The organism is Lentzea sp. NPDC003310 (assembly GCF_040610935.1).
In the GTDB taxonomy this organism is placed as follows: domain Bacteria; phylum Actinomycetota; class Actinomycetes; order Mycobacteriales; family Pseudonocardiaceae; genus Lentzea.
This window is the reverse complement of the sequence record NZ_JBEXNC010000031.1, coordinates 1-48,452: the sequence shown is the minus strand read 5'-3', so window position 1 is coordinate 48,452 and position 48,452 is coordinate 1. Positions and strand designations below refer to the sequence as shown.

Annotated in this window: 32 protein-coding genes; 10 read left to right on the top strand and 22 right to left on the bottom strand. The window is 71.9% G+C overall.

Annotated features, from left to right (window positions below; genetic code table 11):
- Positions 1-95: 95 nt before the first annotated feature.
- Genes ABZX02_RS41615 through ABZX02_RS41605 form a run of 3 tightly spaced genes read right to left on the bottom strand, consistent with a single transcriptional unit; the run spans position 96 to position 3,598 of the window.
- Positions 96-1,352, bottom strand: a complete 1,257-nt coding sequence (locus tag ABZX02_RS41615) for an FAD-binding protein (RefSeq protein ID WP_355307251.1) — start codon at positions 1,350-1,352, stop codon at positions 96-98.
- 17 nt (positions 1,353-1,369) lie between these two features.
- The gene (locus ABZX02_RS41610) at positions 1,370-2,392 is read right to left on the bottom strand and encodes a polysaccharide deacetylase family protein (protein WP_355307249.1); all 1,023 of its coding nucleotides are present in this window, start codon (positions 2,390-2,392) and stop codon (positions 1,370-1,372) included.
- A 45-nt stretch (positions 2,393-2,437) separates the two neighbouring features.
- On the bottom strand, positions 2,438-3,598 hold the full coding sequence (locus ABZX02_RS41605) for a glycosyltransferase (protein ID WP_355307247.1): 1,161 nt from the start codon (positions 3,596-3,598) through the stop codon (positions 2,438-2,440).
- Between the two features lie 159 nt (positions 3,599-3,757).
- Here ABZX02_RS41605 and ABZX02_RS41600 point away from each other — a divergent pair, with 159 nt between their 5' ends.
- Together ABZX02_RS41600 and ABZX02_RS41595 are read left to right on the top strand one after the other, a co-directional pair.
- A complete protein-coding gene (locus tag ABZX02_RS41600) occupies positions 3,758-4,870 on the top strand; it encodes a hypothetical protein (RefSeq protein WP_355307246.1) in 1,113 nt (370 codons plus the stop codon).
- A gap of 83 nt (positions 4,871-4,953) precedes the next feature.
- Positions 4,954-5,844: an aminoglycoside phosphotransferase family protein gene (locus ABZX02_RS41595; RefSeq protein WP_355307244.1), complete on the top strand. Its 891-nt coding sequence runs from the start codon at positions 4,954-4,956 to the stop codon at positions 5,842-5,844.
- A 15-nt stretch (positions 5,845-5,859) separates the two neighbouring features.
- Here the strand turns inward: ABZX02_RS41595 and ABZX02_RS41590 are convergent, their stop codons facing one another.
- The 3 genes from ABZX02_RS41590 to ABZX02_RS41580 form a co-directional block, all read right to left on the bottom strand.
- Positions 5,860-7,644 (bottom strand): ABC transporter ATP-binding protein, encoded by a 1,785-nt coding sequence (locus ABZX02_RS41590; RefSeq protein ID WP_355307242.1) that lies wholly within the window; start codon positions 7,642-7,644, stop codon positions 5,860-5,862.
- Positions 7,641-9,527: an ATP-binding cassette domain-containing protein gene (locus ABZX02_RS41585; RefSeq protein ID WP_355307240.1), complete on the bottom strand. Its 1,887-nt coding sequence runs from the start codon at positions 9,525-9,527 to the stop codon at positions 7,641-7,643. Before ABZX02_RS41585 ends, ABZX02_RS41590 begins: the two co-directional genes overlap by 4 nt.
- 940 nt (positions 9,528-10,467) lie before the next feature.
- A complete protein-coding gene (locus ABZX02_RS41580) occupies positions 10,468-11,775 on the bottom strand; it encodes a helix-turn-helix transcriptional regulator (RefSeq protein ID WP_355307238.1) in 1,308 nt (435 codons plus the stop codon).
- A 377-nt stretch (positions 11,776-12,152) separates the two neighbouring features.
- On the opposite strand from ABZX02_RS41580, the gene ABZX02_RS41575 reads away from it, so the two are divergent.
- From ABZX02_RS41575 to ABZX02_RS41560, 4 genes are all read left to right on the top strand, one after another.
- Positions 12,153-13,490 (top strand): glutamine synthetase family protein, encoded by a 1,338-nt coding sequence (locus tag ABZX02_RS41575; protein WP_355307236.1) that lies wholly within the window; start codon positions 12,153-12,155, stop codon positions 13,488-13,490.
- Positions 13,491-13,624: 134 nt separating this feature from the next.
- Positions 13,625-14,875, top strand: coding sequence for an MFS transporter (locus ABZX02_RS41570; protein ID WP_355307235.1), 1,251 nt, complete (start codon positions 13,625-13,627; stop codon positions 14,873-14,875).
- Positions 14,817-24,758 carry a MupA/Atu3671 family FMN-dependent luciferase-like monooxygenase gene (locus ABZX02_RS41565; protein WP_355307233.1) on the top strand — a complete coding sequence of 3,314 codons (9,942 nt, stop codon included), beginning with the start codon at positions 14,817-14,819 and terminating at the stop codon, positions 24,756-24,758. Before ABZX02_RS41570 ends, ABZX02_RS41565 begins: the two co-directional genes overlap by 59 nt.
- Before the next feature lie 44 nt (positions 24,759-24,802).
- Positions 24,803-26,050: an ATP-grasp domain-containing protein gene (locus tag ABZX02_RS41560; protein ID WP_355307231.1), complete on the top strand. Its 1,248-nt coding sequence runs from the start codon at positions 24,803-24,805 to the stop codon at positions 26,048-26,050.
- Positions 26,051-26,107: 57 nt separating this feature from the next.
- On the opposite strand, the gene ABZX02_RS41555 is transcribed toward ABZX02_RS41560, so the two are convergent.
- From ABZX02_RS41555 to ABZX02_RS41480, 16 genes are all read right to left on the bottom strand, one after another.
- Complete coding sequence (locus ABZX02_RS41555; RefSeq protein WP_355307229.1) at positions 26,108-27,358, bottom strand: ATP-grasp domain-containing protein; 1,251 nt, start codon at positions 27,356-27,358, stop codon at positions 26,108-26,110.
- A complete protein-coding gene (locus ABZX02_RS41550; protein WP_355307227.1) occupies positions 27,355-28,560 on the bottom strand; it encodes an MFS transporter in 1,206 nt (401 codons plus the stop codon). Before ABZX02_RS41550 ends, ABZX02_RS41555 begins: the two co-directional genes overlap by 4 nt.
- Positions 28,561-28,684: 124 nt before the next feature.
- Positions 28,685-29,233: an aspartyl/asparaginyl beta-hydroxylase domain-containing protein gene (locus tag ABZX02_RS41545; RefSeq protein ID WP_355307226.1), complete on the bottom strand. Its 549-nt coding sequence runs from the start codon at positions 29,231-29,233 to the stop codon at positions 28,685-28,687.
- Complete coding sequence (locus tag ABZX02_RS41540; protein ID WP_355307224.1) at positions 29,230-31,137, bottom strand: prolyl oligopeptidase family serine peptidase; 1,908 nt, start codon at positions 31,135-31,137, stop codon at positions 29,230-29,232. Before ABZX02_RS41540 ends, ABZX02_RS41545 begins: the two co-directional genes overlap by 4 nt.
- A gap of 30 nt (positions 31,138-31,167) precedes the next feature.
- Positions 31,168-32,145, bottom strand: coding sequence for an enolase C-terminal domain-like protein (locus tag ABZX02_RS41535; RefSeq protein ID WP_355307222.1), 978 nt, complete (start codon positions 32,143-32,145; stop codon positions 31,168-31,170).
- Positions 32,142-33,398, bottom strand: a complete 1,257-nt coding sequence (locus ABZX02_RS41530; protein ID WP_355307221.1) for an ATP-grasp domain-containing protein — start codon at positions 33,396-33,398, stop codon at positions 32,142-32,144. The genes ABZX02_RS41535 and ABZX02_RS41530 overlap by 4 nt, the downstream gene beginning before the upstream one ends.
- 232 nt (positions 33,399-33,630) lie before the next feature.
- A complete protein-coding gene (locus ABZX02_RS41525) occupies positions 33,631-34,758 on the bottom strand; it encodes an aminotransferase class V-fold PLP-dependent enzyme (protein ID WP_355307219.1) in 1,128 nt (375 codons plus the stop codon).
- A complete protein-coding gene (locus tag ABZX02_RS41520; RefSeq protein ID WP_355307217.1) occupies positions 34,758-36,017 on the bottom strand; it encodes an ATP-grasp domain-containing protein in 1,260 nt (419 codons plus the stop codon). Before ABZX02_RS41520 ends, ABZX02_RS41525 begins: the two co-directional genes overlap by 1 nt.
- Before the next feature lie 33 nt (positions 36,018-36,050).
- Positions 36,051-37,037: a proline dehydrogenase family protein gene (locus ABZX02_RS41515; protein WP_355307215.1), complete on the bottom strand. Its 987-nt coding sequence runs from the start codon at positions 37,035-37,037 to the stop codon at positions 36,051-36,053.
- Between the two features lie 28 nt (positions 37,038-37,065).
- Positions 37,066-38,175 (bottom strand): fatty acid desaturase family protein, encoded by a 1,110-nt coding sequence (locus ABZX02_RS41510; protein WP_355307213.1) that lies wholly within the window; start codon positions 38,173-38,175, stop codon positions 37,066-37,068.
- Positions 38,176-38,209: 34 nt separating this feature from the next.
- Positions 38,210-38,371: a hypothetical protein gene (locus tag ABZX02_RS41505; protein WP_355307212.1), complete on the bottom strand. Its 162-nt coding sequence runs from the start codon at positions 38,369-38,371 to the stop codon at positions 38,210-38,212.
- Between the two features lie 61 nt (positions 38,372-38,432).
- Positions 38,433-39,710: an ATP-grasp domain-containing protein gene (locus tag ABZX02_RS41500; RefSeq protein ID WP_355307210.1), complete on the bottom strand. Its 1,278-nt coding sequence runs from the start codon at positions 39,708-39,710 to the stop codon at positions 38,433-38,435.
- On the bottom strand, positions 39,685-40,944 hold the full coding sequence (locus tag ABZX02_RS41495) for a hypothetical protein (RefSeq protein ID WP_355307208.1): 1,260 nt from the start codon (positions 40,942-40,944) through the stop codon (positions 39,685-39,687). Before ABZX02_RS41495 ends, ABZX02_RS41500 begins: the two co-directional genes overlap by 26 nt.
- The gene (locus ABZX02_RS41490; RefSeq protein ID WP_355307206.1) at positions 40,941-42,179 is read right to left on the bottom strand and encodes a DegT/DnrJ/EryC1/StrS family aminotransferase; all 1,239 of its coding nucleotides are present in this window, start codon (positions 42,177-42,179) and stop codon (positions 40,941-40,943) included. Before ABZX02_RS41490 ends, ABZX02_RS41495 begins: the two co-directional genes overlap by 4 nt.
- Before the next feature lie 79 nt (positions 42,180-42,258).
- Entirely contained in the window at positions 42,259-42,993 is a 735-nt protein-coding gene (locus tag ABZX02_RS41485; RefSeq protein ID WP_355307204.1) for a cupin domain-containing protein, read from the bottom strand.
- Positions 42,993-44,150 (bottom strand): 2-deoxy-scyllo-inosose synthase, encoded by a 1,158-nt coding sequence (locus ABZX02_RS41480; protein WP_355307202.1) that lies wholly within the window; start codon positions 44,148-44,150, stop codon positions 42,993-42,995. The genes ABZX02_RS41485 and ABZX02_RS41480 overlap by 1 nt, the downstream gene beginning before the upstream one ends.
- 460 nt (positions 44,151-44,610) lie before the next feature.
- Here ABZX02_RS41480 and ABZX02_RS41475 point away from each other — a divergent pair, with 460 nt between their 5' ends.
- Genes ABZX02_RS41475 through ABZX02_RS41460 form a run of 4 tightly spaced genes read left to right on the top strand, consistent with a single transcriptional unit; the run spans position 44,611 to position 48,316 of the window.
- On the top strand, positions 44,611-45,417 hold the full coding sequence (locus tag ABZX02_RS41475) for an SDR family oxidoreductase (protein WP_355307200.1): 807 nt from the start codon (positions 44,611-44,613) through the stop codon (positions 45,415-45,417).
- 27 nt (positions 45,418-45,444) lie between these two features.
- On the top strand, positions 45,445-46,158 hold the full coding sequence (locus tag ABZX02_RS41470) for a class II glutamine amidotransferase (RefSeq protein ID WP_355307198.1): 714 nt from the start codon (positions 45,445-45,447) through the stop codon (positions 46,156-46,158).
- Complete coding sequence (locus tag ABZX02_RS41465) at positions 46,155-46,958, top strand: hypothetical protein (protein ID WP_355307196.1); 804 nt, start codon at positions 46,155-46,157, stop codon at positions 46,956-46,958. Before ABZX02_RS41470 ends, ABZX02_RS41465 begins: the two co-directional genes overlap by 4 nt.
- 14 nt (positions 46,959-46,972) lie before the next feature.
- Positions 46,973-48,316, top strand: a complete 1,344-nt coding sequence (locus tag ABZX02_RS41460) for a glutamine synthetase family protein (protein WP_355307195.1) — start codon at positions 46,973-46,975, stop codon at positions 48,314-48,316.
- The last annotated feature ends 136 nt before the right edge of the window (positions 48,317-48,452 follow it).

The following is a 48,452-nucleotide window of genomic DNA, read 5'->3' as shown; positions in this document are numbered from 1 at the left end:
TTTCTTACTTCACCCCCGGGCCCCACCCCCACACCGCCTAAACCCCCCCTCGGGCCGATTACCCCCCGCCAAACCCCCCCCTTCCGGCACAAGGCTTACAGAGACCCGAAGAGTCCGTCCACAAAGGCGTTGCGGAACTTGCCCTCGGGGTCGCGCTTGCGCATCAGCTCCGCGAAGTCCGCCGCCCGCTCGTACCCGGCGACGATCTCCGCCGGCCCCGCCGCCGTCAGCTTGCCCCAGTGCGGCCGCGCGCCCAGCGGCCGCAACCGCTTCTCCACCTCCGCGAGCACGGGCCCGACCACGTCGAGGTCGTCGACCCACGTGAAGTGGAACGTCACGGTGTCGCGGTGGTAGGCGGGGCTCAGCCACAGGTCGTCCCCGCGCACCGTCCGCACCTCCGCGATGTGGATCACCGGCGCCACCAGGTCCGCGATCTCGCGGATCGCCGCGAACGCCGCCGGAGCCGCCGCGCGGGGCAGGTAGAACTCGGACTGCAGCTCCTCCCCCGCTCCCGGGGTCAGCTCGGGGCGGAAGTGCGGCAGCCGCTCGTGCCACGGACCGGCGACGTCCAGCTGGTCGGTGCTGAGCTCGACCGGCATGCCGGGCACGGGGTGCATCGGCACCCCGGCCCGCCGGCCGCCGTCCCACGCCGTCTCCGGTTGGTCGAGACGGCGCTTGAGCCAGACGTCCCCGGTGGCGCGCCAGTCGGTGAACAGGCTGACGCTGTACGCCGCTCCGAACACCTCGTCGAGCGACGACGCCACCTCGTCGAGCGGCACGAGCGCGTGCACCCGTTGCGCCATCGGGTAAGCCGGTTGGACGTCGAGCGTCACCTTGCTGATGATGCCCAGAGCCCCCAGCGCCACCACGGATCCGGCGAACTCGTCGCCGTCGACGTCGCGGCTCAGCTCGACCAGGTCGCCCTCGGGTCCCACGACCTCCAGCCCCGCCACCGACGCCGCCAGGCACCGCTGGGTGTCGCCGGAGCCGTGGGTGCCGGTCGAGCACGCCCCGGCGATCGAGATGTGCGGCAACGAGGCCAGGTTCGCCAGGGCGAGGCGCTCCTGGTGCAGCAGGTAGATCAGGTCCGCGTACCGCATGCCGCCGGTCACCGTGACCGTGCTCGCGTCGTGGTCGATCACCACGCGCCGCGGCAACCGGTCCAGCTGCACGAGGTCGTGCGCGGTGTCGGCCACGCGGCTGAACGAGTGCCCGGTGCCGAGCGCGCGGATCTTCGGGCTGTGCGCGACGATCCGCCGCAGCTCGTCGACCGACTCCGGCCGGTGCAGGTGGCTCGGCGCGAAGGTGATGTTGCCGGCCCAGTTCGTGATCGAGGCGTGTGCCGTTGCCATCTTGCCCCCAGAGTGACTCAGTCCGTCGTCAACAGGTCGTCCACGACCACAAAGCGGAAGTCGCGCGCCAGCAAGCCCTCGATCATGTCCGACAGCGAGGCCACGGTCTGCGAGCGGTCGCCGCCGGAGTCGTGCAGCAGCACGATCGACCCGGCCCGTGCCTCGTCGAGGACCGTGCCGGAGATGAAGTCCGTGCCGGGCATCTGCCAGTCGTCCGGCGCGACGTCCCACAGCACGGTCGTCAGGTCCATCTCGCCCAGCCAGCCGACGACCTCGGGCGACCGCGACCCGTACGGCGGGCGGAACAACGTCGTCTTCGTGCCGGTCGCCTCGGCGATCGCGTCGCCGGTGCGCTCGACCTGCTCGGCGAGCTGCGACCGCGTCAGCTCCGGCAGGAACGGGTGCGACCACGTGTGGTTGCCGAGGGTGTGGCCCTGCTCGACCATCCGCGCCAGGGTCTCGGGGTAGGCCTTCGCGTAGGTGCCGACGCAGAAGAACGTCGCCGGCACCCCGTAGCGCTCCAGCACGTCGAGCACCTGGTCGGTGTAGGGCGGCTGCGGCCCGTCGTCGAACGTCAGCGCGACCTCGGGGCGGTCGCGGTCGCCGTGCGCGAACCAGCGGCCCTGCGCGGTGACCCGGTTGACCGCCTCGGTGCTGGCCGCGTACCCCGCCGCGAGCACGTCCTCCAGGCCCGTCTGGGTGCCCCGCGCGCGTTCCAGCCTCGTGAGCGCCGCCAGGTTCGCCAGACCGGTCCGCGCGAGGTCGAGCGCCGGCACGGACCCGAAGCGCGGCCGTGCGGGCAGGACCGCGGGGTCCGCCCGGTGCACCTCGATGCCCGCCGCCATCAGGCGGCCGTCGAGAACGCCGTTGGTGCTCTCGACGACCACCACCGGCGTCTGCGGCAACCCGCGCAGGTGCTCGATCAGTTCCGGTGTCCGCGCCTGGGCGAACGTCGCCGGCGGCACGGCGGTCTCGCCCCGCGCGTCGACGACGTGCACCTCGAAACCGGCTTCACCCCAGGCGATTCCCGAATACAGCATGCGACTCCCCCACGTGTGCTGCGGACGTGCCGGTGACCGTCCGAACTAGACGGTGTCGAGCCTGCGCGAGACACGGCCTGCCTCGCGGAGCACCGCCTCGCGGTACCTGTCGCCCAGCTTCCCGATCGGCGCGAGCACGCGGCACTGCTCGAAGAACCCGTCCTCGAACGGGATGGCGAACCCGACCAGCGGGATGACCTCGACGTCGGACCGGCTGTCGAACAGCTCGCGGACCTCCTCCTCCGGCCGCGCCTGCTCGTCCAGCACCGCGCCGACGACCAGGGTCGTGACGCCGTCGACCTTGCCGCGCACCAGGCCGAGCGACCCGTCGGGCGCCACGCCCTCGAGCTCCCGCTCGACCTCCGGGTAGATCTTGTCCACCTCGAGCCAGCCGCCGAACGTCAGCGCGAGCTCGAGGTCGAGCCGCGGCCACTTGGCGAGGTAGTAGCGGTTGGTGATGGACGCGGAGACGTCCTGGGCCGCCTGGTCGCGGCGGTGCGGCAGGTGGATGCCGAACACGTCGTCGGCGAGGATCAGCGGCGTGCCGCTGCGGGAGATCCGGTAGGCCCACTCCTGGTCCTCGGGTCCCCAGGCGACGAACCCCTCGTCCAGCCACAGCTCGTGGTCGCGGACGACCTGCGCCGGGAGGGCCATGAGGCCGGTGCGCGCGAACGCCCACGGGTAGCGGGCGTAGGCCGACTTGAACTCCTCGGAGAAGCGCGGGTCGAGCTTCACGCGCTCCGCGGGGGCGAGGCCCTCCAGCAACTCGCGGTAGTGCTCGAACGGCCGGACCTCGACGTCGCCGACCTCCAGCGGCACGATCTCCTCGTAGCCGAGGACCTGGCCCATCGCGCAGATGTTGTACCGGTGCTGGAAGTACCGCTCCACTAACGTCTGCAGGGCGGTGGGCGCCAGCAGCACGTCCGCGTCCACCAGGCAGATGATCTCGCCGGACGTCGCGCGGAGCCCCAGGTTGGTGGCCCGGCTGGTGTTCCAGTCCTCCTGCACGTGCACGGAGAGGAGCTTGATCCTGCCGTGGAACTCCTGGCACAGCGCGGAGAGCTCCGGGTCGTGCTCCAGCACGCCCAGCACCACCTCGAACTCCGCCTTGTCCAGGGTCTGCTCGGCGAGCGACTCGAGCACCGGCTTCAAGGTCTGCAACCGCTGCTTGTACGGGATCACGATGCTGAGCACGGGCTTGGTCACGATCACTCCTCGGGCGACTCGACTCCGGGCGAGCGTAGAACGACTGACCACGCCTTGGCAAGATATTGACAAGCTCGTGGCAAGTCTGCGGTAGGCTCGGACCACGCTCCGGCAGGAGCCGACACCCCATGTGCCGCCACGACTTCCAGGGAGCAACCCGTGACATCCCCCTCGATCCGGCTGTCCGGCGCCGTGATGACGCACCCGAAGCGGGTCGCCGCGGCGCGTGCCCTGTCGGACGGTTTGCCAGAGCTCGGACTCCAGGTCGTGGTCGACCCCCAGCCCGAGGCTCCCCCGGCCGCCTTGCGCACCGCCCGCCTCGCCTGGGCCGCGGTCGGCCCGGACGCCACGCACCACCTGGTGCTGCAGGACGACGCGGTGCCGGCCGCCGACTTCCTGCGCAGGCTCGAACCGCTGGTCGCGGCACGGCCGGACGCCGCGCTGAGCCTGTTCACCGAGTGGGGGTCGCGCACCTCGCACGTCGTGCGGATCGCCGCGCTGCTCGGCTACACGATGGCGCCGGTCGTGGACGACTACATCCCGGCCGTCGGGCTGGTGCTGCCGGCCGAGGTCGCGCGCGGCTTCGAGGAGTACGCGCGGGCCAAGCTCGACGGCCGCGACCACGACGACGTCGCGTTGCTCGACTACCTCAGCGACCTGGGCGTCGAGACGGTGATCCCGGTGGCGGGGCTCGTGGACCACCGCGAGGACATCAGCCTCGTCGGCAACAACGTCATGGGCAACCGCTCGGCCACCTGCTTCCCGCCGGCCGGCACCGTGCCCGCCGGCCCGCACTCGCTGCTGACCGCGCCCGCCACCGTGCCGTACTACGACTTCTGGGGCCAGTACTCGGACGCGTGCGTGCCGGACGAGTCCAGTGTGGACGGCCGGGAGCGCTCGTCCGCCCGCGCCTGGCTGCTCGAGCGCAGCGTCACCCACCCGGAGATGATGGCCCTGCTGGAGGAGGCGCTCGCGCGTCACCCGCAGCGGGAGTTCCTCGTCGACCGGCTGAGCGAGATCGTGCTCGGCGAGGTGTGGATCGTCGCGTTCCTGCTCGGCGTGATCGCCGCCGAGCACGCGCGGGAGGTCGGCCGGCCGCTCGACTTCGCCGCCCCGCTGGCGAAGGCGGCGCTCGCGACGTTCGGACCGGGCGCGGTGCGCCGCGTCGTGCCCGCCCGCTGGCTGCCGACCGTGGGGTCGGTGCTCGAACCCCTGGTGCTCGACGGCGTGCGCGCGGGCGCGGCCCGGGAGAACGCCCGCACGTCCGCCTGACCCACCGCGGGTGCCGAAACCGGGTCGACGGGTCGCGGCACCCGTGGTGTGATCGGTCCAGCTGTCCCCGCGGTACCGAGGAGATGTCGTTGACGAGCGAGAACCCGGTGATCGACGCCGCACTGGTGCAGCGGCTGCTCGCCGCGCAGATGCCGGAGCTCTCGGCCCTGCCGCTGACGCTGCTGGACCCGGCCGGGTCGGACAACGTGATCTTCCGGCTCGGCGACGACCTGTCGGTGCGGCTGCCGCGCGGCGACTGGGCGACCGGGCAGCCGCGGAAGGAGTTCCTCTGGCTGCCCCGGCTCGCGCCGCTGCTGCCGGTGCCCGTGCCCACCACGGTTGCGCTCGGCGAGCCCGGGGAGGGATATCCGTGGCACTGGTGCGTGTCGCGCTGGCTCGACGGCGAGACCCCGGCCATCGGCGGGCTCGCCGACCCGGACAATACCGCGGTCGAGCTGGCCGAGTTCGTCAAGGCGCTGCACCGCGCGCCGGCGGACGAGTCGCTCGTTCCCGGGCCGCACAACAACTTCATCGGCGCCCCGCTCGCCCGCCGCGATCCCGGCACGCGCCGGACGATCGCAGCCGTGGCCGGCGTCTTCGACACCGGCGCGCTCACCGCGGTCTGGGACGCGGCCGTCGCGGCGCCGGAGTGGAGCGGGCCGCCGGTCTGGGTCCACGGCGACCTGCACCCCGGCAACCTGCTCACCGTCGACGGCCGGCTCAGCGCCGTGCTGGACTTCGGCGGCCTCGGCGTCGGTGACCCGGCGTGCGACCTGCTGATCGCCTGGACGCTGCTGCCGGCGCCCTCCCGCGAGGTGTTCCGCGCCGTGCTGGACGTCGACGACGACACCTGGACGCGGGGCCGCGGCTACGCACTGAGCACCGGCCTGAACGCCTACTCCCACTACGCGGCAACGAATCCCCGCGTCGCGCGGGCGACCACCCACCAGATCACCGAGGCCTTGGCGGGGTGATCCCCCGCCCGGGCCTCAGCTGTAGCTGCGGGCCTGCAGCTCGAACAGGTCGGCGTAGAGACCCCTGCTCGCGAGCAGCTCCGAGTGGTCGCCGATCTCCGCGACCGTGCCGCCCTCCAGCACCACGATGCGGTCGGCCATCCGGACCGTCGAGAACCGGTGCGACACGAACAGCGTGAGCCCGCCGTGGCGGCCCACGTCCCCGGCCGACCCGGCGTACCGCTCGAAGATCGCGTGCTCGGCCGCCGCGTCCAGTGCCGCAGCGGGTTCGTCCAGCACCAGCACCAAAGCCTTGTCGCGCAACGCGGACCGCGCGAGCCCGAGCGTCTGCCACTGCCCGCCGGACAGCTCCGCGCCGTCGGTGTACCCGTGTCCCAGCGCCCCGTCCAGACCGCCGGGAACCCGCCGCACGACCCGTTCGGCACCGGCCCTGGCGATCGCCCCGGTCAGCGCCTCGTCGTCGTCCAGGCGGGCGAGGTCGCCGACGCCCACGTTGTCCCGCAACGTGAACTCGAACCGCGCGAAGTCCTGGAAGAGCGTGGAGACGGCCGCCCGCCACTCGTCCTGCGGCAGGTCGCGCAGGTCCACGCCGTCGACGAGGATCCGGCCGGACGTCGGTTCGTACAGGCCGCACAGCAGCTTGACGAGCGTGCTCTTGCCCGCGCCGTTCTCGCCCACCAGCGCGATCGTGCGGCCCGCCGGCAGGTCGAGGGTGACCTCGCGCAGCACCGGCCGGTCGCTGCCGGGGTAGGTGAAGCTCACCGCCTCCAGCCGGATGCCGTGGCGCAGCACCGCCGGGACGTGCCCGGTCGGGGCCTCGGTGCGCGCGGCCCGGGATGGCCAGCTGCGCAACGTGTCCAGCCGTCCGAGCGTGTGGCCTGCGGCGTGCAGCGTCGACAGCACGCTCAGCGCGGCGGCGACCTGGACGTTGATCTGCACGGCCAGCGTGATCACGAGGACCACGTCGCCGACGGTCACCAGGCCGCGGACGGCCTGCTGCAGCACCAGGAAGATCGCGGCGCACGCGGCGAGGGCGAAGGCCACTTGGCCGAGCGCGCGCAACGCCGCTCCCGCCAGCTGCCCGTGCCACAGACGCGTCGTCGCCCGCCGCCAGCTCTCGTCGTGCCTGCGCCGCAACGCCGCCTCCGCGCCGAGGATGCGCGCCTCCTTGGCGGACGCCGACGACGTCGCCACGTGCAGCAGGTGGCGGGCGAGGCGGTTCTGCTCGGCGGCGGAGTCGCGCGAGCGGTCGATCAGGCGCTGCGCGTACTTGCCCATGATCACCGGCGGCAGCGCGCCCAGCGGCAGGAGCAGCAGCCACGGCTGCAACGAGGCGAGGATCGCGGTGCTGATGACGAGCTGACCGCCGAGCAGCACCACCTGCAGCAGCGCCTCGATGTAGCTGCGCGCCTTCTGGATCTCCTCGCGCACCAGGACGACCGTGTCCGCGAACTTCGAGCTGTCGAGGTGCTCGACGCCCAGGGTGCCGTTGACGTACCCGATCAGCTCGGAGTTGATCCGCGACTCGGCCAGCTCGCCGACCTCGTAGTAGTAGAGGTGCGCGAAGTGCCCCATCATCAGCTCCGCCACGAGGACCGCGGCGATGAAGAGCCCGAGGACCACGGTGCTCCGGACCTGACCGGCGAGCAGGTCGTCGGTGAACGCGCCCAGCGCGAGCGCGACGGCCGGGGTGGCCAGGTAGCCCAGGGTCAGCAGCACGATCGCCTTCAGCAGGCGGACGCGGTCGGCCTGCCACGCGAGCGTGAACAGCCACCGCGCGGTGCGCGCCAGGTTCTTCATGAGACCTCGTCCATCGCGGAGTCGAGGAGCGGCGCCGCCGTGTCGTCGGCGAACCGCTCGGCCTGCAGCCGGAACAACGTGGCGTAGCGCCCGCCCTGGGCGAGCAGTTCGTCGTGGGTGCCGCGCTCGGCGACCCTGCCGTGCTCCAGCACCACGATCTGGTCGGCGCGGCGGACGGTCGAGAAGCGGTGCGAGATGATCACCGTGGTCAGCCCGCGGGTGATGTCGAGGAACCGGTCGAAGAACTCGACCTCGGCGCGCACGTCGAGCTGCGCGGTGGGTTCGTCGAGGATCATCACCGACGCCCCGGCGTGCACGGCGTGCAGCGCGCGGGCCAGCGCGACCCTTTGCCACTGCCCGCCGGAGAGGTCACGACCGCCCTCGTACTGGCTCGACAGCACCGTGCGCAGGCCGTCGGGCATCGTCGCGATCACCTCCGCGGCGCCGGACCGCCGTGCGACCGCCAGCAGGTCGTCCTCGCCCGCCGCGAACTCGGGCGCGCCCAGCGAGATGTTGTCGGCGACCGGGAGCTCGTAGCGGACGTAGTCCTGGAAGATCACCGCGAGCCGCCGGTGCCACTCGCGCGGGTCGACGTCGCGCAGGTCGTGACCGTCGATGCTGACCCGGCCGGCGGTCGGGTCGTAGAGCCGGGTCAGGAGCTTGACCAGGGTGGTCTTGCCGGCGCCGTTCAGGCCGACGACGGCGAGCGAGGTCCCGGCGGGCACCTCGAGGTCGAGTCCCTCCAGGACGTCCGGGCCGTCGGGGCGGTACCGGAAGCCGACGTCCTCGAACCGGATCGACCGCCGCGGCAGGTCCTGGGCGGACAGCGACTTCCCGGCCGCGAGCGGGCGCAGCGCGCGTCCGCCGTCGCGGAACGCCAGCAGCGCCTCGTAGGCGAGCGAGCCGTACTGGGTCTGCACGTCGGCTTCCGGGAAGTAGACGCCGAACCGCATGAGGATCAGCACGGCCTGCAACGCGATGCCGAGCTCCAGCAGGCTCAGCCCGCCGTCCGCGCCGCGACCGGCCAGCAGCACGAACACGATCGCGGCACCGACGAGCCCGATCGCGGACAGCACCAGGAACGGCGCGCCGAGCAGCGCCCGGCGGCCCCGCCACATCGTGGTCAGGTAGTGGAGGTCGTCGCGGCGGTGCCGGTCGCGCAGCCAGCCGACCAGGCCGAGCAGCCGGATCTCCTTGGCCGCCTGCGGACCGGACGCCAGGGACTTCAGGTACGTCACCTTGCGGCGGTCGCCCGCGAGCCCGTCCCAGAAGTCGCCGAACCGGCCGAGGGAGCCGCGCTGGCCGAACCGGATCACCAGTGCCGTCACCCCGATGACCACGGCGGCCGGCGGGCTCAGCGTCACGCCGACCAGCACGACCGCGCCGACGAGCTGCGTGTAGCGGGCCACCAGGGCCAGCACTCCGGCCGCCGCGTCGCCCGGTGAGGCGGACGCGCGGTCGAAGGCCTCCCGTGCGGCGTTCACGTCGTCGAGCAGGCGCGCGTCGTCCAGCGCCATCGCCGGGGTGTCGACCAGGGCCGCGCGCATCAGCAGGACCCGGCACCGCCCGTCGACGTGCCTCATCACCAGTTCGCCGGCCGCGGCCTGGAAGGGCGCCAGCAGCTGCTGGCCGCCGACGACGGCCGCCGCCACGAACAGGATCGAGAGCAGGGCCGTCCACGCGGTGGCGTCGCCGCCGACGGCGGCGGGAACCCCTTGCAGGAGAACGCTCATCGCCACGACGAAGCCCAGCGGGAGCAGTCCCAGCACCACGTTGAGCACCAGGGTCGCCGCCAGCGTGCCCGGCGGCACGTGGCGCAGCAGACCCAGCATTCGCAGCCAACGACCCGAGCGCCGCCGCACCTCGCCCACCAGTCTGATCACGGCGGCCAGCTTGCCACAGCGCGCAACATCGTGGCAAACAAACCGGACTTTTTGGCAAATTCCCGGGTCGGAGCACTCTCGCGCCGGAAGAACTTGAATTCACAAACACCTGGCGAACAGGAAAGAGTCCGGAACGAACCGCAAACTGGTAACTGGCAACATCGCGCGTACCGGAACTCGTGGGCGCAGAACAACCGGAACAGCGACGAGGGGCGATTCTTTCCACTTCACGTGGAAAGAATCGCCCCTCGTCGTCAAGTCGGGCACCGCAGGACCGAGACGTCGTCGGCTCCGCCCCGCGAGCGCGTTCCTCCATTACCGGCCCACCGGGGCTCCCTCAGCCCCCGTCGGCCGAACCCACCAGGTCACACGTGCTCTGACCTGCGCAAGACTCTCAGAACCGCACCACGTAGCCCTGCGGCCAATCCACGTCCGAACCTCCGCCGGACCTGGCGCCGCGGTCTACCCGGAGCGAATCCATCGAGACACCCAGCATCTTGCTAACCCCCAGTTGGTTAGGCGACCTACGCCGCGCGCAGTGGCGCGCTCGGCTACTGTTCCTTCTGCGGCACGGAAACTCGAACACCCAGACGTACCGCGCACCCCCTACTGCGGGCGACCATGCCATAAGGTCGGGGGCTCCGGAACAGCGTGGCAAGTTTGCCACGATTCCCACGGTCGATGTCAAGTAGTTGCCAACTCGGCGCCGATGTACCAGGGTGGTTCCAAACAGATTCACCACGCTCTGGGGGGAGCCGTGCGAAGAGGAAACGGTCGCGCGTGCGCGCCCTCCGCGACCGGAGGCCGCGCCGGACGTCACCGCGAAAGACCGGGGCGTGCTGGGAGCGCGAAGGCTAAGACGCGACGAGCCGGTGCCGGGACACGGTGGACGACGTCCCCGTGCCCCGGCACCGGCTCGGTCAGGCCGGCGGCCGCGGTCTCACTCCGCGGCGCTCAGGTCCCGGCTGTAGGCGGTCGAGAGCATCTTCGCGAGGCTGCGCCAGATGTCCGCGGCCAGCTCGATGTTCAGGCTGTCCTGCGCCTGCTGCGCGAGTTGCTGCAGGGCGCGGGATCCCTCCTCGCGGTCGCCGTCGATGATCCGCAGCTGCGCGCGCAGCGCCTCGAACCTCAACCGGTCGCGGAAGGACAGCAGCAGCTGCTGGTCGCCGAGTCGTGCGCAGAGTGTGCGCGCGTCGTCGATCCGGTTCTCCTCGAACGCGAGATGTGCGCTCAGCGCGAGGAGTTGCTGCTTGTACAGGTCGGTGCCGACCAGTTCGACGGCGGACGCGACCTCGTCGAGCCGGGCCCGCGCGCTGTCGATGAGCGCCGGCGTGATCTGCAGGTAGAGCGACACGGCCGCGAGCCGCAGGCGGACCCAGAGCATCAGGTCCTCGCGACTGTCCAACTGCGACAGTGCGCGCTCCAGCAGTGCCTTGGCCTCCGCGTGGTCGCTCTGCCTGATCCGCACGGTCGCGGCCGCCCAGAGCGCCTCGACGAGCAGCGAGCCGGTGCAGTCGGCGGTCAGCGCGCACAGCTCGTCCGCGTGCGCCCTGGCGTCGAGCAGCCTGCCCGACTCCGCCTCGGCGGAGATCAGCGCGTGCAGCACGGCGGCCTGGTCCGGCACCGAGAGCCCGACCATGAGCTCACGGGCCTCCTCGGCGTGCTGCCGGGCCATCGTGCTGTCACCGAGCAACCGGGCGCAGCGCGACATCCTGGTGCGCGCGCGAGCACGCAGCTCGAGCACGTCCAGGTCGTCGCTGAGCACCGTGAGCTCGGCGAGCAGCTTGTACTCCTCCTCGTGCCGCCCGGCCACGTCCCGGGACCGCGAGAGCAACCACAGCGCCTGCCACCGCTCCGCGGGATCCAGCTTGTCACCTGTGCGCAGAGCGTCGGCCAGCAGTTCGGAAAGGTCGTTGTCGTTCTCCGCGGACATCACCATGGCCAGCACCCGCGCGAGCGACGGAGTCTGCTCGTCGGCCTCGAAGGCCGACACCGGGACGCCGAGCTTCTTCATCAGGTGTTCCACCACCCGGTCCGTCGGCGGCCTGGCACCTGACTCCAACCGCGACAGATACCCGGTCGACAGGCCTCCCTCGGCCAGCTCCACCTGGGACAGCCCACGCTCGAGCCGCAACGCTCGGAGCCTCAGCCCGAAAGCCGGTTGTTCCAGCACTCGTCCCCCCTCTCCACGGGTCGAACGATCACTTGTGCGTACATTTTCCCCAGGTTGCCCACACTTGGCAAACATCTGCCTAGCGCGTCACACTCTTGGGGCAGTAATGATGCCACGGGCGCGACCGGTTTCCACGCTCAGCCCCCGTGTCGCCGGTGACGGTTGTGCCACGAACTCCCGCGACGTGCAGGGCCGGACCAGCGGACCGCCGGTTCATTCCATCTGAGACGGACGACGACGCGGTTGAACGTTTGTTGCCAAAGCCGAACGGCGGACGTGCTCGCCGAGGACCAGCGGTCCCGATCACGCGACGTCGATCGGGAAGACCGGCCCGACACCGAGGCCGAGATCCTCGCGAGACCCTCCCGGAGTGTCAAGTTTGCCACGGTTGCCAGAGTGTTTTCCCGTCTGGCAACCTGTGGTGTCCGTGTCGGACGAGCGTGGGGGCAGCCGTGAGGAGCAGGGGCGCCGACCGGCACGACGTCGAGCTGGTGCGGTTCCTGTGGGCCGACCTCAACGGCGTGCTGCGGGCCACCGGGGTGGCCCACGCGGCCCTACCTGCCCGGATGCGGTCGGGAATCGGGCTCGCGGCCACGCGGTACGCCGCCCACCTGCTCGACGTGGCCCCACCGGTCGACGGCCTCGACGACGTGCGCGAGGTGCGGGCGACCGCCGACCCCGGCACGTTCGGCCTGCTGCCGCACGCACCCGGCGCGGCGGCCGTGCTCACCGACCTCGTGCGGCCCGACGGCACGCCGTGGCCGGGGTGCCCGCGGGGTTTCCTGCGCGGGGCGATCGACCGGGCGGCCGGGCTCGGCTTCGAGGTCGTCGCGGCGTTCGAGCCGGAGTTCACGCTGCTGCGCCGGGACGACGAGGGCGCGTTGGTGCCGCTCGACGACAGCGTCACCTTCGAGCACGACGCGTTCGACCTGACCAACGACTTCGTGGTCGAGGTGTGCCGGGCGCTGCGGGCGCACGGCATCGAGGTCGAGCTGTACCACCCGGAGTTCGCGGCGGGCCAGCACGAGATGACCATCGGCAGCGCGCCGGCCCTGCGCGCGGCGGACAACCACGTCTGGCAGCGCGTGCTGATCCGCGGCATCGCGAGGACGTACGGCTGGCACGCCACCTTCGCGCCGGCCCCGCTGCCCGGTCTGCGCGGCAACGGCAACCACCTGCACCTCTCGCTGTGGCGGGAGGGCGTCGGCAACGCGTTCGCCGATCCCGCCGGCGCGCTCGGGCTGTCCCCGACGGCCCGGCACTTCATCGCGGGCGTGCTGGAGCACCTGCCGGGCCTGACCGCGTTGCTCGCCCCCAGCCTGAACAGCTACCGGCGGCTGCAGCGCGGGATGTGGTCCGGCGCGTTCGGGTGCTACGGCCCGGACAACCGCGAGGCCGCCGTGCGCGTCCCGGCCCCGTTGCGCGGCGACGAGCGCGGTTCGGCCAACATCGAGGTCAAACCGTGCGACGGCACCGCGAACCCCTACCTGGCACTGGGGGCGGTGATCCACGCGGGGCTCGACGGCGTGGTGCGGGAGCTCGACCCCGGCCCACCGGTGGCCGGAGCCCTCGCCGACCTCTCGGAGGCCGAACTGGACGAGCGGGGCGTGCGCTGGTCGCCGCGGTCGCTCGAGGAGGCGGTGGACGCGCTGGCGCGGGACGAGTTCCTGCTGGCGGCCCTGGGATCGCCGCTCAGCGAGCTGTACCTGGCCGTGAAGCGGGCCGACATCCTCGACCTCAAGGGGCTCGACGACGCGGCCCACCACGCCCTGTACACCGCGAGGTACTGACCACCGGATCGTCCACAACGGACGGTTTCGGGGCGTTCAGCCGGATGGCACAACTTTGCCCGATTTGTTGCCATAAGTTGCCAGAAATGACAGCCTGATCCCGCTGCCGAGGTGACGTTGGGGGTGTCGATTCCATGCGCGGCAACGATTGCGCGTTCGGTCAGGGCTCGCGGCTGCACTGGCTCGTCGCCGGGTACGCGCTGTCCACGGCGGGCAACTACCTCAACCTCGTCGCGCTCGGCCTCTACACCTTCCAGGTCACCGGCGACGGCCTCGGCGTCGCGCTGGTCATGGCGTTGCGCCTCGGCGCGGGCAGTGCCGGCGGGATCGCGGGCGGGTTCCTCGTCGCGCGGACCGACCGGCGCCGGCTCATGATCGGCGCGGACGTGGCGCAGGCGCTCGCGATGACCGCGCTCGTGCTCGGCCCGCGCGACGTCGGGTTGCTCGCCGTGGTCGTCGTGGTGCTCGGAGCGGGCAACTCCGTCTTCTCGGTGGCGTTGCGGACCTCTGTGCCGGACGTGGTCGGGCACGAGCAGCGGGTGCGGGCCAACGGTCTGCTGGTGACGGCGAAGTCGCTGGGCACGGTGGCGGGTTTCGCCTCGGCGGGAGTGGTGATCGGGACCGGTGGGCTCACCGCCGCGTTCGCCCTGAACGCCACCAGCTTCGTCGCGTCCGCGCTCACCGTGCTGATGATCCGGGTCCGCGTCGGCACACCGGTGGCCTCCACGGGCCGCCGGCGCGTGCCGAACGCGCTGGCGCTGGTTCCCGCTCTGCTGCTGGGAATGGTGGCGGTGCGCGGCGCCGACGCGCTGGCGTCGGCCTCGCACAACGTCGCCCTGCCGGTGCTCGCGAGCACCGGCCACGTGGCGGACGGTGCCGCGTTCCTGAGCCGGTTCTGGGTCATGTGGGCCGTCGGCACGCTGCTGGCGCACCAGGTGCTGACCCGGTGGCGGCGCTCCGGTGGCGCGCGGCGGGAGGAGCGGCTCTTCGCCGTCGCCACCGGCGTCATGGCCCTGTCGTTCCCGCTCGCGTTCACCGGACTGCCCGCGCCCGCGCTGATGTGCGCGGCGCTCGTGGCCGGGCTGGCCGACGGGGTCGCCGAGATCACCTGCACGTCGCGGCTGCAGGAGCTGCCCGAACCGCGCCGCGGTGCGGTGTTCGGGCTCGCCGCGACCGCCGAGACCGCCGGTTTCGCCACCGGCATGGTCGCGGCGGGTGCCGTGCTCGAAGTCCTTCCCGCTGCCGCGACCGTGGCGCTGTTCCACGGCGTCGCGCTGTGCGCGGCAGCGGTCTTCCTTGTGTCGAGCTACGTGGGGGGAACCGATCATGACGAGCACCTGGACGCGGGCGTACCGCACAGGTCCGGAGCTGGTGCTGACCGCTGACGACCCGACCGGCGTCGCGGACGCGTTGCTGCGCGCCGCCTCGTCCCGCCCGCACGCCGGCGTGGTCGTGGTCGGCGCGGACGGCCGGGACGAGCTCATCACGTACCCGCGGCTGCTGGAGCGGGCGTGCCGAGTCCTGAGTGGACTGAGGGCGCTCGGTGTCCGGCAGGGCGACCACGTCGTGTTGTGCGGGCTGGAGATCGCGGACCTCCTCACCGCCTTCTGGGCGTGCGCGCTCGGCGGCGTCCGGCCGGCGGTGATCGCGGAACCAGTCGCGGACGGCGGCCCGGCGCTGGACCGGCTGCGGCACACCTGGCGGTTGCTCGGCGAACCGCTCGTGGTCGGCGACGCCGACGGCTTCCGCACCACCTCGGTCACCGACTGCCTGCGGCACGAACCGGCCCGGGACTTCGCGCGCGTCGCCGACGAGGACGTCGTCGTGCTGATGCTCTCGTCCGGCAGCACCGGCGCGTCCAAGGCCGCGCAGCTCACCCAGCGCGCGCTGGTGAGCTTCGCCGCGAGCACGCGCCGGATCTTCGACGCCCGTCCCGGCGACGTCATGCTGAACTGGCTGCCGCTCGACCACAGCGGCGCCTTCCTGCTCTACCACCTGCTGCCGGTGTTCGCGGGCTGCACCAACGTGCACGCGCCGACGTCGTACGTCCTCGCGGACCCGGCGCGCTGGCCGGACCTGATGGCGCGGTACCGCGCGAACCACAGCTGGGCGCCGACGTTCGCCTACCAGCTCGTGGTGGACGCCGCCGGTGCCCGCCGCTGGGACCTGTCCGACATCCGCACGCTGCTGTGCGGCGGCGAACAGGTGCTGCTCCCCGTGCTCGAGCGGTTCACGGCCACCACCGGCGTCGGCCTCGACCGCTACCTGTCCGCGTGGGGCATGGCGGAGACCACGACCGCCATCACGTTCGGCAGGCTGACCGAACCGGGCTCCGTGCTCCGCGTGCGGAAGTCGAGCCTCGGCGGCGACCTGGAACCCGCGGACTCCGGCACCCCGGACGACGAGGTGACGACGTTCGTCGCCGTAGGCCCGCCCGCGCACGAGACGACGTTGCGGATCGTGGACGGCGAGGGCGTCGTCCTGCCGGAGAACCGGATCGGGCGGCTGCACGTCAGCTCGGTCCGCGTCACGCCCGGCTATCTCAACGCGCCGGAGGCCACGGCTGCGGCGTTCGTCGAGCCGGGGTGGTTCGACACCGGGGACCTCGGGTTCCTGTCCGACGGGCAGCTCGTGATCACCGGGCGGTACAAGGACGTCATCGTGGTGAACGGGCACAACCACTTCGCGCACGAGATCGAGGAGGTGGCCGCGTCCGTGCCCGGGGTGCGGATCGGTGCTGTCGGGGCGTGCGGGGTGCCCGACGAGCGGACCGGCAGTGAGCGGCTCGCGGTGTTCTTCGAGAGTGGCGGGGACGACGCTGGGGTTGCCGCAGCGATCCGGCGGGTGTTGCACGCCCGGCTGCGGCTCGGGTCGGTGTGGGTGGAGGCGGTGCCGGGTGGGGAGTTCCCGCGGACGCCCGCGGGGAAGGTGCAGCGAGCTCGGCTGCGGGAGCGGGCGGTGGGACGGTTGGCGGCGGGCCGCGAGCCGGTGGCGGGCCAGCGGTCTGCGGCAGCCGGCGATTCCGTCGCGGACGTCGTCGCGACCACCGTGGCCGCCCTCCTCGGCCACCCCCTCGACCCGCACCTCCCGTTCTACGACGCCGGCCTGACCTCCGTATTGCTGATCCAGCTGCGCGACCGCCTCGAACGCGCCCTCGGCCGCGAGATCCCGGCCACCGCCCTGTTCGAGCACCCCACCACCGCCGCACTGACAACCCACCTCGACCAAACGCAAGCCACCCGCTCCCCCGCCGACCCCACACCGCCGCCCGCGGACACCCGGATCGCCGTCATCGGCATGGCGTTGCACTTCCCCGGTGCCAACTCGCCCGACGAGTTCTGGGCGAACCTGAGCTCCGGCGTGGACAGCGTCCGCCGGTTCCCGGACGACGGCAGCGGCCGGGTGCCGGTGATGGGCGCGATCGACGACGTGGACGCGTTCGACGCCGAGTTCTTCGGCATGACGCCGCACGAGGCGGCGGTGACCGATCCGGCGCAGCGGTTGTTCCTGCAGCTGTGCCACCAGGCGCTGGAGGACGCCGGGCACGCCGCGACCACCGAACGGGTCGGTGTGTACGCGGGGTCCGGCGCGAACCTCTACGGCGGGCGCGGAAGTGCCGCGCCGGGGGACGACTCCGCGGCGAACCTGCAGCGCACGATCGGGCGGGCGCCCGACTTCCTGGCCACCCGCGTCGCCTACCGGCTCGGGCTCACCGGTCCGGCGCTCGCCGTGCAGACCGCCTGCTCGACCTCGTTGGTGGCGGTGCACCTCGCGGTGCAGGCGTTGCTCGCGGACGAGACGGACCTGGCGCTGGCCGGTGCCGCGGCCGTGCACCTGCCGCAGGAGGAGGGATACCTGCCCGGTTCGCCCTTGTCGCCGACGGGGCGGTGCCGGCCGTTCGACGCCGCGGCCGACGGGACCGTCGGGGGCAACGGGGTGGCCGCCGTGGTGCTGAAGCGGCTCGACCGGGCGCTTGCGGACGGGGACACCGTGCACGCGGTGATCCTCGGGTCCGCGGTGAACAACGACGGGGCGGGCAAGGCCGGGTTCGCGGCTCCGGGGGTGGGCGGGCAGGTCGACGTCGTGCGGCGCGCGTTGCGGCGGGCCGGGGTGGCACCCGGTTCCGTCTCGTACGTGGAGGCGCACGGGACTGGTACCGAGCTCGGGGATCCGATCGAGTTCGAGGCGTTGACGCGGGCTTTCGGCGAGAGCTCGGACGGGTTCTGCTCGCTCGGGTCGGTCAAGGGCAACATCGGTCACCTGGACAGCTGCGCCGGGATGGCCGGGCTCATCAAGACGGTGCTCATGTTGCGCCACAAGAAGTTGGTGCCGACAGTCGGGCTGGAGCGGCCCAACCCCGCGCTGCGTCTCGAGAACAGCCCGTTCACGCTCGCCACGCGGACCGCCGCGTGGACGTCCGCCGGGCCGTTGCGGGCCGGGGTCAGCGCGCTCGGTGTCGGTGGCACCAACGCGCACGTCGTGCTGGAGGAGGCGCCGGCTCGGCGGGCGACCGCGGAGACGGGGCTGCCGCTGATCGCACCGCTGTCCGCGCGCACGCCCGAGGCGTTGCGGGAGCTGGTCGAGAGCACGCGGTCGCACCTGTCCGCGCGGCCCGCCGACGCGGCGGCGACGCTCGCGTTGGGGCGCCGGCACTTCGCGCACCGGGCCTTCGCGGTCGGTGCCGAACTCGACGAGGTCGTCGTGCCGCGGGACCCGGAGCCGTTGCGGCGACTGGTGTTCGCGTTCTCCGGGCAGGGCAGTGCGCGGTTCGGCATGGCGCGGGAGCTGTACGACGCGTTCCCCGTGTTCCGCGACACGATCGACCAGGCCGGTGACGGGCTGCGCGACCTCCTGCTCACGCCGGGGTCCGGGGTGTGGCCGACGGACACCGCCCAGCCCGCGCTCTTCGTGTTCGAGGTCGCGCTCGCGCGGCTGTGGGAGAGCTTCGGCATCACGCCCGACGCCGTCACCGGGCACAGCCTCGGCGAGTACGCGGCCCTGTGCGTGGCCGGCTCCCTCACGTTCGAGGACGGGCTGCTGCTCACCACCGCGCGCGGCCGGGTCATGGCGGGCGCCGCGGAGGGCGCGATGGTGTCCGTGCGGGCCGGTTCCGCTGTGGCCCAGCGGATCGCGGCCGCGTCCGGGACGGAGGTCGCCGCGGTCAACGGCGCCGAGTCGCACGTCCTCGCGGGCGGCGTCGAGGCCGTGGCACGGGCCGAGGAGCTGCTCGGCCGCGAGGGCCTGCGGTACCGGCGGCTGGCGGTAGACCGCGCGTTCCACACCGCGCTGCTCGACGACGCGCTGCGCCGGTTCCGCACGCACCTCGGCGACGTGGTGTTCCGGCCGGTCTGCATCCCGTTCGTCAGCTCGCTGGACGGTGAGGAGCGCGGCATCGGCTGGGCCCCCGGAGCCGACCACGTGATCAGGCAGGCCCGCCAGGCGGTCCGGTTCGACCTGGTGCTGTCCACTGTGGACGACGGCGATCTGCTGGAGGTGGGACCCGGCGAGACGCTCGTGGCGCTGACCGAAAGCGGACTCGCCTCGCAGCGGCCGGACACCGACCCGGTCAGCGGCCTGTGGCACGCCCTGGGCACGCTCTACACGCGCGGCGCCGACGTGAACTGGGCGGCGGTCGTCCGCGGCGGGCACCGCGTGTCGTTGCCGGGCCATCCGCTCCGGAAGACGCGGTTCGCGGAGGAACCGCCACCACCGGAGGACACGCCAGCCCGGGTGGACGGCCGGCTCGGTGCCGTGGAGGCCGTCGTGGCCCGCGTCCTCGGCTCGGACCGCGTCACGCCGGACGCGTCGTTCCTCGAGCTGGGCGCGGACTCGCTGACGCTGATGAGCCTCGCCAGGGCGATCGGCGCGGAGTTCGGCACGCAGCTCCCGGTGCGCCGGTTCTTCACGGACGCGGACACCCCGCGCAAGCTCACCGCGCTGCTCGCGCCGCAGGAGGTCGCCGAGACACCGCCGGACACGCGCGATCTCGTGGCCCACCAACTGAAGCTGAGCGAGCGCCTCCTCGACCTCGTGCAGCAGCAGCTGAACGCGGTGACGAACCGGCCCGTGGTGGTCGCTCCCGCACCGCCGGCACCCGCGCCCGCCCCACAGCCCGTCGTGCCCTCCACCTCGTCGTGCGACTTCAGCCTGTACTTCTTCGGCGACTACGCGGACCAGGCGGCGGGCGACAAGTACGCGCTGATCAACGCCGCCACCGAGTTCGCGGACCGGCACGACTTCCACGCGGTGTGGTTGCCGGAACGGCACTTCCACTCTTTCGGCGCGCTGTTCCCCAACCCGTCGGTGCTCGCCGCGTCACTCGCGGCGCGCACCGAGAAGATCCGGCTGCACGCGGGGTCCGTGGTGCTGCCGCTGCACAACCCGATCCGCGTCGCGGAGGAGTGGTCGGTCGTCGACAACCTCTCCGGCGGACGGGCGGGCCTGTGCGTGGCGAGCGGCTGGCACGCCAACGACTTCGCGCTGGCACCCGAGAACTTCGGCCGGCACCGCGAGCTGATGTACGAGCAGCTGGAGACGGTGAAGGCGCTGTGGTCGGGCGAGGCGGTCGCCGCGACGTCCGGCAGCGGTGAGCCGATCGAGGTGCGGCTGATGCCCCGGCCTGTCCAGGACCTGCCGCCGCTGTCCGTCGCGGTAGTCGGCAACCCGGACAGCTACCGCCGTGCCGCGCGGGAGGACCTCGGCGTGGTGACCAACCTGATGGCGCAGACCGTCGAGGAACTGGCCGCCAACATCGCGCTCTACCGCCGGACCCGGGCCGAGCACGGACTCGATCCCGCGGCGGGACGGGTCGTCGTGCTCGTGCACACCTACCTCGGCGACGACGAGGAGCGGACCCGCGCGGAGGCCTTCGCACCGTTCTGCGCCTACCTGCGGTCGTCGCTGTCGCTGTTCAACCAGGTGACCAACAGCCTCGGCATCGACGTCGACCTCGACCAGACGCCCGAGGAGGACCTGGAGTTCCTGCTGGAACGCGCCTACGAGCGGTACTGCGAGTCCCGCGCGTTGATCGGCACGGAACGCACCGCCGCGGCCGTCGTCGACCGGTTGCTGGCCGCCGGGGTGGACGAGATCGCGTCCTTCGTGGACTTCGGCGTGCCGGCCGACCGCGTGCTGGACGCGTTGCCGGCGCTCGACCGGCTGCGCGAGCGGTACCGGACCGGACTGCCGCTCTCCCCCGCGCAACGGCGCATCTGGCTGACCGAGCAGCTGACGCCGGGCACGAACCTCTACCTCGAACCCAAGGCGATCCGGCTGCGCGGCGAGCTGGACGAGGACCGGCTGGTCGCGGCGCTGAACCAGGCCGTGAACCGGCATCCCGAGCTGCGCAGCACGTTCCGCGACGACGGCGGCACCCCGGCGAAGGTGGTGCTGCCGTCGATCGACCTCGACTGCCCCGTGCTGGACCGCGCCGGCCTCACCGAGGAGGAGGCCGTGCGGGACGCCCTGCGCGATAGTGGGTCCGTCGACCTCGCGGAGGGGCCGCTGATCACCGCACGGCTGCTGCGCCTGCGTCCCGACCACCACGTGCTCTTCCTGCTGGTGCACCACATCGTGTTCGACTCGTCGTCGACGGCGGTGCTGGTGCGCGACCTGGCGGCCTGCTACGCGGGCGAGGCGCCGCCGGCGCTGCCGATCCGCGTGACCCCCGCGGCCGGTGACGCCGAGAAAGCGGCCGACCTCGCGTTCTGGCGGGAGGAACTGGCCGGCGCGCCTGAGCTGCGCCTGCCCACCGACCGGCCGCGTCCCCCGGTGCGCACCGGGGAGGGCGCGAGCTTCACGTGGGAGTTCGACGTGACCGGGATGGACGAGTTCTGCGCGCGGCACCGGGCGACGGCGTTCATGGCGCTGCTCGGCGCGGTCGGCGTGGCGCTCGGCCGGTTCAGCGGGCAGGAGGACGTCGTGCTGGGCACGGCGGTGAGCAACCGGCCGCCGGGAGCCGAGGACGAGGTCGGCCTGTTCCTCGACACCGTCGCGCTGCGCCTCGACCTGACCGGCGACCCGGCGTTCACGCGCGTGCTGGACCGCGTGCGCGACCGCACCACGGCCGCCTACGAGCACCGCGCCCTCCCGTTCGACGAACTGGTCGGGGAGCTGAACCCGCCGCGCGACCCCGGCCGCACGCCGGTGTTCCAGGTGCTCGTCGAGTACGAGCACGAGGGCACGGCGGACTTCGCGGGTCCGCTCTCCGCGCGGCTGCTCGACGTGCCGAGCGACCGGGCGCCGTTCGACCTCACGCTCTACCTGACGCGCCACCGCGACGGGCTGCGGTGCTCGGTCGAGTACGACAGCACGTTGTTCGACGAGAGCACCGTGCGCCGGATGCTCGACCTCGTCGACACGGTGCTGCGGCGGGCGATCGCACGTCCCGGTGCTCCGCTGTCCGACCTGATCGCGCCCACCGAGTCCGAACGGGCGGCGGTGCGGTCGTGGCACGGCGAGTCCGTGCCCGTGCCCGACGTGTGCCTGCACGAGCTGGTCGAGCAGCAGGCGCGGCGGACACCGGACGCCGTGGCGGTGCTCGGGGACGGCGTCGAGGTGTCGTACCGGGAACTGGACCAGCGCGCGGACCTGGTCGCACGACGGCTGCACGACCGCGGCGTCCGGCCGGGCGACTTCGTCGCGCTGCTCCTGCCCCGCGGGCCGGAGCTGCTGACCGCGCTGCTCGGGGTGCTGAAGAGCGGCGCGGCCTACGTGCCGATCGACCCCGCGACCCCGCCGGCACGACGCGACCTGCTGGTGAGCGACAGCGGCGCCGTGCTCACGTTGGCCGAGAACGATCCTGTCCTCGCTCCCGGCGACCCCGTCGAACCGCTGCGCCTGAAGTCCACTTCGGACAGTGCGGCGTACTGCATCTACACCTCGGGCTCGACGGGCAGGCCGAAGGGCGTCGTCGTCCCGCACCGCGGTCCGGTGAACCTGGTCCGGTGGCACCTCGGGCGGCACGAACCCATGCGCACTGCCCAGTGGACGTCGGTGGCGTTCGACGTGAGCGTGCAGGAGATCTTCACGACGCTCGCCTCCGGTTCGACCCTCGTGCTGGTGAGCGAGGAGGAACGGCACGACCTGGCGAAGGTGGTGAGGAAGTTCGGCGTGCAGCGGCTGTTCCTGCCGTTCACACCGCTGAAGTACCTGCTGGAGTCCGGGCCGTCGCTGCCGTCGCTGCGCGAGGTCTTCTCGGCGGGCGAGGCGATGACCCTGACGCCCGCGCTGCGCCGGTTCCTCGCCGCCCACCCGTCCTGCGCGCTGCACAACCAGTACGGCCCGACCGAGACGTCGATCATCGTCACGTCGCAGCGGGTCGACCCCGCCGGCGAGGCCCGCCCGTCCATCGGCAGGCCGGTCGACGGGGTGGAGCTGCGGCTGGTCGACCCCACCGGCCGGGAGGTGCCGGTGGGCGCGGTCGGCGAGATCCAGATCTCCGGACCGGCGGTGGCACAGGGATATCGCGGCCAGGTCCCGTTCGGCGGTGTGTACCGCACCGGCGACCTCGGCCGGTGGCGCACCGACGGCACGGTCGAGTACCTCGGCCGCCGGGACGACCAGGTGAAGATCCGCGGCCACCGGGTCGAACCTGGCGAGGTGACGGTCGCGCTCTCCCGGCTGCCCGGTGTCACCGACGCGGCCGTGGTCGTCGGACGGGACGCGCACGACGAGCCCGAACTCGTCGCGTACGTCGTGTCGGACCGCACCGACCTCGCCGACGAACTGGCCCGCGAGCTGCCCGCCCACCTCGTGCCGCGCAGGTGGGTGCGGCTGGACCGCCTGCCGTACAGCACGAACGGCAAGCTGGACCGCGGCCGGCTGCCCGCGCCGACCGCAGAGTCCACTGTGGACGCGAATTCCACCAGCCCCGCGCTGCACGAGCTGTGGTGCGCCGAACTCGGTCTGGACTCCGTGCCCGACGACAGGTCCTTCTTCGAACTGGGCGGGCACTCGCTGGGCGCCATCCGGCTGGTGAACCGCCTGGCGGCCGAGCACGGCGTCGAGCTGACCATGGCCGAGTTCTTCCGCGCGCCGACCATCAGGGCGGTCGCGGCGCGGATGGCCGCGACCGAGTTCCCACTGCCCTCGACGCTGCGCCGGGTCTGGCGGCGGCACCACGAGCGCGTGGACCCGTCGGTGTACAACATCGCGCACCGCGCCGACATCCACACCGCACTCGACCCGGCCGCGTTGGAACGCGCGCTCGCCGAGCTGGTGCGCCGGCACGACGGGCTGCGGCTGCGGCTGACGGGTGAGTCGGCGGAGGTGGTGCGGCGGGTGCCCGTCAAGCTGCCGGTCAGCACCCCCGCCGACGTGGACGCCTGGTGCGAGGAGGAGGCGGCGCGGCCGTTCGCGCTCGACCGGGCACCGCTCTTCCGGTTCCGCCTGGCGCGGCTCGGTGCCGAGCACTGGGTGCTGCTCGCCGTGTGGCACCACGCGGTGTGCGACGCGTGGTCGTTGCCGATCCTGTGGCGCGAGATCGGTGAGCTGTACCGCGGCGTCCGGCTCGCACCGGCGGCCCAGTACCCGGACTACGCCCGGTGGCAGCGAGAGCAACCGAAGGCAGAGCAAGAACGCTTCTGGCGCAGGGAACTGGCGGGAGCGCCGCTGCGCACGGCGTTGCCGACCGACCGGCCGCGCCCGGAACGGTTGTCCGGCCGCGGCGCGCACCACGAGTTCGTCCTCGGTGCAGCGGCGGAGGTGCGGGCGCTCGCGACGGAACTCGGCACCACGCCGTACACCGTGCTCGCCACCGCGTTCTCGCTGTGGCTCGCCGGTGTCAGCGGGCAGGCCGAGGTCGTGCTCGCCGCGTCCAGCGCGAACCGCCTGCGGGCCGAGCACGAGGGCGTGGTCGGGATGGTCGGTGACGCGGTGCTGCTGCGGGTGCGCCCGTCCGGTGGGTTCGCGGACCAGGTCGCGCGGTTCGGCGACACCCTCTACACCGCCCTGGACCACCAGGTGCTGCCGCTCACCGAGGTCGTGCGCCTGGTCGACCCCGAGGTGGCCGACGGGCTGTTCCCGACCGTGCTGTTCACCGTGGTGACGACCGAACGGCCCGAGCTCGGCCTGCCGGGGTCCACCGTCCGGCCCGTCGTCCGCCCCGGCCTCGCCCGCAACGAGCTGTACGTGGTGCTGGTGCCGGAGGAGGACGAGGTCCGCGTGGTGTTCGAGTACTCCACCGACCTCTTCGACCACGAGACGGTGGTGGCCTGGGGCGACGAGTTCACCTCGCTGGTTTCCAAGATATTGCCAACGCGCGGATAGCGGTGGCACGATCGTTGGCAAACACCGACAACCCGGGGGATTCCATGACCGCGCAAGGCAGTCCGGTGGCCGTGATCGTCGACGTGTACACCTGCAGCGAACCCCTGCTCCAGGGGTTCCTGAAGGCGGGCGCGGAGGTGGTGCAGGTCCGGCCGCGACCCGAGGTGGCGCCCGCCATCCCCGGGATGGCCTACCTGGCGTCCGTGGAGGGCGCGGACGTCGGCGACCTCGCCGCCCGGCTGGCCGGGTACTCCCCCGTCGCGGTGGTGGCCGGGCAGGAGCCGGACGTGCCGCTCGCGGACGCGCTCGCCGCGAAGCTGGGCCTCGCGGGCAACGACCCGGCGCGGTCCCTGGTGCGGCGGGACAAGTTCGCGATGATCGAGGCACTGCGCGAGGCCGGGCTGCACTGCGCCGACCAGTTCAAGAGCGGTGACGTCGACGAGGTCGTGGGCTGGGCGCTGCGGCTCGGGAGGTTCCCGGTGGTGGTCAAGCCGCTGACCTCCGCCGGCACCGACAAGGTGACCGTGTGCCGCACCGCGGGCGAGGTGCGGCAGGCGGCGAGCGCGATCATCGGCACCGCCACGATCTTCGACGACCCGAACGACGAGGTGCTCGTCCAGTCCTATTTGGAGGGCACCGAGTACGTGGTGGACATGGTCTCCGTGGGCGGCCGCCGCTACACCTGCGGCGTCTGGGAGTACCGCAAGAAGCTGCTGCACGGGAAGTACAACATCTACGACACCGAGACGATCCTCCCGCACGACGAGCACCCGGTGCCCGAGCTGATCGCCTACGTCGACAAGGCGTTGGCGGCACTGGGGATCGAGCACGGTTCGAGCCATGCCGAGGTGATCCTGACACCGGACGGCCCGGCGCTCGTGGAGGTCGGCGCGCGCACCGGCGGCAACATGCAGCCGGACTTCCACGACCGGTGCCTCGGCGCGAACCAGGCCGACGTCGCCGCGCTGTCCTACGTGGACCCGGAGCGGTTCCTGGCCGAGTACGCGGACCGCACCTACCGCAAGCTCAAGGAGGCGTGGGTCTACAGCACGCCGACCGACCTCGACGGGGTCGTCGACCACTGGGACGAGGCGGTGCTGGCGGACATCGACGCCCTGCCCTCGGTGTTCTGGAAGCTGATCAAGGCGCAGCCCGGCGGCACGATCACGCCGACGATCAGCCTCAAGACGAGCACCATGAAGATCTGTCTGCTCGCCGACGACGAGACGCAACTCCTCGAGGACTACCAGCGCATCCAGGAGCTCAAGGACAAGGTCTTCCACCTGCGGTGAAAGGAAAAGCCGCCACGCACCGGGAGAGGGTGTGTGGCGGCTTTTCCGTCCGGCGGATCAGACCTGCTTGGTCTCGACCCTGATCAGCTCGATCGCGCGCTTGGCCGTCGCGTGGGCGGCGAGCGCCGTCTCCCCCGACGCCGTGACGACGGCGGTGCGATCCCAGGAGCTGCGCAGCGGGTGCACGGTCTTGCCCACCTGCACGCCCACGTCGCAGGTCTGCACGCCCGGCAGCGCCCGCGCGTCCTCGACGCCGTCCACGGAGATCACCTCGCCGGGGGTGGCGGTGCCGTGCCACGTCGCCGCACCGAGCTCGGCGCTCTGCGGGCACTCCGGCCGCCGTCCCGACATGAGGTCGGCGTACGCGCGGAACAGGTCGAACCGGTAGGCGGTCTGCACGAGCTCCAGGATGAAGTCGCCCGGCTGCCGGCCCGCGCACTCCACGAGGTACGGCTTGCCGTCCTGGACGATCCACTCGCAGTGCACGAGCCCGGTGCCGAAACCGATGGCCGCCAACAGCCGTTCGGTCTCGGAGACGAGCAACGCGGTCAGCTCCGGCGACACCGGCGCCGGCACGAGGTGGCCGAGCTCGACCGGGCGCGGACCGGGGTGCAGCACCTTCGCCGTGACGTTGGCGAACGACCGGTCCCCGTGGGAGTACAGCATCTCCACGCTGTACTCGTCCCCGGTGACGAACTGCTCGACCAGCATCCGCAGCTCGGGCGTGCGGTCGGGCAGGCAGCTCTCCTCCTCGTGGTCGAGACACTGCTCCCACGCCTGCGGGATCGTGGCGGGATCGGTCACCGCGAGCGTGCCGATCGACGCCTGGCGGTTGGCCGGCTTGATGATGATCGGGCCGGCGACCTCCCGCTGGAACGCCGCGACCTCCTCGGCCGACGACACCGGCCGCGACGCCGGGTTCCCGATGCCCGCCGCGGCGGCCACCGTGCGCAGGAGGTGCTTGTCCCGCAGGACCTCCGCCGCGCCGAGGCTCGCGCCGGGAACCCCGTAGCGCTCGGCGATGCGGGCCGCCGCGGGCACCGCGTAGTCGTGTCCGGGCACGACCGCGACCGGGTCGAGGTCCTGGTGCTCCAGGAAGAACTTGTCCGCGCCGCCGGGCAGCAGGAACTCCGTCTCGATCAGCTCGCGGCACACGGCGGCGCCGTCGGTCATCGCACGGGCGCCGCGCTTGCGCACGGGGTCCGGTTCCTCCAGCACCACCACGCCGTTCTCCGGCAGGAAGCGGTCGAACTCCGCCACCAGCATCGAGGAGTAGCCGACGATCAGCACCGGCCGGGGGTTGCTCATGAGACGGTCCTTTCCACAACGGCACGGCGCACGAACGGCGCGGCACCCGCGACGGTCAGCGCGGCGAGCACCAGCCAATAGACGTTCCCGGCCCCGCGGTCCCAGCAGAGGAGGAACAACGAGCCGCCGAACAGCGAGCCGACGGCCTCCCCGGTCGTCCAGGCGACGCCCTGCAAGTTCGACGACACCAGGCGGGGAACGCTCGAGATGCGGTTGAACGCGATGCTCACCGTCGGCGTGAACAGCATCTCGGCGACGACGAACACCGCCATCGCGATCACCGTGCCGACCAGGAACGGCAGCCCGACGCCGAGCAGCACCATCGCGACGCCGAACAGCAGCACCGCCGCGGTGAGGATCGCGAGCGGCTGCCACCCGGCCCGCAGGACGCGGTTGGAGGCGGCCGTGACGAACACCTGCAGCAGCACGATCGCGATCGGCGGGCCGGCGAGCAGCGACCCGCGCAGCACCGCCGAGTCCACGGCGAACGCGACCAGCAACGCGAACGCCGAGTAGAACTGGGCGTAGGCGAACGCACCGGTCGCGGTCAGCACCATGGCCTCGCGGCACTGCCGGTCCCGCAACACCTTGAGCCTCGCGAAGAAGCCCTCCGACCGTTCGCGCACGGCCTCCGGCGGGTACTGCCCGCGCGGCAGCCCGACCAGCAACGCCACCGCCGCCAGCAGGTACGCGCCGCCGACGAAGGCGAGCAGCGGGCGGCTGTCCCCCGAGACGTACAGCGCCGCCGCGATGAACGGGCCGAGCGACGCGGCGGCGTTCGTCGCGATCTGCTGGATCGAGTAGATCGTGTTGCGCCCGGTCTCACTCTCGATCATCTCCGCGATCAGCACCCGCGCGAGCACCGCGTGCACGCTGATGCCGAAGCCCGCCACGAACAGCAGGACGAGGACGACCACCGGGTTGCCGCTGTAGGGCAGCAACCCGAACCCGGCCGCGGCGAACACCATGCTCGCGGGCAGCGTGGCGCGATAGGTGAACCGCGGCAGCCACCGGGTGACGAGCAGGGACGACAGCCCGGAGCTCAGCATGTGGCCGAACAGGCCCACGCCGGTGATGATCCAGTCCGGGCCGTCGCTCTGGCTCGCGAGCAGCACGGCGATGACCGGCATCAGCGAGAAGCGGCCGAAGTTGGACAGCAGGTAGTCGAACGCGAGCGTCAGCCTCAGCACCGGTGGGCTCATCCGCCGGTCCGCCACTTGCTCCGGCGCGACGCTCATAGGCCCGGCCTCGCGGTCAGGACGTTGATCATGCCTTGTTCTCCCTCACATCCCGGCGCGCACGCCGGGCCCCTCCGCGTGCCGCAGGTCAGTCGATGATCGACATGACGAGGTGCACGCGGTCCTCCGAACCGGCGTTGTAGGCCGAGTGCGGCGTCTTGGTGTCGAAGACGTAGACGCGGCCGTCGACGGGCACGTGGTAGGTCAGGCCGCTGCCGAACAGGAACCTGCTGTTCTCGTTGGTCACGATGGCGACGTGCGCCTTGCGCGTCGAGTCGACGTGCATGTGGTAGATGTCCACCGGGTTCAAGGTGATCAACCGCGCGCGGCCGACCTGGAACGGCATGCTCTTGACGATGTCGTGGAAGACGAGGTCGCGGCAGTGCTCGTTGAACTCGCTGAACTCCTCCTCCTCGTAGCGCTTCTCGCCGGTGGCCTGGTCGTACTGGCCGACCGCGGCGTCGCGCCACGGGTCCGCGACGCCCTTGCGGTGCGTGAGGCCGTAGCCGGGGTCGGTGCCCTCGCCGGTGTAGGCGGGCACGCGCGAGAGGAACGTCTGGTAGTCGCGGACGACGGCCTCGGCGTCGAAACCGATGTCCGGCAACGCGTAGGCGACGGGGTGGGCAATGGCGGTCATTGCTGGTCCTTTCGTTCGAATCCGAGCACCGAGGCGTAGAGGGCCAGTTCGGCGCGCAGGCAGCTCACGATCGTGTCGGTCTTGCGGAAGCCGTGCTGCTCGCCCTCAAAGGTCAGGTACGAGTGCGGGACGTCCCGGCTGCGCAGCTTGGCGAGCAGCAGCTCCGCCTGGGCGGGCGGGCAGATCGCGTCCTCGGTTCCCTGCAGCAGCACGAAGGGCGCGCGGATGCCGTCCGCGCGTTCGAGCGGGGACAGCTCCTCGTAGCGGGACTTGGCCTGCGGCCACGGCCCGATGAGGCTGTCGAGGTAACGGGACTCGAAGTCGTGGGTGCCACGCACGCGCCACTCCACCGGGTCGAGCACCGGGAAGTAGATGCCCGCCACGCGGTACAGGTCCGGTTCGGCCGAGAGCGACGCCGTGGAGGTCCAGCCGCCGGCGCTGCCGCCGCGGATGCCGATCCTGGCCGGGTCGGCGACCCCCTGCGCGATGAGGCCCCGCGCGGCCGTGGCGCAGTCGCGCACGTCGACCAGGCCCCAGTTGCCGCGCAGGCGTTCGCGGTAGGCGCGCCCGAAGCCGGTCGACCCTCCGTATTGGACGTCGACGACGCCGATGCCGCGGCTGGTGAAGTACGCGATCTCCTGGTTGACCACTAGCTGGCTGCGGCTGGTCGGCCCGCCATGCACGTGCACGAGGAACGGCGGCAGTTCTCCCTGCGGTGCCGTGAAGTCCGGGTTGTGCGGCGGGTAGACGAACGCGTGCACGTCCTCGCCGTCCGGACCGTGGAAGACCTGGTGGGTTCCGGTCGGCAGGTACTCGGCGTGCTGGACGGGCGCGGGCCGGACGACGTCGATCGCCGCGGTCTCCGGGTCGGCCAGCACGACGGTGCGGCGGTGGCGCGGGCTCGCCGCCGTGGCGGCGACCCGGCTGCCGTCCGTGGCGATGTGCGCCCACTCGGTGTACGGGCCGCCGATGTCGCGCAACGTCCCGTCGGCCTCAAGAACGGCGAGCTGTCGCCCGCTGGTGCCGTGCACCACGAACACCCGGCCGCCGCCGACCGGCAGGAACCAGCGGGCGCCGATGCGCCACAGCGCCTCGCCGAACTCCTCTTCCCTGCGGCACAACGACCTAGTGGCGCCGCCGAGGGTCAGCTCGTGGACGTTCCACCAGCCGTCCGGGTCGCTCAGCAGGTACAGGGTGTCGGACCGGTCCGGCGCCCACTCGACCTGCCCGACCGAGACGGTGCCGCCGCCCGCGATTCGCCGGGGCTCTCCGATCTCACCGTCGCGCACCGGGGCGCACATCAGGTCCGTGGTCTCCCACGGCATGGTCGGGTGGTCCCAGCCGAGCCACACGACGTGCGCGCCGTCGGGCGAGACCTTGGGACCGGTCATGAAGTGGTGGCTGTGCACGAGAACGCGCGCCTCGCCGGACCCGTCGAGCGGCAGCGCGACGAGGTCGCGGCGCACGTCGGTCTCGGCCGGGCCGTACATCGACTCGCGCACGCACCAGACCTCGTCGCCGACGACCGAGAAGTCCGCGAAGTGGTCGCCCGCCGGGAGTTCCGGCTCCGGGCTGAGCGGGACGGGCTCGGCGCCGGGGCGGGCGCGGTAGACGCGCTGGTCGTCCCAGTGCGTGAAGACCACTCCGCCGTCGGCGAGCGCGAGCCACGGCCTGCCTCCGTACTCGATGATCCGCGTCCGCACGTTCCACTGTGGACCGAGCACGTCGCTCACGATGCCGTCGCGCCAACGGACCAGCGCGCCGCGACCGCCCTCGTCGGGGCGGGTCTCGACCCACCAGACCTCGCCCCCCGCGAAGCCGACGTACTCCACGAGGGCCTCGGATGCGGCCACGTCCGCCTCGGTGATCGGCGAGGTCCACGAGCCGTACGGAGCAGTGCGCACCGGGGTTCTCTCCCTGGGTCGGCGAGCAGGTCAGGAGGCGATGACGGGGATGCCGGGCGCCGAGCTGTCGAGCCGGTACTCGGACACCGAGGGGTGCTCGGGCGAGATCCAGAAGTGCCCGTCGAGGTCGGTCCAGTCCGCCTGGCCGTTCAACTGGGCGGCGTAGGCGATGGCGCGCGGCGGTTCGAGGTAGCAGCCGATCATGCGGACGGCACCGTGCTCGGTCAGGTGGTCCAGGGCCTTCTTCGCGCGGAACAGCCCGCCCAGCTTCATCACCTTGATGTTGGCGCCGTTCGCGACCTCGGTGGCCCGCACGACGTCGGCGAGGCTGCCGATGCCCTCGTCGAGCACCACGGACGTGCCGGGCAACGCGTCGCGGACCTCGCCGAGCAGCGCGCGGTCGCCGACCGGGTCCTCCAGCACGGCCGGCGCGACCTGCGCGACGAGATCGCGCACGGAGTCCCAGGCCGCGCGGTCCCAGCCGCGGTTGACGTCGAGGATGACCGGCCCCGGCACGCCGACCAGGCGCCGCAGGACCTCGCGGTCGTCCTCGCCGCCGAGCTTGATCTTGAGCGGTCCCCGCGCGGGCATCGGGTCGCCGATCGGCACCGTGGTGACCAGCCGGACGACACCGGGTTCGGGCAGGCCGAGGAGCTTCCAGACCGGCAGGCCGCGCACCCGGGCGGCCCGGTCCAGGAACGCCATCTCGACCAGCATCAGGGCGCACGCGGACACGTCCGCCGCACCGTCCAAACGGGACTCCAGGTGCGCGGGGTCGTCGATGCGCGGGTCCTCGGCGAGCGACTGCGCGAGGGCGGTCGCCTCGGCGGCGATGCTCGCCCCGTCCTGGTCGTACCCGGGATCGGCGGAGATCTCGCCCAGGCCGGCGATCTCGCCGTCGGGCGTGGTGAGCGTCAGGGTGACGATGTCGACCGTCACCGTCGTCATGTGGGAGACGCGGAACGACCGCACCAGCGGGGACGGCCGGACGTCGACGAGCGCGATCACCGTGCGCTCCGGACCACGAAGGTCACCGAGTCGGCCAGTTCGCGGGCCAGTGCCGAGGCCTGCTCCGGGGTGTCCGCGCCGACGACGATCTCGCCGACCCGGTCGTAGGACTCGGTCACGGGCGGGATCACCGCGCCCGGTTCGACCCCGAGCGACGCGCGCAGCACGGCCGGGTGCGCGAGCACCTCGTCCCAGCCCTCGATCCGCTCCAGCACCCCGGCGGGCGGCGTGAGGAACCGGACCGCCGCGCCCCGCGTCGGCGTGAGGGCGGCGACGTCGACCGGGTTGCCGAGGGCGTCGTCGTAGACCGTGCCGAACAGTTCGAAGCCGGGGATCGCGTGCTGCAGCAGCAGGTGGATCCAGTCGCCGCCGTTGCGCACGTGCACCTCGCCCAGCACCACGCCCCCGGCGGTGTGCCACAGCTCGACGTGGAACACGCCGAAGCCCAGGCCGAGCGCCTCGAGCGCGGCCGTGACCGCGGTCGCGAACTCCTCGGTCACCGCCTCGGGCAGCGGGGCCGGCAGCACGTGCCCGACCTCGACGAACAGCGGTTCCATGAGCTGCTTCTCGGTGACGGCCAGCACGTGCGGCCGGCCGCCGAGGAACACGCCCTCGACGCTGTACTCCTGGCCACTGACGAACTCCTCGACGAGGAACGGCTCGTCGCTGCCGAGAGCGGCCACGGCGGGTGCGAGCGCGGCGAGGTCCTCGACCTTGGTCACGCCCTTGCTGCCCATCTGGTCGCGCGGCTTGACCACCCACGGTCCGGTGGTGGCGGCGACGAAGTCCGCGGCCTCGGCGGCGTCGGCGCAGAGCCGGAAACCGGGCTGGCGGAAGCCTTTCGCGGCCAGCGCCGCGCGGCAGAGGTCCTTGTTGCGCACGGTGCGCACGACGTCGGGCGGGTTGCCGGGAGCCCCCGCGGCGGCGGCGACCTCGGCCGTTGCCTCCTGCGCGAACTCGCGGACGCCGATCACGACGTCGATCCGCTGCCCGCGCGCGGCGGACTCCTTGGCCCACGCGGCGGAGTCGCCGGGCGTCATGAAGTCGACGGGCCACGACCGGTCCGCGAGGTCCGCGAGCTCCGGGGTCGCGGCCAGCGTGGCGGCCTGGTTGACCTGGTGGGTCGCCATGCCCCGCGCACGAGCCTGGGCCAGTGCGTGGCGGCCGACGTCGACGCCCAGCGCGATGGCGCCGACACCGCCCACGAGCACCACGGCGGGACGAGACGGGTCCGTCGGCTCATGCGTCGTCATGTCGTGCTCCTCGGCTGTGGTGGTCGAGCGGAAGGAGGAAGCGGGCGACGGGCACGGCTCTGCTCCACGAGGTCCCCCGATCCCGCCCCATCCCCCGATGGCGGTGTCCCACCGGACGCCGGCAGGTTTTGACAAAGCTTGGCACAGGTCGCGCAATTCTGGCAACGGGATTCCCGGTACCGCTGAAATCCGTGTATACACACCCGTGCGATCTGGCAATTTTCTGGCAACGTCAACCGTTGACGGCCCGGCTCAGCGCGCCGCGCAGCACGTCGACCTGCGCCAGGTCGTTGTAGTGGTGCACCGACAGCCGCACGAACCTGTCGATGCCGGAGGAGGCCAGGTAGAGGGGCGTGTGGGCACCGAAACCGACCCAGCCCGTGACGCCCTCCCCGGCCAGCACGTCCCGGACGCGCTCCGGCGAGCAGCGCTCGTGCACGAAGGACACGATCCCGGCCCGCCGCGCGCCCGGTGCCAGCACACGGGTGCCCGGCGTGGTTGCCACGGCGTCGGCAAGCGCCGCGAAGACCTCCGGCGCCGCTCCGGCGGGGGTGACCGCGTTGTGCTCCAGCGCGGCGACCAGTCCCAGCACCGCGGCGCTGCTGCGTTCCGCGGTCTCGAACCGTGCCGCCCGGTCCGCCGTGACCTCGTAGTGGTGCAGCGACCGCACCTCCGCCACGTGCACGTCGTGGAACGGTGGTGCGACGCGGTCCCACAGCTCCCGCGCGACGAAGGCGAACCCGGTGCCGCGCGGGCCGCGCAGGAACTTGCGCCCCGCCCCGGTGAGCACGTGGCACCCGATCGCCCGGACGTCCACGGGCAGCTGCCCGACCGTCTGGCACGCGTCCACCACGTACACCGCGGACGAGCCGGCCAGCAGCGCGCCGACCTCCTCGACCGGCTGCACCACCCCCGCGCTCGACGGCATGTGCACCAGTGAGACCACGGCGACCCGGTCGTCGAGGTTCCGGCGCATCCAGTCCAGGTCGAGGTCACCGGACGGCGAGGCCGGCACGACCTCGACCACGCACTCGTGGCGCGCCGCGAGTCGTTGCAGCGCGATCAGGTTGCCCGCGTACTCGTACGGGGTCACCCAGATCCGGCTGCCCCGCGGCGGCGTCAGCCCGCACACGATCCGGCACCACGCGTCCGTCGCGCTGCCGAAGAGGGCGATCTCGTCCGGCCGCGCGCCGACCAGCAGGGCGAGGAGGTCGTACACCCGCCGGTCGAGGTCGTCGGCGTGCACGGCCTCGGCCTCGTACGGCCCGAGCTCGGCCTCCAGCGCGGCGAACCGCGCGACGGTCCCCGGCACCGCGGGGGCGGGCAGCCCCGCCCCGGCGGTGTTGAGGTGGATGGCCATCAGATCTCGTAGACCTGGTCCTTGAGCTCCTGGATGGCGCGGTGGTCCGCGTCGAGCTCGGCCTTGGTGTCCGCGACCATGAAGATCCTCAGTGGACTGGTGAGGAGGTCCACCGTCGGCTTCAGCTGCTTGCCGGGAGCCAGTTTCACGCTGACCAGGAACACGCTCGCCAGCGCGGAGATCTTGTCGACCACCGGCTGGTTCACCGACTTCACCACACCGGACAGCTCGGTGGAGGTGTTGTGCACCACGGCTTCCGCGCGCTTGGTGTACACGCGCCCGGCGTAATTCTCCAGGAACTCCTCGGGCCGGGAGTACGCCAGCGCGATCAGGTCGCTCTGGTTCGCGCCCACGCACCGGTTGTGCAGGTCGGGGTTCATGTTGCCGTTGAGCCGAGCCCCGACCTCGACCAGCGCCGGGCCGTCGGCGGTCATCATGACCTCGGCGTGCGCCGGTCCGTTGTGGACACCCAGCGCGTCGAGCACCCGCGTGACGTACTCGACGAGCTGCGGCACCGGCTGCTCACCGGGATCGCGCAGCACGTCCCGGTCGTAGATGTTCTTGCCGGAGTCGAGGACGCGCTTCTCGTACTCCCACACGCCGACGACGTACGGCTTCCCGTCGACGCTGACCGTGTCGACGATGTACTCGGTGCCCTTCAGGTACGACTGCACCAGCACCGCGGTGTTGCGGCGGTCGAAGATGTCCTCGGCCGCCAGCACGCGCTCGGAGGCCGTGCGCACCTGGTCCGCGTCGTGGCAGATGTAGACGTTGTCGGTGGACGCCGAGCTGAGCGGCTTGACCACCACGGGGTACTGGGCGCGCTGCTCGGCCCACGCGACGATGTCGCCGACCTCGGTGCTCTGCAGCTGCTCCGCGCACCGCAGGCCGGCCGCGCGGACCGCCTCGATCATGTCGAACTTGTCGCGCCGCGCGCTGGAGAGCGCGGTGCCGTTGGTGCGCAGGCCCAGCCGTTCGCTCAGCGCGTCGGTGAGCGGCACGCCCGGCTCCTGCCCGGCGAGCACGGCGATCGGCTCGAACTCCTTGAGCCGTGCGACAGTGGCGTCGAGGTCACCCTCGTGGACGACGTTGGCCGCGTAGTTGTCCAGTGCCGGGGCGAGCATCGACGGCATCAGCGCGGGCGTGCTCTGCACGTGCACGACCTGCACACCGAGACGCCCGAACGCGGCGGGCAGGAAGTTCCCGGTGGAGTAGCCGTCGACGATCACCGCGACGGGTGCGGGCTTCGCTTCGGACATGGTGGTGTCCGACCTCCTCGATCTGTGGTGGGCTCAGTACTCGGCGCCGAACCGGATGCGGCTCGGGTCGGCCATGTCCGCGAGCGCGGTCAGGACGGTGGGCGGGTGCTCGGCGAGGCGGTGCAGGAAGTGCAGCCACCAGTTCTGGCCGTAGACGGTCGACAGGCGGCACGGGACGCCCGCCTCCCGGCGGGAGCGCAGCAACGCGGGCTGCACGCCGTGCAGCATCTCGACCTCGACCAGGTGGCTGGTGAGGCCGGACTCGTCCAGCAGGTCGAGCGTGGCGGCGTCGTGCGTGCCGCACGCCAGCGGGACGTCGCGGTCGAGCAGGCTCGCCGCGAGGTCGGCGTAGCGGCGGGTCAGCTCGGGGCCGCGCGGCAGGGCGATGGAGGGGTCCTCCCGGTACACGCCCTTGACCAGCCGGACCTTCCTGCCGTGGTCCGCGACCCGGTCCACATCGGACTTGGTGCGGTCGAGGTGCGCCTGCAGCGTCAGGCCGACGTTGGTGTGCGCGGGCGCCAGCTCGTCGAACGCGGCGAGGATGTCGTCGACGAACCCGCTGCGCTCCATGCTGATCACGACCGTGATGTCCTTGGCGGCCGCCGCGGTCAGGATGCGAGCGGTGTTCTCGACCGCCAGCTCCCGCGACCGCAGCAGGCCGACGTTGGACAGGTCGAACCCGAGCTGCACCGGGTCCGCGGCGTTCGCCGGCGCCTCCTCCACCAGGGCGAGGTACTCCTGCACCACCGCCTCGATCTCGGCGGGGTCGAAGGCCTCCTCGCCGACGTGCTCGACGCCGGTCCGGTAGCCCTTGGCGGACAGCACTTCCAGCTTCTGCCACAGCGTCGGCCGGTCGTCGGCGACGATGAACCGGCTGGCGGGCACGGCGAAGATCTCGCCGAGCGCGGGAGAGCTCAGGAACGCCGCGCGCAGCGAGGGGTCGGCGGCCAGGGCCTTCAGGGCGGCGCCGCCGTCCGCGAGCACGCCGGGGGCCACGGAGAACTGGACAGGACTCGTCATCGTGGTGACCTTTCTCGGGGACTCGGCATCAGGAGGTCTTTCCGGACAGCGCGGCCATCTCGGCGAAGCTGCGGTCGAGCGTCGCGGGATCCCCGCCCGCCCGCCGCCAGTCGCGGTACTTGGCCGCGTAGCTGATCAGCGTCTCCTTGCCCCGCCTGCCCGGCGAGGTGGTGAGGATGCCCGCCCACAGCCCGTCCCAGCGCGCGTAGGCGGGATCGCCGAGCAGGACCTTGTGGGCCTTCTTCATGTTCCAGAACGGCACACCGGTGTTGAGGTGGTGCACCAGGTGGTAGTTGTCGTTGTGGCGACCCAGGAGGAACCGCTCGATCGCCCACCCGTGGCGGTTGCGGGTCATCAGGATCTGCTTGTCCTCGCTCTCCGGCAGCGGGTAGTGCTCGGCGAGCTCGGAGAGCCACCCGATGGCGACCGCCGTGGTGAACAGCGGCACCAGCCAGAACAGCACGAACTGCAGCAGGAACCCGGTGAGCGCGAGCGCGGTGAGCAGCACGACCCAGACGCCCGCCATCACCCAGCGCTCGACCCGGAGGCTGATCGGCATCGACACCGCGACCTGCTCCTGGCGGAACAGCAGGCGGTCCTCGACGACGTATCGCAGGTACTCGAACGTGCGCAGTCCCAGCACCGCGAACAGGATGTTGCGGAAGAAGAACGCGCTGTTGGACATCTTCGGGTCGTAGATCCCGATCTCGACGTGGAAGCCGTAGTCGGGGTCCTTCTCCGGGTCACCCAGGAACCGGTGGTGGAAACCGATGTGCGAGCTGCGGTACGGGTTGTACATGTGGAAAACGAGGTGCCCGGAGAACACGGTCCCGAGCACGACGTTGAGCACCCCGTTGCGCGCCAGCACCTTGTGCGACGCCTCGTGCAGCACGTTGACGAGCGCCCGCTGGGTCGACCCGATCAGGACGAGCGAGATCGGGTAGAACCACCAGGAGATCCCGGCGCTCAGGTACACGGCGAACGCGATGACGGCGTAGTCGAAGAGGATGCCGAGGATCGCGTGGTGGTTGTCGAGCTTGCAGAGTTTGCGCAACTCGCGGCGGATCTCGGGCGACAACCTGCTGAAGTCGAGGTCAGCGTGGTGCGCCTGCTGGGACTTCTCGGCCCCCAGTGTCATGTCGGTTCTACCCCCAAGGCGGCGTGGCGGCGGGTCAGGGCCAGTCGATGTCCGAGTTGGTGCCCTCGCCCCCGGAAGCGGAGAGGCCCAGCAGTGTGTCCGCGCTGTGCCAGTCGGATGTCGCGACCACGGTCGCGAGCAGAGACAGGACCATCGCGAACAGGAGGACCCTGTCGATGGACTTCAAGCTGAGCATGATCTTTTCCCCCTGGAGAAGAACTTCTTGTGGTGGAACGCTTTCTTCGGAACCGGAGGCGTCAGGCTTCCGCGACGACGACGCCGTCGTAGAAGTCCTCCGCCTCCCACCGCCGGATGAGCTCGCGGTCGTGGCGCATGTCGGCGCGGTCGCCGACCAGGTAGACGCCGCCGGCCGAGGTGAACATGTCCGTGGTGCGGCGCACCCGCTCCTGCGTCGGCGACCACCGGACGCGCATCGCGTGGAAGGTGCGCAACGAGCGGACGCGGTCCCAGTCGGGCTGCGCGACGACCACCCCGTCACGGGGGCAGATGAAGCTCAGCACCGAGCACGAGACGTCGTCGTCGCGTCCGGCGGGAGGCGACGTCCAGAACGCGTCCGGGTTCGTCAGTGCCCGGACCGTGTCGAGCACCTGGTTCGAGCCGTAGACCCGGACCGTGGCGGACGGGTCGATGCTGCCGTGCGTGCGGGCGGCCGTCTCGACCACCTGCACACCGTCGCCGGACACGATCACCTCGGTGTGGCTCGGTCCCCAGCGGACGCCCAGCGCGTCCAGGACCTCGCGGACGTAGGCGGAGATGCGCTGGGAGATCTCGGACGACGGCGGGATGATCTCGTGGAAGTCGTAGATCATCGCCCCGCCGTGCAGGCGCTTGGCGGTGTGCCAGACCTCGGTGACGCGGTGCCGGCCGTCGACGCTGACGGCGTTGACCATGTACTCCTGGCCGGCGAGGAACGCCTCCAGCAGCACGACGTCGTTGGTCCCGCCGAAGATGTTGGGGGTGCCGAGGACCGCGGCCGCCGCGCTCGCCACCTCGGTGGCGTCGAAGCACACGCGGACGCCGTCGGTGCCCGCGCTGCCGGTCGGTTTGACGACCACCGGCCACTCGTCGCGCGTCTCGCTCCAGGCGACGGCCTCCGCCTCCGTGCGGGCGGTCAGGTGGTCGCGCACCTCGAGTCCGGCACCGGAGAGCCGGTCCAGCATCGCCGCCTTGTCGCGACGGGCGTGGCCGAACTTCTCGTCGTTGCGGGTCACGACGTCCAGCGCGGCCGCGAGGTCGCTCGCGAGCTCCACTCCGGACTCGACGCCCGCCAGCACGTGCGTCACGCGGTACGGCGCCAGGAGCCGCACCAGGGCGTCGAGGTCGCCGCCGTAGGAGATGTCGTCCAGGTACGCGCCGGGCGAGTGCGTGGCGCCGAGCGGCCCGGCCAGCGCGCCGGGGGTCGTCACGTGCACGCACCGCATGCCGTGCGCGAGGAACGCGGGCGCCAGGAACGCGCCGGTCGAGACGCCGTCGACGACGACGGCCACCTCATCGCTGAACACGGTCGGAGGCATGGTCCACTCCCTTCGATCCGGACATCCGCGCCTGCACCGGGACGAGCACGGCCGCGAGGGCCAGGTAGGCCAGACAGCCGGCGAGGAAGCCGCCGACGTCGGCGACGAAGCCGAAGAGGCACACGAAGACCACCAGCACGCCGGGCAGCACGGCGCCGCGCAGCGCGGCCGTCTCCTCGATGGCGTCGACCGGGCAGCCGGCGACGAACGCGGCCGCGAACCACACGAAGCCGACCTCGAAGACGACCACGAACAGCGCGTAGCTCAGGAAACTCGGCACGACGTCGGGCAGCACCGCCGACACGACCGCGAACAGCGCGGGTGCGAGCAGCAGAACCGTTCCGCCCCAGGCGGTGCGCACCCAGTCCCCCGGTAGCACGGCGGCGAGGAACGCGCCGACCGCGAGCGACAGCGTGGTCGTCATCGCCAGCGCGCTCACCCCCGCCGCGTCGAGGCCGAGGTGCTCGACGGACAGGGCCGTGCGGCCGATGTTGTGCACCGCCTGCGGCATCGTCGTGGCCAGCAGCAGGAGGAAGAACCTGCCCAGCGCCGGGTCCGCGCGCAGCACGGACACTCCCCGCATCAGCAGCGCGCTGCCGCGCTCGCCGGCCGACCGGGCGTCCACGGCCCGGCGCGGCAGCCGTGCCAGCAGCACGCACGACAGCGAGACCACGAAGCTGAGCGCGTCCAGCAGGATCACCTGGCGCAGGGAGAACGTCCCCAGCACCAGCGTGCCCAGCAGCGCGCCGAGCGCGGCGCCGTAGAGGCGCGCGCCCTCGCAGCGGGCGACGCCGGCCGCGACCAGGTCCGCGGGCAGGCTACGCTTCAACGCGATCGACACCGCCGACTTCGAGAGGGCGTCGAGAAAAGCCCGGACGAACAGCAGCGCCCCGGCCACCGCGGGAACCGCCGGCACCGCGAGGCCCACGCCGAGCGTCAGCGGGATGGAGACGCTCTCCGCCGTGACCAGGAGCCAGCGGAACGGCACCCGTGCGCAGAACCGGGCGAGCAGCGGCGCGGCGAGCACCGGCGCGACCCACTGCGACGCGAACACCGCGCTGGCGACGAGGTTCGAGCCCGTGCGCTCATAGGCCACGATGGACAGTGCGAGCAGCGCCAGCACCGTGCCGGACGAGCTGATCACGATGGCGCACCAGAGGAAGACGAAGACCCTCGTCTGCCACAGGCCCGCCCGCGCGGGTGCGTCCGGCCGGACCTCGCAGTCCTGCTTCATCGGGTGAAGGAGGCGCTGTGGTCGAGCACCTTGCGGAAGCCCGCCGCGATGTCCGCCACGTCCTGCTCGTCGCCCAGCAGCGCCGAGTGGTGGAACGTGACGAACCGCCGGGCCACCCGGTCGGCCACGGGCAGGTCGAACCGCTCGTGGTCGAGGCGCTTCAGGTGTTCCTCGCTGATCGCGAACCGGCTGCGGCCGGCCGGGTCGTAGAGGGGGTTCGCGTTGAGCGGCCGGTAGATCGGCCGCACCGGGAAGTTGATCTCCGCCGCCAGCGCCGCCGCCACCTGGCCGATGTCCGCGCCCTCGAACGCATCGGGCGGGAGCTCCACGGCGAAGCCGAAGTACGTGCGGGACGTGGTGCCCGCGGACGTGTCCTGCGGCCGGTAGCCGAACCCGGCGAGCTCGTCCTGCAGCCAGGCCGCGGTGCGCGCCCGGTGCTCGTTCTGCGCATCGAGCTGCCGCAGCTGGGCGGACAGCAGCGCGGCCTGGAACTCCGAGAGCGCGCGGTTGCTGCCCATCAGCTCGCCGGTCTCGACGAGCTCCATCTGACCGAGCGTGGGCGGGGTGTCCGGCGCCGTCCGGCCGTCGGCGCGCAGGTGCGCCATCCGCCGGGCCACGCTCGGGTCGTCCGTGATGGCCGCCCCGCCCTCACCGCTGGTGAGCACCTTCGTGTGGTGCATGCTGAAGGTGCCCACCTGCCCGACCGTGCCGGCCTTGCGACCGCGGTGGGTGGCGCCGTGCGCCTGGGCGCTGTCCTCGATCAGGACCAGGCCGTGCCGGTCCGCGATCGCGACCAGCGCGTCGAGGTCGGCCAGGGCCGAGTAGAGGTGCACCACGACGATCGCCCTGGTGTCGGGCGTGATCGCCGCCTCGACGGCGGCCGGGTGCATGCAGAGCGTGCGCGGGTCCACGTCCACGAGGACGGGGATGGCGTTGACGCCGGCGACGGTCGAGGCGGACGCCACCCAGGACAGCCCCGGGACGATCACCTCGTCGCCGGCGCCGATCCCGCAGGCCTCCAGCGCCATCACGAGGCTCGCGGTGCCGCTCGCGGCGGGCACGCAGCTCCGCACGCCGTTGTAGGCGGCGAACTCGGCGGCGAACCGCTGCTCGAACGTCTCCGCGCCGCGGTACGGGCTGCTGATCGACCACCGGCCGGAGTGCAGCACCCTGCCGAGCATGTCGCCCGCGTCCGGGGCGGGCACCGGCCACAGCGGCCAGGGCCGTTCGCGCACGGGCGTTCCCCGGTGCACAGCAAGCGCGGAAACCACGTCGTCTACCTCTCCCCCGTCGGTCCGGATTCCTCGGCTGGGCTCAGCGCACGTCGACCTGCGTGGAGATCAGGCTGAGCGGCGCGGTCCCGTCGGTGTTCACGACCGACCACGGGATCTGCGGCGGCACCGCCACCGACAGGCCCGCCTGACCGGTGTACGTCCGACCGTCCACAACGAACTCCGCGGAGCCGGTCAGCACGTGCAGCACCTCTGTGGACTCCGCCGACGTGGTCTCGGCGAGCGAGCCGCCACCGGGCAGTTCGACGAGGCTGAACCGGCGCCAGTCACCGGTGAAGTGCGGGGCCAGGTCCACGTCGGCCCGCCGCAGTCCGTCGACGGCACCGAGCAGGTCGGGCACGTGCACCTGGGCCGGCTCCGCGGCCGGGCCCTCGCCGGGGAACACCTCGATGACGAAGAAGTGCATGTCCTCGGTGCCCTCGTTGGCGATGGAGTGCGCGGCACCGATGGGCGTCGTGATGAGGTCGCCCGGCTGGGCGTCCAGCTTCACGTCGTTCATCGTGACGACGGCGCGCCCGGAGACGATGTAGTAGATCTCCTCGGTGCGCATGTGGACGTGCTCGCCCACGGAGGCGCCGGGCTCGATCACCACGTACTCGACGCAGTTCCACTCGCCTTCGAGGTGCATGCCGTTCATGAGCATCTTCCAGCGGCAGACGCCCTCCCCACCGACCTGCTTGTGGGTGGTCGCCGGACCGGAGACGTCGTTGACGATGGGGCCGAAGGGCATCCGCTGCCCGCGCACGATCGTTGCCATCAGGCCACCACCAGTTCCACGTCGTCGAGTGCGATCGAGTTGATGCCGAGGCGGATGACGTCCTCGTCGACCTGCGTGATCAGCTTGCTGCCGGTGCGCAGCGGCCGGCCGAGGGCCTCCAGCAGGATCAGGTCCCGCTTGCCGGTGGTGTCCCGCAGGTAGCCGCGCTTGTTGTCGAGGCGGACCGTCGCGAGGACGTCCTCGATCTCGAGGTCGGCGGGCAGGCGGGTGGGAGCACCGTTGCGGCGCAACAGCTCCAGGTGCGCCTCTTCATCGGCGCGGTCCAGGTGGCCGAGCTCGCGGGAGATGCGCGCCGCGGCCAGCATGCCGAGGCCGACCGCGAAGCCGTGCAGCAGCTCACCGCCGGTGAGCAGCTCGGCCGCGTGCCCGATCGTGTGGCCGTACTCCAGGATCAGGGCCTCGCCCTTCTCCCACGGGTCCTTCACCATGACCTTGGTCTTGGCGTCCACGCACAGGTCGATGAACCGGGTGACCGTCTCCGTCGAGTACTGGGCGTCCTCGCGCAGCAGGCTCGCCACCTCGTCGTAGCGCTCCGGCACGATGCCCACGACGTTCTTGATCATCTCGCACAGCGCCGACCGGATCTCCGGCTTCGGCAGGGTGTCGAGGAAGTCCAGGTGGTTCCAGACGAGCACGGGCTCGTGGAACGTGCCGAGGTGGTTCTTGCCGTGGCTCGAGTTCACGGCCTGCTTGAGCGACAGCACCGAGTCCGACATGCCGAGCAGCGTCGTCGGCAGGTGCACCAGGCGGATGCCGCGGAAGATCAGCGCCGCGAGCAGGCCCGCCAGGTTGCCGACCAGACCGCCGCCGAGCGCGATCACGACGGACCTGCGGGTGATGCCGGTCGGGATCGCCCGCTCGGCCAGATCTCCGAGCACCGCCAGGGTCTTCTGCTTCTCGTCGGCGTGCACGGTCAGGGTCGTCGACGGTGCGATGGCCGCGATGTGCGACTCCACCTCGGCGACGGTCTCCCTGGTCAGGCCCGAGTCCGCCACGATGACGAACCGGTCTGCGTCGAGCTGGGCCAGCCTGCGCTTCAGGTCCCGCCACGAGGCGGCACCGCTGCGCACCGAGAACTCGTAGGCGACGTCGCCGAACCGCACCTCTCGGTCGAAGCCACGCGAAATACCTGCCAACAGATCCACACCTATCCCCCGGAATCAGGCGACCAGTTGAACTTCAGGCGCTCATGCGCATCGACGACAACAGTTGCCGCATCGGGCCGGGCGGTGCCGCGGAGCATCGGGCTCCAGCGTCACGTTTGCCCCCAGGCCGTGCCGCGCCGTCGGGCCGAGACTACAACTCCCCATCTCACTTGGCAAACATTGGACAGAAATTTGCCTTAGCTGGCACAACCACTGCGACCAACGCGCTGCTCGCGATGCCGGAAGCTGCAGCGTCGCTGACACAAGTGCACACACCAGCACCTCTTGCACACCCTTGCGCCTCACGCGCGCGAAGGTGAGCGGGCGCGCGACACCGAACCTCGAACTGCGCCAACACTCTCCCGCCACCTTCTTACTTGCCAAAATTGGCAACGCTGTGTCAGTCTCGTTTGCCAGTGGCGGTGTTCGTCTCGACGGAGGTAGCGGTCTCGTGAATCTCGGACTGGACGGCCGGGTGGTCCTGATCACCGGCGCGGCGAGCGGCATCGGTGCCGAAGCGGCGCACGCGTTCGCGGCGGAGGGGGCGCGGCTCGGTCTCGTCGACCACGACACCGAACAGCTGAGCCGGGTCGCGAAGCAGCTGCGCGAGGACTTCGACACCGAGGTCGCCGAGGTGACGGCGGACCTGGCGACGGGCAGCGGGGTGGAGTCGGCGGTCGCCGGCGTGCTGGAGGCGTTCGACGGCACGGTCGACGTGCTGGTCAACAACGTCGGCCAGTGCCGCGCCCGCGCGTTCGACGAGCTGTCCGACGCCGACTGGCTCGCGACGTTCGAGCTGAACTTCCTGAGCGCGGTGCGGGCGATCCGCCTGGTGCTGCCCGGGATGAAGGCGCGCGGCTCCGGTTCGATCGTGACCAACGCGTCCGACCTCGCGCGGCAGCCGGAAGCAGGCCCCGCCGACTACCAGGTCTCCAAGGTCGCGCTGCTGAGCCTCACGAAGAGCCTCGCGATCTCCGAGGGCCCGCACGTCCGCGTCAACGCCGTGGCGCCCGGTCCGGTGTGGACTCCACTGTGGACCCGTCCCGGTGGTTTCGCCGACACGCTCGGCGACTTCTACGGCCAGGACGCGAAAGCCGCCGTCGAGCACGAGATGAGCAAGCGCCAGCTGCCGCTCGGCCGCATGGGCACGCCGGCGGAGGTCGCGAACGTGATCGCGTTCCTCGCCTCCGACGCCGCGTCGTTCGTCACCGGCAGCATCTGGGGCGTCGACGGCGGCACGATCCGCGGCCTGCTCTGACCACCCGATCCACCCCGAGGAGACCGCATGTGTCGCATGATCATGGCGACCGGCGCGTTCGACCCGCAGGCGGTCGTCGCGGCGGCGGCCGCGATGAGCTGCGGCGAAACCGCCGACCACGACAACAAGACCAAGGCGCACGCGCACGGCTGGGGAGCCGTGTGGCGCACCGCCTCCGGTGAGCTCGCGACGTTCCGCGACACCCGGCCGTTCGCCGAGAGCGCGCACGAGTCCGGGATCCTGGAGGCGGCGGACTTCCTGGCGATCCACGTCCGCAACGCCACCCTGCCGAGCCAGCGCGGCCTGGAGTTCACCCACCCGCTGTCGAGGCCGGGCGACGACTGGTACTTCATGCACAACGGGTACCTGCCCGCCGCGCACCGGCACCTGGGCCTCGAGCGCTCGGAGTTCGACACGCGGGAGTACTTCGACTGCCTGCTGCCGCCGGGGACGCTGAAGCTCGCCGAGGCGGAGGCGCTCGACGTCCTGCGGTCCATCGGCGCGAAAGCCACCTCCGGCAACGCCATCGCGGTCCGGCCCGACCGGGCCTACCTCGTGCACTGGAGCCCGCCGGACACCCCGACCCCGCTCTTCTTCGCCATGCACGAGCTGGTGGAACCGGGGACGCGGATCGTGTCCTCCGAGGTGGTCGCGGACCTCGCCCCGAAGCACCGCTGGACCCCGCTCGCACCGGACTGCCTGGTGGAGATCCTGTTCGACGACCTGGGAGCGCAATCATGAGCGATGACTGGAACCGCCTGGTGCACGTGGCCGACGGCACGTCCCTGGGCACCGAGCCGCTGCGCCGGCTGATCGACGGCGACCTGGCCGTCCTGGTGGTCAAGAACCTGTTGCCCGCGCAGGACTTCGCCACCAACAAGGAGCGGATCCTCCCGCTGTTCGGGCGCGCCGTGACCAAGCACTACGTCAACGGCACGCTGACCACGATCGGCCCGTACCTCGCCAAGCACCTCGGCGACCCCGACACCTACTTCACCGAGGCGCAGGAGGCGAAGGAGCTGACGTCCTCGATCGGCTTCGACCTCGCCGAGCGCACGCGCAACGGCCTGCGCGACCTCTTCGGCATGCGCCGCTTCGAGACGGCGGTCGAGACCGACGGCCGGCGCTACTCCGAGTCCAACGTCCGCATCTACGCGGACGGCGTGGACACCCCGCTGCACAACGACAACATCATGCGCGACGCGGCGGACACGGGGCTGCTGCTCGCCAAGCTCAAGCACCAGCTCAGCGTCGTCGTGTGCATCCAGGAGTGCGCCGAGGGCGGCGAGCTCGTGGCGTACCGCAAGCCGTGGCAGGCCGCCGACGAGCAGCACAAGATCACCGGCGGGCTCGGCTACGACGAGGCCGCCGTCGCCGGGGTCGACGCGCACGAGTTCAAGCCCGAGGCGGGGGACGTCTACCTGCTCAACCCGACGTACTTCCACGCGATCAACCGCGTCGGCGGCGCGGACCGGGTGACGATGGGCTTCTTCTTCGGCTTCTTCGACGACGACCTGACCGACGGCGTCACGTGGATCTGAGAGGCGGGTACCCGGTGAGCCGGGACAGGGTGCTCGAACGGGTCGCGGCGGAGGACGTCGAGTTCACGCGCTTCCTCTGGGTCGACCACAACTCGGTGCTGCGCGGGAAGGCCGTCACCGCACCGTTCCTGGCCGACCGGATGGAGTCCGGCATCGGCCTCGCCCGGTCCCGGCAGGCGGCGAACGTGCTCGACGTCAGCCAGCCCGTGCCGGGGTTCAACGCGGTCGGCGAGGTGCGGCTGCTGCCGGACCCGGACTCGTTCGTCGTGCTGCCGCACCTGCCCGCGGCGGCCGGGATGCTGTGCGACCTGGTCGAGCTGGACGGCACGCCGTGGGACGCCTGCCCCCGGTCGTTCCTGCGCGGCGCGGTCGAGGCGGCGGGCGAGCTCGACGTCGTGGCCGCGTTCGAGCCGGAGTTCGCGCTGTGCAAGGACAAGCCGGTGCCCGGTGACCTGACGCTGCTCGACGACAGCCTGTGCTTCGACAACACCGGTTTCGACGCGGGCAACGAGTTCGCGGTGGAGCTCAGCCGGTCCCTGCGCGCGCAGGGCATCGACACGGAGATCTACCACCCGGAGTTCGGTGCGGGACAACACGAGCTGACGCTGCGCCACGCCCCGGCGTTGCGCGCGGCCGACAACTACGTGTGGCACCGCGCGATGGCCCGCGGTCTCGCCGCGAAGCAGGGCATCTGGGCGACGTTCGCGCCGAGCCCGAAGCCCGGTTTCCGCGGCAACGGCAACCACCTGCACCTGTCGTTGTGGCGCGGCGGCACGAACGCGTTCCACGACGCGGCGGACCCGTTCGGCCTCTCGGTGCTGGCGCGCCACTTCATCGCCGGCGTCCTCGCGCACATGCCGGCACTCGTCGCCCTGACGTGCGCCAGCGTGAACAGCTACCAGCGGCTGCAACCGGGTCACTGGTCGGGCGCGTACGCCGGGTGGGGACCGGACAACCGCGAGGCGGCCGTCCGCATCCCGTCGATGTTGCGCGGCAGGGAGTCCGAGTCGGTCAACATCGAGTTCAAGGCGTCGGACTCGACGGCGAACCCGTACCTGGCGCTCGGCGCGCTGATCCACGCCGGACTTGACGGCGTCCGCCGCGAGCTCGACCCCGGCGCGCCGCTGACCGAGGACCCGAACACGGTGTCGGAGAAGCGGTTGCGGGAGCTGGGGATCGAGCCGCTGCCGCGGTCGCTGGAGGAGGCCGTGGACGCGCTCGAGCGGGACGAGCACCTGATGTCCGTGCTGGGGCCGGCGCGGTCGGTGCTCTACCCGGCGATCAAGCGGTCGGACGTGCGGGACATGAAGGAGCTCGGCACCGAGCTGGAGTACTTCACGTACGCGACCCGGTACTAGGCCGTCTCCCGGAAGTCCGTCGGGCGGCAGTAGCGGCCGAGGGACCCGGAGACGGCACCGCCGCAACGCCCGAACACGCCCGAGGACGTCGCGGCGGCGCCGTCTCCGGGGCTCTCGCCCGCGCCTGCCACCGGAC

Bases quoted from the DNA above. Each gene is read 5' to 3' on its own strand.
- ABZX02_RS41615 (WP_355307251.1), bottom strand. From the start codon at position 1,352: ATGGCAACGGCACACGCCTCGATCACGAACTGGGCCGGCAACATCACC.
- ABZX02_RS41610 (WP_355307249.1), bottom strand. From the start codon at position 2,392: ATGCTGTATTCGGGAATCGCCTGGGGTGAAGCCGGTTTCGAGGTGCAC.
- ABZX02_RS41595 (WP_355307244.1), top strand. From the start codon at position 4,954: ATGTCGTTGACGAGCGAGAACCCGGTGATCGACGCCGCACTGGTGCAG.
- ABZX02_RS41590 (WP_355307242.1), bottom strand. From the start codon at position 7,644: ATGAAGAACCTGGCGCGCACCGCGCGGTGGCTGTTCACGCTCGCGTGG.
- ABZX02_RS41580 (WP_355307238.1), bottom strand. From the start codon at position 11,775: ATGTTTGCCAAGTGTGGGCAACCTGGGGAAAATGTACGCACAAGTGAT.
- ABZX02_RS41570 (WP_355307235.1), top strand. From the start codon at position 13,625: ATGCGCGGCAACGATTGCGCGTTCGGTCAGGGCTCGCGGCTGCACTGG.
- ABZX02_RS41565 (WP_355307233.1), top strand. From the start codon at position 14,817: ATGACGAGCACCTGGACGCGGGCGTACCGCACAGGTCCGGAGCTGGTG.
- ABZX02_RS41560 (WP_355307231.1), top strand. From the start codon at position 24,803: ATGACCGCGCAAGGCAGTCCGGTGGCCGTGATCGTCGACGTGTACACC.
- ABZX02_RS41555 (WP_355307229.1), bottom strand. From the start codon at position 27,358: ATGAGCAACCCCCGGCCGGTGCTGATCGTCGGCTACTCCTCGATGCTG.
- ABZX02_RS41550 (WP_355307227.1), bottom strand. From the start codon at position 28,560: ATGAGCCCACCGGTGCTGAGGCTGACGCTCGCGTTCGACTACCTGCTG.
- ABZX02_RS41545 (WP_355307226.1), bottom strand. From the start codon at position 29,233: ATGACCGCCATTGCCCACCCCGTCGCCTACGCGTTGCCGGACATCGGT.
- ABZX02_RS41530 (WP_355307221.1), bottom strand. From the start codon at position 33,398: ATGACGACGCATGAGCCGACGGACCCGTCTCGTCCCGCCGTGGTGCTC.
- ABZX02_RS41525 (WP_355307219.1), bottom strand. From the start codon at position 34,758: ATGGCCATCCACCTCAACACCGCCGGGGCGGGGCTGCCCGCCCCCGCG.
- ABZX02_RS41520 (WP_355307217.1), bottom strand. From the start codon at position 36,017: ATGTCCGAAGCGAAGCCCGCACCCGTCGCGGTGATCGTCGACGGCTAC.
- ABZX02_RS41515 (WP_355307215.1), bottom strand. From the start codon at position 37,037: ATGACGAGTCCTGTCCAGTTCTCCGTGGCCCCCGGCGTGCTCGCGGAC.
- ABZX02_RS41510 (WP_355307213.1), bottom strand. From the start codon at position 38,175: ATGACACTGGGGGCCGAGAAGTCCCAGCAGGCGCACCACGCTGACCTC.
- ABZX02_RS41505 (WP_355307212.1), bottom strand. From the start codon at position 38,371: ATGCTCAGCTTGAAGTCCATCGACAGGGTCCTCCTGTTCGCGATGGTC.
- ABZX02_RS41500 (WP_355307210.1), bottom strand. From the start codon at position 39,710: ATGCCTCCGACCGTGTTCAGCGATGAGGTGGCCGTCGTCGTCGACGGC.
- ABZX02_RS41495 (WP_355307208.1), bottom strand. From the start codon at position 40,944: ATGAAGCAGGACTGCGAGGTCCGGCCGGACGCACCCGCGCGGGCGGGC.
- ABZX02_RS41485 (WP_355307204.1), bottom strand. From the start codon at position 42,993: ATGGCAACGATCGTGCGCGGGCAGCGGATGCCCTTCGGCCCCATCGTC.
- ABZX02_RS41470 (WP_355307198.1), top strand. From the start codon at position 45,445: ATGTGTCGCATGATCATGGCGACCGGCGCGTTCGACCCGCAGGCGGTC.
- ABZX02_RS41465 (WP_355307196.1), top strand. From the start codon at position 46,155: ATGAGCGATGACTGGAACCGCCTGGTGCACGTGGCCGACGGCACGTCC.